This is a genomic window from Pseudomonas sp. B21-032, from assembly GCF_024748965.1.
Classification (GTDB): Bacteria; Pseudomonadota; Gammaproteobacteria; order Pseudomonadales; family Pseudomonadaceae; genus Aquipseudomonas.
This window is the reverse complement of the sequence record NZ_CP087180.1, coordinates 2,225,468-2,283,138: the sequence shown is the minus strand read 5'-3', so window position 1 is coordinate 2,283,138 and position 57,671 is coordinate 2,225,468. Positions and strand designations below refer to the sequence as shown.

At 61.7% G+C, this 57,671-nt stretch carries 48 protein-coding genes (2 of these 48 running past the window's edge); 21 read left to right on the top strand and 27 right to left on the bottom strand.

The window, feature by feature from the left end:
* The 6 genes from LOY54_RS10485 to LOY54_RS10460 form a co-directional block, all read left to right on the top strand.
* A protein-coding gene (locus LOY54_RS10485) for an amidohydrolase family protein (RefSeq protein WP_258610336.1) crosses the window boundary here: on the top strand, window positions 1–637 show its 3' portion. It extends 563 nt beyond the left edge of the window; 637 of the gene's 1,200 nt are visible here — the last part of the coding sequence; its start codon lies off the left edge, out of view; its stop codon occupies window positions 635–637.
* A gap of 96 nt (window positions 638–733) precedes the next feature.
* The gene (locus tag LOY54_RS10480) at window positions 734–1,570 is read left to right on the top strand and encodes a bifunctional allantoicase/(S)-ureidoglycine aminohydrolase (protein WP_045201227.1); all 837 of its coding nucleotides are present in this window, start codon (window positions 734–736) and stop codon (window positions 1,568–1,570) included.
* 329 nt (window positions 1,571–1,899) lie between these two features.
* Window positions 1,900–2,439: a fimbrial protein gene (locus tag LOY54_RS10475; RefSeq protein ID WP_258610335.1), complete on the top strand. Its 540-nt coding sequence runs from the start codon at window positions 1,900–1,902 to the stop codon at window positions 2,437–2,439.
* 111 nt (window positions 2,440–2,550) lie between these two features.
* The gene (locus LOY54_RS10470; RefSeq protein WP_258610334.1) at window positions 2,551–3,309 is read left to right on the top strand and encodes a molecular chaperone; all 759 of its coding nucleotides are present in this window, start codon (window positions 2,551–2,553) and stop codon (window positions 3,307–3,309) included.
* 78 nt (window positions 3,310–3,387) lie between these two features.
* Window positions 3,388–5,934, top strand: coding sequence for a fimbria/pilus outer membrane usher protein (locus LOY54_RS10465; RefSeq protein WP_258610333.1), 2,547 nt, complete (start codon window positions 3,388–3,390; stop codon window positions 5,932–5,934).
* Window positions 5,931–6,974 carry a fimbrial protein gene (locus tag LOY54_RS10460; RefSeq protein WP_258610332.1) on the top strand — a complete coding sequence of 348 codons (1,044 nt, stop codon included), beginning with the start codon at window positions 5,931–5,933 and terminating at the stop codon, window positions 6,972–6,974. Before LOY54_RS10465 ends, LOY54_RS10460 begins: the two co-directional genes overlap by 4 nt.
* Window positions 6,975–7,100: 126 nt before the next feature.
* Here LOY54_RS10460 and LOY54_RS10455 read toward each other — a convergent pair whose 3' ends face one another.
* Both LOY54_RS10455 and LOY54_RS10450 read right to left on the bottom strand, forming a co-directional pair.
* Window positions 7,101–7,937, bottom strand: coding sequence for a 5'-nucleotidase, lipoprotein e(P4) family (locus tag LOY54_RS10455; protein ID WP_258610331.1), 837 nt, complete (start codon window positions 7,935–7,937; stop codon window positions 7,101–7,103).
* A gap of 151 nt (window positions 7,938–8,088) precedes the next feature.
* The gene (locus LOY54_RS10450; protein ID WP_195883679.1) at window positions 8,089–8,679 is read right to left on the bottom strand and encodes a nucleosidase; all 591 of its coding nucleotides are present in this window, start codon (window positions 8,677–8,679) and stop codon (window positions 8,089–8,091) included.
* Window positions 8,680–8,841: 162 nt separating this feature from the next.
* Between LOY54_RS10450 and LOY54_RS10445 the strand changes: the two genes are divergently transcribed.
* Window positions 8,842–10,020 carry a diguanylate cyclase gene (locus LOY54_RS10445; RefSeq protein WP_045201225.1) on the top strand — a complete coding sequence of 393 codons (1,179 nt, stop codon included), beginning with the start codon at window positions 8,842–8,844 and terminating at the stop codon, window positions 10,018–10,020.
* Window positions 10,021–10,036: 16 nt separating this feature from the next.
* Here LOY54_RS10445 and LOY54_RS10440 read toward each other — a convergent pair whose 3' ends face one another.
* A complete protein-coding gene (locus LOY54_RS10440; protein ID WP_045201224.1) occupies window positions 10,037–10,912 on the bottom strand; it encodes a LysR substrate-binding domain-containing protein in 876 nt (291 codons plus the stop codon).
* A 128-nt stretch (window positions 10,913–11,040) separates the two neighbouring features.
* On the opposite strand from LOY54_RS10440, the gene LOY54_RS10435 reads away from it, so the two are divergent.
* Together LOY54_RS10435 and LOY54_RS10430 are read left to right on the top strand one after the other, a co-directional pair.
* The gene (locus LOY54_RS10435) at window positions 11,041–11,673 is read left to right on the top strand and encodes an ankyrin repeat domain-containing protein (RefSeq protein WP_408980588.1); all 633 of its coding nucleotides are present in this window, start codon (window positions 11,041–11,043) and stop codon (window positions 11,671–11,673) included.
* Between the two features lie 540 nt (window positions 11,674–12,213).
* The gene (locus LOY54_RS10430) at window positions 12,214–15,006 is read left to right on the top strand and encodes a hypothetical protein (RefSeq protein WP_258610329.1); all 2,793 of its coding nucleotides are present in this window, start codon (window positions 12,214–12,216) and stop codon (window positions 15,004–15,006) included.
* An 11-nt stretch (window positions 15,007–15,017) separates the two neighbouring features.
* On the opposite strand, the gene LOY54_RS10425 is transcribed toward LOY54_RS10430, so the two are convergent.
* Both LOY54_RS10425 and LOY54_RS10420 read right to left on the bottom strand, forming a co-directional pair.
* Window positions 15,018–15,878, bottom strand: coding sequence for a LysR family transcriptional regulator (locus tag LOY54_RS10425; protein WP_045201220.1), 861 nt, complete (start codon window positions 15,876–15,878; stop codon window positions 15,018–15,020).
* Between the two features lie 74 nt (window positions 15,879–15,952).
* The gene (locus LOY54_RS10420; protein WP_258610328.1) at window positions 15,953–17,044 is read right to left on the bottom strand and encodes a DUF3616 domain-containing protein; all 1,092 of its coding nucleotides are present in this window, start codon (window positions 17,042–17,044) and stop codon (window positions 15,953–15,955) included.
* Between the two features lie 520 nt (window positions 17,045–17,564).
* Between LOY54_RS10420 and LOY54_RS10415 the strand changes: the two genes are divergently transcribed.
* Window positions 17,565–19,187 (top strand): methyl-accepting chemotaxis protein, encoded by a 1,623-nt coding sequence (locus LOY54_RS10415; protein WP_258610327.1) that lies wholly within the window; start codon window positions 17,565–17,567, stop codon window positions 19,185–19,187.
* 467 nt (window positions 19,188–19,654) lie between these two features.
* Complete coding sequence (locus LOY54_RS10410; RefSeq protein WP_258610326.1) at window positions 19,655–20,527, top strand: universal stress protein; 873 nt, start codon at window positions 19,655–19,657, stop codon at window positions 20,525–20,527.
* A gap of 88 nt (window positions 20,528–20,615) precedes the next feature.
* On the opposite strand, the gene LOY54_RS10405 is transcribed toward LOY54_RS10410, so the two are convergent.
* Entirely contained in the window at window positions 20,616–21,503 is an 888-nt protein-coding gene (locus LOY54_RS10405) for an AraC family transcriptional regulator (protein ID WP_258610709.1), read from the bottom strand.
* Window positions 21,504–21,659: 156 nt separating this feature from the next.
* Between LOY54_RS10405 and LOY54_RS10400 the strand changes: the two genes are divergently transcribed.
* The 4 genes from LOY54_RS10400 (at window position 21,660) to LOY54_RS10385 (ending at window position 26,296) form a co-directional block, all read left to right on the top strand.
* Window positions 21,660–22,217, top strand: coding sequence for a GNAT family N-acetyltransferase (locus LOY54_RS10400; protein WP_258610325.1), 558 nt, complete (start codon window positions 21,660–21,662; stop codon window positions 22,215–22,217).
* Window positions 22,218–22,302: 85 nt separating this feature from the next.
* On the top strand, window positions 22,303–22,818 hold the full coding sequence (locus tag LOY54_RS10395; protein WP_258610324.1) for a sigma-70 family RNA polymerase sigma factor: 516 nt from the start codon (window positions 22,303–22,305) through the stop codon (window positions 22,816–22,818).
* Window positions 22,815–23,738, top strand: a complete 924-nt coding sequence (locus LOY54_RS10390) for a FecR domain-containing protein (protein ID WP_258610323.1) — start codon at window positions 22,815–22,817, stop codon at window positions 23,736–23,738. Before LOY54_RS10395 ends, LOY54_RS10390 begins: the two co-directional genes overlap by 4 nt.
* A 110-nt stretch (window positions 23,739–23,848) precedes the next feature.
* The gene (locus LOY54_RS10385; RefSeq protein ID WP_258610322.1) at window positions 23,849–26,296 is read left to right on the top strand and encodes a TonB-dependent receptor; all 2,448 of its coding nucleotides are present in this window, start codon (window positions 23,849–23,851) and stop codon (window positions 26,294–26,296) included.
* A gap of 11 nt (window positions 26,297–26,307) precedes the next feature.
* Here LOY54_RS10385 and LOY54_RS10380 read toward each other — a convergent pair whose 3' ends face one another.
* Entirely contained in the window at window positions 26,308–26,766 is a 459-nt protein-coding gene (locus LOY54_RS10380; protein ID WP_258610321.1) for a GNAT family N-acetyltransferase, read from the bottom strand.
* A gap of 278 nt (window positions 26,767–27,044) precedes the next feature.
* On the opposite strand from LOY54_RS10380, the gene LOY54_RS10375 reads away from it, so the two are divergent.
* Both LOY54_RS10375 and LOY54_RS10370 read left to right on the top strand, forming a co-directional pair.
* Window positions 27,045–28,427: a cystathionine beta-synthase gene (locus LOY54_RS10375; RefSeq protein ID WP_258597338.1), complete on the top strand. Its 1,383-nt coding sequence runs from the start codon at window positions 27,045–27,047 to the stop codon at window positions 28,425–28,427.
* On the top strand, window positions 28,424–29,602 hold the full coding sequence (locus LOY54_RS10370; protein WP_258610320.1) for a PLP-dependent aspartate aminotransferase family protein: 1,179 nt from the start codon (window positions 28,424–28,426) through the stop codon (window positions 29,600–29,602). The genes LOY54_RS10375 and LOY54_RS10370 overlap by 4 nt, the downstream gene beginning before the upstream one ends.
* 33 nt (window positions 29,603–29,635) lie before the next feature.
* On the opposite strand, the gene LOY54_RS10365 is transcribed toward LOY54_RS10370, so the two are convergent.
* The gene (locus LOY54_RS10365; protein ID WP_258610319.1) at window positions 29,636–30,769 is read right to left on the bottom strand and encodes an aminotransferase class V-fold PLP-dependent enzyme; all 1,134 of its coding nucleotides are present in this window, start codon (window positions 30,767–30,769) and stop codon (window positions 29,636–29,638) included.
* A 33-nt stretch (window positions 30,770–30,802) separates the two neighbouring features.
* The gene (locus tag LOY54_RS10360) at window positions 30,803–31,243 is read right to left on the bottom strand and encodes a hypothetical protein (RefSeq protein WP_093384562.1); all 441 of its coding nucleotides are present in this window, start codon (window positions 31,241–31,243) and stop codon (window positions 30,803–30,805) included.
* A 188-nt stretch (window positions 31,244–31,431) separates the two neighbouring features.
* Between LOY54_RS10360 and LOY54_RS10355 the strand changes: the two genes are divergently transcribed.
* Window positions 31,432–31,809 (top strand): DUF4440 domain-containing protein, encoded by a 378-nt coding sequence (locus LOY54_RS10355; protein ID WP_258610318.1) that lies wholly within the window; start codon window positions 31,432–31,434, stop codon window positions 31,807–31,809.
* Window positions 31,810–31,986: 177 nt separating this feature from the next.
* Here LOY54_RS10355 and LOY54_RS10350 read toward each other — a convergent pair whose 3' ends face one another.
* Complete coding sequence (locus tag LOY54_RS10350; protein WP_258610317.1) at window positions 31,987–33,003, bottom strand: AraC family transcriptional regulator; 1,017 nt, start codon at window positions 33,001–33,003, stop codon at window positions 31,987–31,989.
* A 185-nt stretch (window positions 33,004–33,188) separates the two neighbouring features.
* Between LOY54_RS10350 and LOY54_RS10345 the strand changes: the two genes are divergently transcribed.
* Window positions 33,189–34,205, top strand: coding sequence for a hypothetical protein (locus LOY54_RS10345; protein WP_258610316.1), 1,017 nt, complete (start codon window positions 33,189–33,191; stop codon window positions 34,203–34,205).
* Between the two features lie 456 nt (window positions 34,206–34,661).
* On the opposite strand, the gene LOY54_RS10340 is transcribed toward LOY54_RS10345, so the two are convergent.
* From LOY54_RS10340 to LOY54_RS10330, 3 genes are all read right to left on the bottom strand, one after another.
* On the bottom strand, window positions 34,662–37,088 hold the full coding sequence (locus LOY54_RS10340) for a TonB-dependent receptor (protein WP_258610315.1): 2,427 nt from the start codon (window positions 37,086–37,088) through the stop codon (window positions 34,662–34,664).
* Window positions 37,089–37,236: 148 nt separating this feature from the next.
* Entirely contained in the window at window positions 37,237–38,262 is a 1,026-nt protein-coding gene (locus tag LOY54_RS10335) for a FecR family protein (protein WP_258610314.1), read from the bottom strand.
* A complete protein-coding gene (locus tag LOY54_RS10330) occupies window positions 38,259–38,777 on the bottom strand; it encodes a sigma-70 family RNA polymerase sigma factor (protein WP_258610313.1) in 519 nt (172 codons plus the stop codon). The genes LOY54_RS10335 and LOY54_RS10330 overlap by 4 nt, the downstream gene beginning before the upstream one ends.
* 214 nt (window positions 38,778–38,991) lie before the next feature.
* Between LOY54_RS10330 and LOY54_RS10325 the strand changes: the two genes are divergently transcribed.
* A complete protein-coding gene (locus LOY54_RS10325; RefSeq protein WP_045201534.1) occupies window positions 38,992–39,555 on the top strand; it encodes a hypothetical protein in 564 nt (187 codons plus the stop codon).
* Window positions 39,556–39,568: 13 nt separating this feature from the next.
* On the opposite strand, the gene LOY54_RS10320 is transcribed toward LOY54_RS10325, so the two are convergent.
* Together LOY54_RS10320 and LOY54_RS10315 are read right to left on the bottom strand one after the other, a co-directional pair.
* Window positions 39,569–40,102, bottom strand: coding sequence for an OmpA family protein (locus LOY54_RS10320; protein WP_052676571.1), 534 nt, complete (start codon window positions 40,100–40,102; stop codon window positions 39,569–39,571).
* Between the two features lie 30 nt (window positions 40,103–40,132).
* Complete coding sequence (locus LOY54_RS10315) at window positions 40,133–41,347, bottom strand: serine hydrolase (protein WP_408980571.1); 1,215 nt, start codon at window positions 41,345–41,347, stop codon at window positions 40,133–40,135.
* A gap of 118 nt (window positions 41,348–41,465) precedes the next feature.
* Here LOY54_RS10315 and LOY54_RS10310 point away from each other — a divergent pair, with 118 nt between their 5' ends.
* Window positions 41,466–42,377: a LysR family transcriptional regulator gene (locus tag LOY54_RS10310; protein ID WP_045201538.1), complete on the top strand. Its 912-nt coding sequence runs from the start codon at window positions 41,466–41,468 to the stop codon at window positions 42,375–42,377.
* On the opposite strand, the gene LOY54_RS10305 is transcribed toward LOY54_RS10310, so the two are convergent.
* The 12 genes from LOY54_RS10305 to LOY54_RS10250 form a co-directional block, all read right to left on the bottom strand.
* Window positions 42,344–43,846, bottom strand: coding sequence for an amino acid racemase (locus tag LOY54_RS10305; RefSeq protein WP_258610311.1), 1,503 nt, complete (start codon window positions 43,844–43,846; stop codon window positions 42,344–42,346). The two genes, LOY54_RS10310 and LOY54_RS10305, sit on opposite strands and share 34 nt — an antisense overlap.
* 31 nt (window positions 43,847–43,877) lie before the next feature.
* Complete coding sequence (locus LOY54_RS10300) at window positions 43,878–45,191, bottom strand: MFS transporter (protein WP_045201542.1); 1,314 nt, start codon at window positions 45,189–45,191, stop codon at window positions 43,878–43,880.
* A gap of 191 nt (window positions 45,192–45,382) precedes the next feature.
* Entirely contained in the window at window positions 45,383–46,306 is a 924-nt protein-coding gene (locus LOY54_RS10295) for a carbon-nitrogen hydrolase family protein (protein WP_258610310.1), read from the bottom strand.
* 161 nt (window positions 46,307–46,467) lie between these two features.
* Entirely contained in the window at window positions 46,468–46,776 is a 309-nt protein-coding gene (locus tag LOY54_RS10290) for a hypothetical protein (protein ID WP_258610309.1), read from the bottom strand.
* Window positions 46,777–46,781: 5 nt separating this feature from the next.
* Window positions 46,782–48,260, bottom strand: a complete 1,479-nt coding sequence (locus LOY54_RS10285) for a catalase (protein WP_258610308.1) — start codon at window positions 48,258–48,260, stop codon at window positions 46,782–46,784.
* Window positions 48,261–48,288: 28 nt separating this feature from the next.
* On the bottom strand, window positions 48,289–49,056 hold the full coding sequence (locus LOY54_RS10280; protein ID WP_258610307.1) for an OmpA family protein: 768 nt from the start codon (window positions 49,054–49,056) through the stop codon (window positions 48,289–48,291).
* Window positions 49,057–49,066: 10 nt separating this feature from the next.
* Window positions 49,067–49,483 (bottom strand): DUF4398 domain-containing protein, encoded by a 417-nt coding sequence (locus LOY54_RS10275; RefSeq protein ID WP_258610306.1) that lies wholly within the window; start codon window positions 49,481–49,483, stop codon window positions 49,067–49,069.
* Between the two features lie 146 nt (window positions 49,484–49,629).
* On the bottom strand, window positions 49,630–50,064 hold the full coding sequence (locus tag LOY54_RS10270; RefSeq protein WP_258610305.1) for a hypothetical protein: 435 nt from the start codon (window positions 50,062–50,064) through the stop codon (window positions 49,630–49,632).
* The gene (locus tag LOY54_RS10265; protein ID WP_258610304.1) at window positions 50,061–51,266 is read right to left on the bottom strand and encodes an EAL domain-containing protein; all 1,206 of its coding nucleotides are present in this window, start codon (window positions 51,264–51,266) and stop codon (window positions 50,061–50,063) included. Before LOY54_RS10265 ends, LOY54_RS10270 begins: the two co-directional genes overlap by 4 nt.
* 182 nt (window positions 51,267–51,448) lie before the next feature.
* On the bottom strand, window positions 51,449–54,292 hold the full coding sequence (locus LOY54_RS10260; RefSeq protein ID WP_258610303.1) for an autotransporter outer membrane beta-barrel domain-containing protein: 2,844 nt from the start codon (window positions 54,290–54,292) through the stop codon (window positions 51,449–51,451).
* Window positions 54,293–54,538: 246 nt separating this feature from the next.
* Window positions 54,539–55,111, bottom strand: coding sequence for a hypothetical protein (locus tag LOY54_RS10255; RefSeq protein WP_258610302.1), 573 nt, complete (start codon window positions 55,109–55,111; stop codon window positions 54,539–54,541).
* Between the two features lie 33 nt (window positions 55,112–55,144).
* Window positions 55,145–57,671 carry the 3' portion of a fimbrial biogenesis usher protein gene (locus LOY54_RS10250; protein WP_258610301.1) on the bottom strand. Its footprint extends 41 nt past the window's final position, so only the last 2,527 of its 2,568 coding nucleotides appear in the window; its start codon lies off the right edge, out of view; the stop codon is at window positions 55,145–55,147.

Here is a 57,671-nt window from a genome sequence, read left to right as displayed (position 1 = left end):
CGACGGTCAGCTCGATGTGGTCTTCGGCATTGCCGAGCGCCATGCGGTGAAGATCGACATCCACCTGCACGAGCCCGGCCTGCAAGGCATCGAACAACTGCAACGGATCGCCGCCCGCACCCGCGCCGCCGGCCTCAATGGCCGCGTTGCGGTCAGCCACGCCTATGCCCTGGGCCAGGTCGACGACGACGTCGTGGCGCGTACCGCCACCACCCTCGCCGAGGCCGGGGTAGCGATCATGACCAACGCCCCGGGCGATCATGGTTTCCCGCCGATCTTGCGCCTGCGCGCCGCCGGGGTGAACGTGTTCGCCGGCAACGACAATATCCGCGATGCCTGGTGGCCCTACGGCAACGCCGACATGCTCCAGCGCGCCATGCTGATCGGCTACCGCTCGGGCTTCTACAGTGATGATGATTTGAACGTGGCACTGGCCATGGCCACCACGGCCGGTGCGGCAGTGCTGGGCAAAAGCGACTACGGTCTGAAGGTCGGCAATGAAGCGACCTTTATCGTGCTCAAGGCTGACAACGGCGCCGCCGCAGTCGCCGCCGCACCGGCCGAGCGCCGCCTGGTGCGCCGCGGCCAGTTGGTGCCGGCAGCGCCGGCCCTGCAGTTCGAGGTCCGCGCCCGCTAACAAACATGTTTCTGCCGGCTTGCGCCGCAGAGAAAGACAATCGCCCACGGGCGATGCAACACAAAACCCCAGAACAACAACGACAGAAGGTGTTCCATGTCGAAGTCCAATTACTACGCTCCCCACGGCGGCCATCCGGCGCAGACCGAACTGCTGACCGACCGTGCCATGTTCACCGAGGCCTACGCGGTCATCCCCAAAGGCGTGATGCGTGACATCGTCACCAGCCACCTGCCGTTCTGGGACAAGATGCGCATGTGGGTCATCGCCCGCCCGCTGACCGGCTTCTCCGAGACCTTCTCGCAGTACATCGTCGAAGTGGCGCCAGAAGGCGGCAGCGAGCGTCCTGAGCTGGACAAGAACGCCGAAGCGGTATTGTTCGTGGTCGAAGGCGAAATCGACATCACCCTGCAAGGCAAGCCGTACACCCTCAAGGAAGGCGGCTACGCCTTCATTCCACCGGCCGCCGAGTGGAGCCTGCGCAACAACAGTGGCAAGAACGTCACCTTCCACTGGATCCGCAAGCACTACCAGGTGGTTGAAGGCCTGGCCCTGCCGGAAGCGTTCGTCACCAACGAAAAAGACATCGCGCCGATCCCGATGCCGGGTACCGACGGCGCCTGGGTCACCACCCGCTTCGTCGACATGGCCGACATGCGTCACGACATGCACGTCAACATCGTCACCTTCCAGCCAGGCGGCGTGATTCCGTTCGCCGAGACCCACGTCATGGAGCACGGCCTGTACGTGCTCGAAGGTAAAGCCGTTTACCGCCTGAACCAGGACTGGGTCGAGGTCGAGGCCGGTGACTTCATGTGGCTGCGCGCCTTCTGCCCGCAGGCTTGCTACTCCGGCGGCCCGGGCCCGTTCCGCTACCTGCTGTACAAGGATGTAAACCGTCACATGAACCTGGTGCTCAACCCGCAGCGCTAAGTTTCACGGTTGCATTGAAAATCCCGCAGGCCTCATGGCCTGCGGGATTTTTTTTGGCTGATGGTCTGAGCCGTCAATCCACGCTCAGCTTCGCCTTACGTACTGGTTTCCAACTGAATCTGCTAGGCATCGCAACCCAACCCCTTAGGAAATTTCCTCCGGTCGCTCGGATTCGTCTAGTACGCCAGCCGGAATTGGACTGCATGAGGCATTTGGCCACTATCGCATCATTGGCCCCGCAAGTGGCCACCCCCTCCCTGGCATCACAACGGGCCCCTTGCGAACAAGAATTCAGGCGCCTGCGGGCGCACAATCCTTTTGGAGTCCCAATGAAAAAGTTCGCAGTTAGCAGTCTCTTCGCAGCACTGGCACTCGCCGGTATCCCGCAGCTGGCCAGCGCCGCCGATGGTGAAATCAACTTTTCTGGCGATATCACGGCCAACACCTGCGCCATCGTCATTACCGATCCAAACGGCGGCAGCACTGGCAACGTCAACCTGGGCAGCGTGCAAGCTTCCAGCCTGGCGAATGCCGGGGACGTGGCAGGCGGCAACGCCTTCAGCCTGACCGTCGATACCTCCGGTGGAAACTGCGATATCACCGGTAAACAAGCGAAAGTCACCTTCCTGGCCCTGAGCGGTGCGGCCGGCCCGAGCGGCCAGTGGCTGGGGACCGATGGCGGCAGTGCTCGAAACGTAGCGATTCAGCTCAAGGATGCCAGCGGCCGGGAAGTGGCGATCGGTTCGCCATCCAGCGACTACCTGGATCTGGCCGAGCCGATGCGCTTCACCGCGAACTACATCGCCACAGGCACTGCCGCTCCCGGCCCGGTGACCGCCAAAGCCTCCTTCACCGTGGACATCCAGTAACCCCAGGGGTTGCACTGTCAGCGCCCGGCAGGGCTTTACAGCCGGGCGCACGCTCTCGCCACCCTCTGACCTGTGGCTCAGCCTCACCACGATTGACCAGGAGCGGTCGATATGACGAACCCACTTCGCACACGATTCACCCACCCGTTGGTGAACCTCGCAACGTGCGTGGTCGCCGTACTGGCATTGCTCGCAAGCCTGCACAGCCATGCAAGTGTCACGCTAAGCGCAACCCGTATCATCTTCGATGCCAGCAAGAGTGACGCCTCGATCACCGCGGGCAATACCAGCAATCAGCCCTACGCCGTGCAAGCCTGGGTTAACACCCAAGCGGACGACAACAGCGTCGCTACCGCATTCATGGCCACGCCTCCGCTGTTTCGCCTGGACGCCAGGAAGGAGCAAATGGTGCGGATCATCTACACCGGAGGGGAGCTCCCCACTGACCGTGAATCAGTGTTCTATTTCAACGCTCAGGAAATCCCCATGGCAACTACAGGGGATGAGAACGTCCTCAAGGTCGCCCTGCGCACCCGCATCAAGCTGTTCTATCGCCCTGTTGGACTCAAGGGGTCGCTGACCGAGGCCCTCGCCCAGTTGCGCTGGAGCACCGTGCGCGAAGACGGTAAAACCCTGTTGCGGGTACAAAACCCCTCGCCGTTTCATGTCACCTTCATCGGCATCAAGGCCGCCTTCGGCAAGCAGGAGCGCGAGCTCGACGAACCGACGATGGTCGCGCCCTTCGCCGAGCAACGCTACGCCCTGGACGCGCTCGGCTCCGCCACGCCCGAAGCGGTCGTCTTCTCGGCAATCAATGACTACGGCGGCTATACCGAGCCCACCCGAGTGTCGTTGAGCGCCGCGCACTAACTTCGCCTCCTTCCTCCCTTCTTGCAGCTATGCCACCTGCGCCACGTGCAGCAGGGTGGCGGCGTATTGAGTGATGTTATGTCCCTTCGTTACCGTCATCCACCGAGGCGTTTCCCGCCCCTGCCGCTGATCGCCGTCGCCACCTGCGCACTCGCGGCGACAGGCGCAACGCATGCTCAGACGACGCAGTTCGACGCCGGTTTCATGCAACCCTTCGGCGGCAGCTCGGCCGGGCCCAACCTGGACCTGGACGCCATTGCCAACAGTGCCAGCGTCGGCCCTGGCATTTACCCGGTAGTGCTGCGCCTCAACCAGAGCTTCTTCGACCGGCGCAACATCCGTTTCGTCGCCGAGTCTGCCAGTGGTGAGGTAAAGCCCTGCCTGCAGTCACCCTTGCTGGAGGAAATGGGGGTCAAGCTCGCAGCTTTGCAGACCGATCGGGCGCCGGCCGAATGTATCGATCTGGAGCACCTGGTCGACGGCAGCGCCGTCAGCTTCGATAGCAGCCGCCTGGCCCTGGACATCAGCGTCCCGCAGATCGCCCTGCGCCGCGATGCAGCAGGTTACGTCGCCTACGAGGAATGGGACAGCGGCATCAATGCGGCCCTGTTGAACTACCAGTTTTCTGCAGCGCAAGGGCGCAGCGATGTCCAGGGCAGTACCCAGCAATACAACCTGTACCTCAATGCCGGTGTAAACGTCGCCGGCTGGCGGCTACGCTCGAACTCGTCCCTGACCCAGAGCATCGAGGGCGGGCGGGAATGGCAACGCTCCAACACTTATGCCCAGCGCGACCTGCCCGGCGCCACTGGCACCCTGACCCTCGGCGACAGCTTCACCCCTGGCGAGGTGTTCGACAGCCTGCCCTTGCGCGGCGTACAACTGGCCTCCGACCTCGGCATGCTGCCGGACTCGATGCAGGGATATGCCCCGGTAATCCGTGGCATCGCCGAAACCCAAGCCAAGGTGGAGGTGCGTCAGAACGGCTACTCACTGTACTCAACCTACGTGCCGCCCGGCCCTTTCGAGATCGATGATCTCAATGCCGCCAACGGCAGTGGCGAGCTGGAGGTCATCATCACCGAAGCCGATGGCCGTGAACGGCGCTTTACCCAGCCCTACGCTACGCTCGGCAACCTGCTGCGCCAGGGCACCTGGCGCTACAGCCTGGCCGCCGGCGAATACAACGCCGCGATGGAGGCTGGCCGGCCCCACTTTGCCCAGGCGACCCTGGCCTACGGTTTGCCCTTCGATTACACCCTGTACAGCGGCCTGCTTGGCAGCGACTTCTATCGCGCTGGCCAGGTCGGCCTGGGCAAAAGCCTCGGCTCGTTTGGCGCCATTGCCCTCGACTTCACCCAGGCGGCCACCGATACACGGCACGGTCAGCGCGATACCGGCCAGAGCTATGGTTTTCGCTATGGCAAGGCCTTTGCCACCGGCACCACGGTGCGTTTCGCCGGCTACCGCTACTCAACCGAAGGCTACCGCAGCTTCACCGAGGCGGTCTGGCAGCAGGACGACACCACCCGTCATGGCATCACCAGGCGCAGTAAGCTGGAAGCCAGCATGGCGCAGTCGATGGACTACGGCTCGTTCTACCTCAACCTCAGCCAACAGAACTATTGGGGCAGCTCGCGCCGGGACCGGCAGGCGCAGTTCGGCTTCAGCACCCAGCACCGTGGCGTCACCTATGGGCTGTATGCCAGCAAGAGCCTGTCCGACTCTTCCGGTGAATCCAGCCAGATTGCCTTTACCCTTTCGCTACCCCTCGGCGGCGGCAAGAGCGGCACCTACGGCCTGACGCGCAACGACGACGGTTCCCTGGACCATCGCGCCGGCCTCAACGGCCAAGCGGGCATGGACGGGCGTATCGCCTACAACGTCGATGTGAACCGCTCCGAGCGGGGCGGCAACGCCGGTTCGGCGTCGCTGAACTACCGCGCCCCCTATGCCAATCTGGGCGCTGGCTTGAGCCTCGGCGATGGCTACCAGCGTGGCACTGTCAGCGCCAGCGGCTCGCTGCTGGGGCACGCCGACGGCCTCGAGTTCGGCCATACCCTCGGCGAAACCATGGCCCTGGTGCATGTCGAGAACACCCCCAACGTTGGTGTACTCAATGCTCCCGGCAGCCTGACCAACACCCGTGGCTACGCCCTGGTGCCCTACCTCACCCCCTATCGCAAGAACCGGGTGAGCCTGGATACCCGCGAGCTGCCGCGCTCGATCGACATCGACAACGGCGTGACCAACCTGGTGCCCCGGCGCGGTGCCGTGGTCAAGGCCAGCTTCAAGGCCTCGCACACCGAGAAACTGGTGCTCAACCTGCGCCTGGCCGACGGCAGCCTGCCGCCCTTCGGCGCCCAACTACTGGATGCCGAAGGAGCCGAAGCCGGCATGGTCGGTGCCGGCGGCCAGGCTCTGCTGGCCACTAGCGGGCAGGCCCAGACTTACACGCTGAAATGGGGCAAACGCGCCAGTGAACAGTGCCTGCTGCACATCGAAATCGAGCCACTGGCCACCGAGCAGATCTACCGCACCCTGGACCTGACGTGCCAGGCGCCTGCCCGTGCTACCCGGAACACTGAGCCGGCCCAAGAGCGGGCCGTGGAGGACATGCAATGAACATTACCTTGATCAAATGCCTCGTCGCCGGCTGCCTGCTGCTTGCTGGCAAGAGTGCGCTAGCGGCGCCCTGCTCAGTGGTCACCACGACCAATCTGCATGATTTCAGGGACGTCTTTATCCCCAGGGATGCACCGATTGGCTCGCGGATTGCTGACGCCTTCAATGCCAATACAGATGCTTTCGTATACGACTGCGGGCAGGCCCGCCTGGATTTGCAGATGCTGGCAGCGCCCGCGCCCAGAGTTAACGCAGCGTATGAAGACAACTTCGATGCGGCACTGGGGCAGAACCTCTATGCATCGGGAGTGGCCGGGATCGGAATCGCCATACAGCACGTTCGCGGATGGCGCTGTGCTTCGGACGGTTCACCAGCCCCTTCGTTCCCCTTCTTAAATGCTATCGGTTTTGTCTGCAGTTCCGGCCAACAGTATTACTACAATGGGTACAAGGCCTATTTAGTGAAGACCGGTAACATTGCGCCAGGCCGGCACAACATCAACGGGGTGTTCTACAACACGTCTTTCAATGGCAGCCGATGGGCAGCGGGGAGCATTAATGCCAGGGTAACGGTCGCAGGTTGCAGCCTGCCCTCCGCCCCCTCCAATCAGATAAACGTTCCCTTGGGCAGCCACCAACGCAGCGTCTTCAGTGGCGCTGGTACCGGCACCCCGGCAGTAGACTTTGCCATTGCCCTGCACAGTTGTACCGCCGGCACCTACCCCGACTTCGGCGCCTGGAACTACTTCAGCGGCAACTACGCAAACGTCAGACTCGACCCCATCAAGGGTTCCACCATCCTCAATGCCGCCAGTGGCATCTTGAGCCTGGGCAACGGCTCCAGCGCCAGGGGGATCGGCATCCAGGTATTCTCCGCCCAAGGGGTAGCCGTGCATCTGGGCCAGGAAGTGCGCCTCGACCAGGTGCAGAATGGCAGCACTCAGGTCGCCCTGAAGGCCCGCTATGTCCAGCTAGGCCCCGCCATCCCCGAACCAGGTCCGGCCAACGGCTCACTGAGTTTTACCGTGACCTTCAGATAGCCAGGTGACACGCCCCTTGGCCGGGGCCGCTCGCGGATAGCTGAACGTCGAGGCTTGCGTCCCCCTTTTAACGGGGCTCGCAACGCGCATTCAGCCAACCACCCACGTGCAATGAAACGCTCGCGGCTATTGGCTGGCCGGTTTCCACGCGCCCCGCTGCGCCGCCTCGCGAAACTTGGCCCGGTTGGCCGGGGTGTCGGCCGGTTCCGACTCGCCGAAAATAGCCTTGAGCCAATGGCCGTCGGTGGGGTTGGGGAAGATGATGTACTGGCCGCCAAACTTGCTGCGGCTGGCGTCCACCAGCTGCGCACGCTGCTCGACCTTGTCGACGTAGAAGCTGCGCTCGAAGTCGTTGAGGTTGTCACCGAGCATCAGCAGCACGTTGTACTGCTCGGCGATCTTGTGCTGGGCCGGCTCCTTGTTCGAGCTTTCACGCAGGATGGTCACGTGGGCTTCGTCGGCATACGGCACCTTGAGCGCGCGCAGGTTGTTGAGCGCGTACTCGTAGGTCTTGTCGCCTTGGTCGCGGCTGGAAACGTAGAAAACCTCTACCCCACGGGATTTTGCATACTCAAGAAACTCCAGCGCCCCCGGGGTCAGGGTCGGGCCATTGGCGGCGACCCAGCGGTCCCACACCGCGTCATCGAAGAACTCCTTGTCCTGGCCGATCAGAAAGCCCCAGTAGGTGTTGCTGCTGAGAATGGTGTCGTCGATATCGCTGATGATCGCAGGCTTCTTGTCGCCCGGCTTCTGCTGGGCCAGGGCCTGGTCCAGGCGCGCCTTGGCGACGTTGAAACCCTGGTAGTACAGGGCGCGGAATTCCGCTGCGGTCTGGCGCCAGGCCACTGCATCAACCAGCAGGTTGGAGCGTACGGTGGTTTCGGGCGTGGCGGCTTGCGCGTGAACCAGAGGGGTGGCCAGCAACAGCAAGGCCAGAGAGATCGCGTTCTTGAGCTGAGGCATTCGGGGCGTTCCTTGTGATCTCCCGCTCTTGGGCGGCGGGAGTCGGCTACTCATACCGCACGCAGGCAGGCGCCACAATCGCCGCGACGCGCAGGCGCAACAATGTGGCGCACCCGCGCATCTTGGCCGGTTTCAGGCCGCCACCACAGGCTCAACCCTGGGGGCTGAACAGCACCCGCTTGAAGGCTTCGGCGGCCAGGTGCACCTGCACCGACCAGTCGTCTGCGGCGTCGCTGCCAGCGTCATCGGAAATGTACTTAAGGCACAGGAAGGGAATGTCTTCGTTGCGGGCGATCAGCGCCAGCACGTAGGCCTCCATGTCGACGATGTCGTACGGGGCAGCGCCGTGACTGATTTCGAAGCTGTCACCGCTGCCGCAAATGCCCAGCGGCAAGCCCGCAACGCGCTGGCCATGCTCAAGCAGCACCGGGATGTCGGAGAGCGGCGTCTCGTAGCGGGCAAAACCCAGCGGCGTGACGTCCATGTCGCGCTGCACGAAGCCTGTGCAGCACACCAGCGCGCCCTTGCCATGGCCGGCGCTGCCGGCCGAACCGAGGTTGACGATCAGTTTGGGCTTGCGTTGCTGGATGGCCTTGGTCAGGGCAATGGCGGCGTTGACCTTGCCGATGCCGGTGAACAGCGTGTTCATCTCGGTAAACAGCTCGCCGGCCTCCGCCTCGAGGGCGAAGACGAACAGCGTGTCGGCCAGGGAAATATCGGGAAATTGCTGGGTCAGCATCATGGAGCGAAGATTCCGAATGGGCTGCAGATCGGCCATCAGCATAGCCCAAGGCGCAGTTCAAGGCAGCCGGATGCTGACAATGCAACACCGGCTCGGCTAGCATGCCGCTGAAAACCGGCGCTGGCCGGTTGGCCACCCGGCCATGAGCGGAGAGCGATACCCTTGCTGCTGAGCATCCCGACCCTGTTGCTGGTGGCCATTTTCATCTTTGCCCTGATGGGCCTGCTGACCCTGCACGCCTGGAGCCGCGGCGTGCGCGAGCGAACCCTGGGCTATTTGGGCAGCATGCTGTTGCTCGCCGCTGGCGGCACGGCGTTGATCAGCCTGCGCGGCAACGCCCCGGACTTCATCGCCCTGGTGCTGGGCAACATGGTGCTGCTGCTAAGCGCCGCGTTGAACTGGGCCAGCATGCGCGCGTTCAGCGGACGCCCGGCGCACCTGCCGGGGATTTTCGCTGGCGCCCTGTTCTGGTTTACCTGGTCGCTGACGCCAGGCTTTACCGATGACCTGGGCCTGCGCGTGACGGTCTATTCCATGCTCACTGCCTGCTACGGCTGCCTGGCGGTGCTTGAGCTGTGGCGCGACCGCAAGCGCCTGGAAGTCGCCTACCTGCCAACCCTGCTCCTGCTGCTGGGCCACAGCGGCTTCTACTGCGTGCGCAGCTTCGCCGACCATGGCGTATCGCTGGAACAGGCGATCGCCAGCGACGGCCACGGCACCGGCTTCTTCTCGTTCATGCTGTTCGAGTCGATGCTCTACGCCATCGGCATCGCCTACGTGACCCTGGCCATGGTCCGCGAACGCACCGAGCTCAAGTTCAAGGCTGCCGCCTACACCGACCCGCTGACCGATATCGGCAACCGCCGCGCCTTCATGTCGCGCGGCGCCGAACTGCTGGCCGACTGCGCCCGGCGCGGCGAGCCGGTGAGCCTGCTGCTGTGCGACCTCGACCATTTCAAGCGCCTCAATGATGTCTACGGCCACCAGACCGGCGACCAGGCGTTGATCGCCTTCAGCCAGGTGACCCGCCTGAGCGTGCGCGAGGAAGATGTCTTCGCCCGTATCGGCGGCGAAGAGTTCGCCTGCCTGCTGGCCAACACCGACGAGCACTCGGCGCTGCGCGTGGCCCGGCGCATCTGCAGCAGCTTTTATGAATTGCCGCTGCTTGAGCCTGGGCTGCTCAGCGTCAGCATCGGCATCGTCGGCGCCAGCCGCCCGGGCGAGCACGACCTGTCGCGCCTGCTGTCGATGGCCGACAACGCCCTGTACGCGGCCAAGCGCCAGGGCCGCAACCGCGTCCAGCTGTACCGCCCTGCCGCGCAGCCTGCCGATACGCTGTGAGCGCGGCGAAACCGCCCTACTCGCTGGCCAGGGTGCGCGCCAGTTCCGCGGCCAGTTCCTTGACCATGGCATCGGCGGTCGGCCGATGAATGATCGCCACTTCCATGGCATCGATCGACGGCAAGCCGTGTTCCGAAGTCAGCTTTAAATGCTCGGCGGTAACCGCCCGCAGCGGCAGCAGGCTGATGCCCATGCCGTTGGCCACCGCCGCCTGCAGGCCGCTGAGGCTGGAGCTGGTGAAACTGATGCGCCAACGGCGGCCCATGCGCTCGATGGCGCCGATCATGTCGTCGCGGTATAGGCCGCGCGGCGGAAAAGTCACCAGCGGCACCGGGTCCTGGTCGAAGGCCGGGTTCTTGGCGCTGTCGATCCATTGCAGCTTCTCGGGCCAGCAGGCCACCGCCTCACGGCTGTTGCGCCGCTGCTTGAGCAAAATCAGGTCGAGCTCGCCGTTGTCATAGCTGGCGCTGAGGTCGCGGCACAGGCCGCTGGTGACCTCCAGCTTGACCTGCGGATGCTTGCGGTTGAAGGTCGAGAGCAAATGGGTGGTGCGCCCGGCGGCAAAGTCTTCCGGCACGCCCAGGCGCACGGTCACCGCCACCGTGGCGCCTGACATCGCCTCAAGCATCTCGTCGTTGTAGGCGAGCATCTGCCGGGCGTAACCGAGCAGCGTCTGCCCGGCGTCGGTGGCCAGCACGTCGCGGTTGCCGCGCTCGAGCAGCTTGTGCCCGACCATCTCCTCCAGCCGCCTGACCTTCTGGCTGACCGTCGACTGGGTTGAATGCAGGCGCGCCGCCGCCGTGGTGAAGCTGCCGCAGTCGCTGACCATCACCACCGCGCGCAACAGGTCAAGATCAAACAGCGGCCTATTCGATTTTTCACTGACAGACATGCTTTTATTTAACTTCTAAATAAGGAGCCCGACTTTTAACATGGCCAGACCCCGCGAGCAATCGCCCACCAGGAGGTACTGCCATGCTCCTTGAACGCCTGTCCACCCACCTTGCAATGGTGTTTGCCATGCTCACATCGCTGACTGCCAGTGCCGACGGCGGCACCCTCGAAAACCAACTGCGCAGCGCCGCCGAAAACGGCCAGGCCGCCCAGGTACGCAGCCTGCTCGACCAGGGCGCCGCGCTTGAAGCCCGCGACAAAATGGGCCGCACGCCGCTGCTGCTGGCCACCCACAACAACCAGGTCGACGCCGCCAAAGTGCTGATCGACGCCGGCGCCGACGTCAACGCCAAGGACTCGATCGAAGACAGCCCCTACCTGTACGCCGGCGCCCGTGGCCACAACGACATTCTCAAACTGACCCTGGCCCACGGCGCCGACCTGAAAAGCACCAACCGCTACGGCGGCACCGCACTGATACCGGCAGCCGAACGCGGCCACGTCGAAACAGTGCGCCTGCTGATTGGCGCAGGTGTCGCGGTTGACCAGGTCAACAAACTGCACTGGACCGCCCTGCTCGAAGCCATCATCCTCGGCGACGGCGGCCAGCGCCACGTCGAGATCGTGCGTGAGCTGATCAAGGCCGGGGCGGATGTCAACCTGGCTGATGGCAAGGGGGTGACGCCGCTGCACCATGCGCGGCAGCGGGGTTACAAAGAGATGCAGGCGCTGCTGGAACAGGCGGGTGCGAAAAGCTGAGCGCGATAGATAGTTACCCCAGCCCTGCTCCTACCCCTGATTAGGCTGCGAAACTCCAGAGCGAGGAGTTTCACCATGAGCCAATCAGCGCCTCCCCCGACAACGTCTACAAGCCCCCCCGCAAGCTGGGACCTGCTGCACATCAGCCAACGGCTACAACAGCGTCCGACACTGTCGGACGTTGCCAACAACCTGGTCCACGCACTCATCCCCGACGCCACGAGGACAGCGGTGGACCCGGCGCCTTTCTATCTCGCACAGCCCTGCGGGCGTTATACCCCGCTTGCGGATCTGATAATCCAGCGCTACCTGCTCAATATGGCTATTGAGCTTCCAGTGGATAGCGTGGTGACTCAGATCTCCAATGGCACAGAGCCGGGGGCGACCTTGATCAGCCAAGCGGACCTCAGCGAAATCCTTGATATCGGTGGCCCGCGATTGCCAAGGATCTTTGAGTCACAACTGCTCGACTTCTGGAACGCTCAGGATGAGCACGCACTGAACTTGCTAGAGCGAATTTCACAGTTTGTGGCGGGCGACATGCAGGCAGAGGCAAGCAAACTGCCTGACGGCCAACCGCAATGGCTGCAACTGCCGGCCAGCATTGTGTTCTTCAAGCCAAGTCTGAGCGACGGTGCGCAGCAAGGCATCGCCATCAGGCACACCGACCGCTCAGCCAACGCGATGCTGTATACCCTCAACAGCGGGCTAGTTGTTTATCCCAGTGCCGATGCGCTTGAAGCTCATTTGAGCGATCAGCTCAGCGATCCCAGCCCGGGATTTCGTCCTGAGCAGAATGTTTTCGAGGCGTTCGCCACGGGGTTGCTGGAGCAACAACTGCAGGGGTTAGCGACCATTGTGCCTGGCGACTTCAAAACCTCGACCGCACTGGCTCAGCACGTCGACCAGCTGATCAACCTCAACGAACTGTTCTGCCGGCTTCGTCCACCGTCACTCTCGGCCTCGGCTCATTCGAGCGATCCACTGCCGGCCTGGATGCACCAGGCCAGTACTGCCGACCGGCAACTGATCGCCCGGCAACTCGCCGCGCTGGCAGCGCTTGAGCAGTCAAGCCAGGCCATCGCCCTGCCCAGCCTGGCGCGTTACACCGCGAAAGTACTCGATACGCAGATAAAGCGCGACCACCCAGGGCAGGGACTACCGCCCGCAGCTGATTTCATCGTGCAGGTTATCGACTATACGCCACCGTTCTTTGACCCTTTGCACCTGACGCCGGGCAGCTCTTCTCATCCGCAAACGCCGCGCTCGCTGATTGAGGTAGCAGCCCTCAACACCCAGGCGCTGCCGCTGGAGCGCTCGCAGATCAGCCTGCACTCGGGTAAAGCGTTGCCGACCTGGGCAACCACTGCCTACTTTCGCCAGTTGATCAGCCGTGTTGATGTGGGCGAGACCTACCCGGCACTGCTGCAGCGCACATTGCTGGACGACGCGCCGCAGGCTGCCCTGCAACAAGCACTGTTTGTTGAACGCTTGCGCATCCTGCTGCCGATTCTGCTGATCACTCCCAGGCCAGAAGGCAAAGGCGCACTCAGCGAACCTGCACGTCGCTGCGTGCAGGCCGCCTTCGCCCCAGGCAACGACCCGCTCAGCGACAGCATCCAGTTCGCTCACCTGGCCTTGCAACTGAGCCACAACGCAAGCCCGGCCGTGCCAGCGCAAGGTCTGTTCATTATTGAACCGGCAGGCTCGCCACCCAGCCTATTGGTGTTGTACGCCCCCCAATGCACCCCGCAACTGATGGAGTTCAGTTCGCGCGCGGCGCTGCTATCGCGCCTGAAACAACCTGGGCCATTGCATGATGCTGTGCTCGGCGCCCTGCCCGAAGGGCAGGTCCGTACCGCGCTGCGCCGGGGTGACAACTGGAGCCCTGCGCTGGACAGCAACTACCTTGGCGGCGAGCTTGGCTTGAGGCATGAGTCGATCCTGTTGGCCCAGGCCCCCATCACCAGCCATGCACTGGGTCTTGTCTACCAGGCCAACGCGCGGTCGCTCATCGAACAGGCCCGCCAGGCCACAACCTCCAATGCCGAGCAGCACTGGTTAAGTGCACAACAGACCCTCGGTATGCTGCTGTCGGTATTGCTGCCTATGCTTGAGGGACCGCTCGCTGATATCGCCTGGATTGCCCAGTTCTATGCCAGTGTCTATGCACTGCATACAGCGGCGCAGAACCAAGACTCCCAAGCGCAAAAGAGCGCACTGGTGCAAGTGCTGATACAGCTATCGCTTATGCTCATTCATGAGAGCGTGCGCACAGGCAAGGTAGGTTCCAGGCAAGCCCAACCGGCAAGAGAACTGGGCAATGCCATCCGCAAACGCCGCTCGCTCCTGAACTTGCCCCAACAACCCACCGCCACCTTGCTGGATTTCAGCGGATGGAGTTCCCCTGCCCTTTCCCGGCAAAACCTCGAACGGTTGCGTGCTCTGGCCATTGCACCGATCGACCCTCTGGATGGCGCGTTGAGCGATCAGGATGAACAAGGCTTGTTCATTCATCAGGGGCAACGCTGCGTGCGCCTGCCCCAAGGGTGGTTTCGCATCGAACAAGGCGCGGATGAGGCTTGGAGAATCATTGATCCACACACCTCGGCACCTGGCCCACACATCGCCCGTGGCAGCGCAGGCACCTGGCAACTCGACCTGCGTTTGCACCTGCGCGGCGGCGCGCCGGTTTCCAATGCGGCGCTTAAACGACTGCATACCCAGTTACGCCAAGCCCGCCTGCTGCTCGCGCAGGAAGCACACGAGATCGCGGCAGGCGAGCACTTTCGCGGGCTGCCGATAGAAGTCGAAGAACAGCTGGAAAGCAAAGCCCAAGCCCGACGAGCCTGCGCCACCGCCCTGGAAAAGCAGATTGCCAACTCACCTGATCAAAGCACCTTGCAAACCATCAGCCAGCTGCGCTCAAGTGCCCAACGCTTGCAGCGTGCGGGGCGACGCCTGCGTATCGAACGCCTGAAAACCTTACCCCCTACTGCCACCGGGATAGACTTTCTGCAGGAGCAAAACGAGATTGTCATCACCCGCCTGGGTGAGCGCACCGATGTATCGGGCGGCAAGGGCACGGACTTTCTTCAGGAGTTCTCGGTACAGGATCGCCGAGGCAACCCCCTGGCCTATGCGCACTTCCACTACAGCTCTGCCAGCAGCGCCGAGTCCAACTACCAGGCCGCTCACCTCAAAAAGCCCGAGCAGCGCTTCATGGGTTTGAGTGGGCAAAAGGTTCAGGCAAGCCGAGGAATGCCGGTAACCGCCATCTACCGTGATCGCATCAGCCCGCTACTGGCGCGCAAACTGTTTTTCAAAGACTGACTTTGCAGTGCTTAGCTGCTTTCCAACAGACGATCGAGCAACCACAACCCCGCCGGCCCCGGCGGGGTCAGTTTCGACCAGGCCACATCCACTGCAATCGGCCGCGGCCAGCCGCGCAGCTTGAGCTCGGTGAGCTGGCCATGGCCGTACTGACGGACCAAGCCGTGGGGCAACTCGGCCCAGCCAAAGCCCTCCTCGGTCATCTCCAGCAGCATCAGATAATCCGGCGCCGACCACACCCGCCCCTGGGGTTTGTTGACACTGTCGGTGTAGGTATTCAAGTACAACTGCCGATGCCCGGCCAGGTGCGCCTGGGTCGGCTGCGCAAGCTGCGCCAAGGGGTGGCTGCTGGCGACGAAAATGCCCATCTGCGCCTGCGCCGCCAGCCGCGTCGCGGCCACATCCGCCGGGTAGCCGGGTTGCGCCGCGAGCATGCCCAAATGTGCGCGGCCGCTCTGCAGCAGGTTCAGCACGTCCCCCGCCTCGGCGATCATGCATTCCAGCTCGATGTCCTGATAGCGCTGCTCGAACAGCTGCATCACCCGGTTGTCCGGGTTGAGCTGATGCATGTCGGAAAACACAATGGTCAGCCGCGGCTCGACCTTGTCCGCCAGGCGAATGCTCAACTGGTCGAGGCGCTCGCTGGCGGCGAGGATCTCCTGCACATGGCCGAGCACCTTGCGCCCAGCTTCGGTGAGCAGCGGTTGCCGGGCCTGGCGGTCGAACAGGGTAACGCCAAGGTCGGCTTCGAGGTTGGCGATGGCGGCGCTGACGGTGGACTGGCTTTTGCGCAATTTGCGCGCGGCGGCGGAGAACGAGCCGAGGGCGGCGGCTTCGACGAAGGCTTGCAGGGCTTCTGGGGAATAGCGCATTGGGGTATCGGTTTTTTCGATGGCGGTAGCCATAGTGTAGCGACAAAAGCGATCTCAATGCCGCGCAGCCGCCGTTAACTTAGGGTAAACAGGTCGCCTTCCACAATGCGGTCGCCATGTTTACGACGCTGCGCCGCGGCGTCGTAGACGATCAGCAAAAGCTCGCTCTGCTTCTCAGCCGACTGGAACAAACACATACCCTCTGCATGGTCGTCGCCGTTGCCGAACGGTACCTCCAGCACCCTCTGCAATTGATCGGCAAACACCACCTGCTCTTCATCGGCCGCAAAGCCGCCGCGCCAACGGAACACCGTGACCGGGCCATCCAGGTCCATGGACGGCCCCGCCAGAATCAGCAGCTCGTCGCCGCTGCTGCACAGGTCGCGCACCCCCAGGCCGTTGAGCGCGAAGAAGTGCTTGCGATAGCGGCGCCCGTCCGGGCCGATCTTCTTCAGCACCAGGGTGTCGGTGGAGTCGCCATCGGCTTCAGGCTCGATCTCCAGCAGCACGCTCCAGCCGCGCAGCACCGGCCCCCGCAGCCCCAACAGCAGGCGCGAGCCGATGACGGCCAAGCCCTCGATATCGAAACCGTTGTCTTTGGCCGGGATGCGCAAAAAGTCGCGTAGCTGATCGTCCCTGGCAATTTCCGCCGTGAGGTCGTTGCCGAGCGCATTGCCATGCAACTGCGCCGCCGTACGTCCATCACCATCCAACTTGTCGGCAAGCACATAACTGTCGTTCTGCTGCACCACCGGGAGGCGCGCCAACAGAAAGCGATTGCCATCCGCCTCTACCGTCGACAGGCGCTTGATGTTCTTCTGCGCAGATTTGTCGGCGTCCGCCTTCTTGCGCTTGAGGCTATGGGAGCCGACGACCCAGAGATAACCCGCGTCAGCGGCATAAGCCAGGCCCTCGATATCGATCTCGGCATCTGCATCGGGTATGGGCAGGCGCAGATACTTCATCAGCGGGAAGGAGTGGTGCTCATCGCACGTCACCGCCCCACCGGGTACTGCGGGCTGGATGGTCAGGCGTTCGAGGCTGGTGGATTCGTCGTTGGCCAGCCACAGCGTGTTGCCGATCTGCAAGGCAACCGAAAGGCCATCGCGCAATGAGGCAGATGCTGGATTAAAGCGCAGCATCAGGGTGTTGGCTGGCTTGTTCATGGGGGCTCGCCTGGGTTGATGCGAAGGTGTGTGAAGGCTAGTGGCTGTTGGGTAGGAATCAAGGTTGTTGGCAGGGGGGCGGACGCTGCAGCACTTCTTGTAGTGGCGGCTGGGCGTGGGGCGCCGTCATGCGTGCCGGGTTTCTTGATCGCTGGCCTGGGAGCCGGCGGATAGCTGCCTCTTGCGAAGGTCAGCAATGGGCCAGAAGCAGACGCTCGTCGTCTCCCTTTTCGACGGAGCGCCGGTGCGCTCTTGAACAGCGGTGCCAGGGATGGACGGTAAGGCACAGGACGTCTGCAGGGTGGACCTTTCCGAGTGTTGAGTATTCGCTGAGCAAGCTGAAAGGTTTCGCCCTGTGAGCGTCGTGAATGTGTCATGAAATGAAAAGTAAATGACGTCCAATGAAAAGCTGACCACCTGACAATCCCTTAGAAACAACTCGCTCCCCGCACTCACTTTCCAGCGATGGCCTTGAATGGCGGGAGCCAATCGCAAAAAAACTCATAAGAAGAATCCAGAAATGATCAGGAACCTTAGTATCGCTTGGCGTGCATCCATTGGTTTCAGCCTGGTTGTCATGCTGACTGCAGGATTGGGGATATTTGCGCTTTCCAGGTTGGACGACATGCGTGAAAGCACCCGACAGATAAGTGACGATTGGTTACCCGGGTTGATGGCCTTGAGTCACGGCGCGCAAAACGTGCAACGTATCCGAGCCCTGACCCTGCGCGTAATGATCAGTCGCGATCCGCAGGCACTGGAGCAGAACTACAAGAAGATGGAATTGCTCAAGGCCGAATCACGCAAGGAAATGGAGCAGTACGAAAAGACCATTCTCGTCGATGAAGACCGGGTATTGTTCGATCGTTTCAGGACCGCTGAAGCGGCCTACATGGCTCTGCAGGCCAAGGTCATCGACCTATCACGCAAGGATCGGCTAGACGAAGCCCGAAACCTTATCAATGGTGAAATGAATCCGCGTGCGGATGAGCTGAGCAAGACGCTTGCCGACCTGATCGGGTTCAATAACCGTGGCGCCAATGGTGCTGCCGCCAACAGCGTCGATGTGTTCAAAAGTGCTCGCACTGGCGTTATCGGGGTGCTTTTGGTCGTCGCGCTGGCATCCTGCATCATCGCCGTCGGCCTGATTCGCAGCATCGTCCTGCCGCTGCGCCAATCAGTCCGCCTGGCCGAGACGGTGGCAAACGGCAATCTCACCACCAGCATGGTGGTGGACGGTAGTGATGAGCCTGCACGGTTGATGGGGGCATTGGCACTCATGCAACACAATCTGCGCGACACCATCATGGCGATCTCCGAGTCCTCCAATCAGTTGGCGTCCGCTGCCGAAGAGTTGAGCGCCGTGACCGAAGATGCCAGCCGTGGATTGCACCAGCAAAATGGCGAGATCGAGCAGGCGGCCACGGCGATCAACGAAATGACCAGTGCAGCCGAAGACGTGGCTCGCAACGCCTCCTCCACGGCAGATGCCACACGGGCCTCGGACCTGACCGCGCAACATGGCCGACAGCAGGTATTGCGCACCGTTGACGCGATCGGTGAACTGGCAAGCGGCGTGACGGCGACCGCGGGTGAAGTGGAAAACCTGGCAGGTCGAGTCCGAGACATCAGTCAGGTGGTCGATGTCATTCGCACAGTGGCCGAGCAAACCAATCTGCTGGCGCTGAACGCGGCCATCGAAGCGGCCCGTGCCGGTGAAGCCGGTCGTGGCTTCGCCGTGGTCGCCGACGAAGTGCGCAGCCTAGCACACCGGACCCAACGTTCGACCCAGGAAATCGAGCAACTGGTCATAGCCATCGAACAGGGCACTGTACAGGCGGTCAACGCGATGCAGGGCAGTAACACCCACGCGCACGACACCCTCGAAGTGGCCCAGGCAGCGGGACAAGCCCTGGATCAGATTGCCTCCTCATTCGCGCAGATCAACGAACGCAACCTTGTGATTGCCAGTGCAGCCGAGCAGCAAGCGCAAGTCGCCCGGGAAGTGGATGGCAACCTGGTCAATATCCGCCAACTGGCTTCGCAGTCCGCCGCCGGTGCAACACAGACCAGCGCTGCCAGCCAGGAGCTTTCCCGATTGGCGGTTTCACTCAATGGCCTGGTGTCCAGATTTGTGGTTTAACCCAAGCCGACCGCGATCGTGATTTTCCCGGTATCGGCAGATTCGAGCCAATCGGCGCTTTTTTGTGCCGGTTGTCTCTTGTTATGGCGGCTGTGCGCGGGGCGCCTTCGTGCGCGCCGGGTTCCTTGATCCCTGGTCTGCTAACCCGCGTACAGCTGCCACCGTTTCGTTTAGCAGCGATGTGTGGCAGCTCCATCGATCAAGGAGCACCACACCTCCACCCTGCTCAAAAGCGCCTACCAGACCAACGCCCACGCCTGTGAGCGGATCGATGCCGAGGTGCGCGGGTTGCTTTGGGCCGCCGATGCGGCCCGCTTATACCGAGCTATAGCGTTACCTTCCCTACTCCTTTGACCCAAATCAAGCCGCCGGGCCTGGTTCGCGAGACGATGGCTGCAAGCAAGGAATGGATCGACACCGGCCTCGGCCATCGATCCCTGTGCGCGGCATTGCATAAGGAGCCCCCCATGAGCCCGCTGAACCACGTTCTGGTCGCCACCGACCTGTCTTCTTCCGCCCGCAACGCGGCAGAGCGCGCTGCACTGCTGTGCAAGGCGCAGCCTGCAGCGCTGGACCTGCTGTATGTGGCCAACCCTGCACCCTACGAGCGTTTGAAGCAGGTGCTGGTGCCCGATGAAGATTTACTGAACCGGGTGCTGGAAACCGCCGGCGAAAATGTTCACGCCCTGGCCACGATGCTGTTCGAGCGCTATGAGATCAGCGCGGGCGTGCAGGTGGCGCCCGGCTCGGTGGTGACTGAAATCACCCGGGTGGTGCAAGACAAACGCAGCAACTTGCTGGTGTGTGGGGCCAAGGGCCAGAGCCTGGCCCGGCGCCTGCTGGGCTCGACCGTGCAGCGCATGCTCAACCGCATGCTCTGCCCGATGCTGGTGGTCAAGCAGGCGCCGCGCGACGCTTACCGCAGCGTGCTGGTGCCGGTGGATTTTTCACCCTCCTCGCTGCGCGCCATCGAACTTGCGAAAAAGCTGGCACCGCAGGCCGAGATTATTCTGTTGCATGTGTACGAAGCGCCCTTTGAAGGCAGCATGCGCTTTGCCCACATCGACCAGGACACCCTCACCCACTACCGCAACGTCATCAAGAAAGATGCCGTGGAGCAACTGGCGACCTTGAGCGAAGCTGCAGGGGTCGGCGATGCCCGGCAGGTCGTGGTGCACGGCGACCCGGCCTGGCGGATTGTCGAGAAAGAGCAGGAACTGGACTGCGATCTGATCGTCATCGGCAAGCAGGGCGACAGCGCGCTGGAAGAGCTGTTGATCGGCAGCGTTACCAAGCATGTGCTGAATGAATCGCAGTGTGATGTGTTGGTGTCGTTGTAGGTTGCAGGCCGGCATCCACAGTGGACCTGCGTACACCGGACCGGTGGGAGCCGGACTGGCCGGCGATCAGGCGCTCAGCGGTCGCAATTCAGTGAAGTCGAGGCGTCGCACCGTCGCTCCCACAACCCTCGCCACCCTCTTGCTGCTCATGCCTTCGATAGCCCGTCAGCGACACTCCGGTTTGGCGCTTGAAGTAGCGGCACAGGTAGGACGCGTCAGCAAAGTTGAGCCTGTCTGCGATCTGCCCGATCGCAAGGTCGCTGTATGAAAGCAGCGCCTTGATCTCCAGGGTCACTTGCCGGTCGATCAGGCCTTTGGGGCTGTCGTTGAAAAACGCCCTGGTAAGCTGCGACATGTAGAACGGCGTGATGCTGAGCGCGTCGGCATAGAACTTCACGTCGCGGTGGCGCAGGCAGTTTTTGCCGATCAGTTCCCAGAAGCGCCAACTGAGCATCTCCTTGCGGCTGAATTCCCTGCGGCCTTTTTCCAGGCTGGGCAGTTGTTCGGCAATCTTCAAAAAGAAGGTCTGCAGCTGGTTGCGCAGCATGATGTGCCGGTAGCCGGGACAGCTGCGGGCAATATCGCGCATGTGCATCAGCCAGCCGTCCAGCAGCGGCCGCTCTGCCCTGGCCGGTATGCAGTGGGGATGGTCATGCAGAAACACGAACAAGGGGTTGGGCAGCGGGTAGGCAACCTCCGCGGCAAAGCCTTTGGGCATCAGGCAGTAAAACACCTTGAAGCCGCGTGAGCGACGCTTGAGCAAGGCAATAGTATCCTCGGCCAGCACCAGCACATCGCCACGGCGAACTGCATGCTCCTTGAAGTTGAGAGTGAAGCAGGCACGTCCCGACAGGCACACCAGCAGCACCATGTAGGCATGCCCGAAAGCAAGCGGTACCCCTACCCCTTCGGCCAACGTGGTGTCACCCAGGCGGAGCAAGTCGTCAGGCGCATAAAGTTTGGGAATGTGCTGCATAGCGTTCAAGGCGACCCCATTCAAGACTGCTGAGCCTATCATCACCAAACCTGTTAATTGCGAAAAGTACCGAAAATGCCAAGGTACTGCTGTTTGCCGATCAGCCGCTTGCCACTACCGTGTCTTACCTGAATCAAGCCAATCCGAGAACCGCACATGAGACTGGAAACACCACGGCTGCTGCTGCGCCCCTGGCACGCCGACGATGCCGCCGACTTGTACGAATACGCCAGCGACGAGCGCGTCGGCCCCATCGCCGGCTGGCCCCCGCACACCAGTGTCGAGCACAGTGCCCAGATCATTCGCAGCGTGTTCAATCACCCCGAGGTGTATGCGCTGCAACTCAAGGACAACCAGCGGGCGGTGGGTTGCGTCGGCATTCTCATCGGCGCCAACAGCAACTTCGAGATCAGTGAGCAGGAAGGCGAAATCGCCTACTGGATCGGGGTGCCGTACTGGGGCCAGGGCCTGGTTCCGGAGGCGGTGCGCGAAGTGATGCGCCACGGCTTCGAAACCCTCAAGCTCAAGGCATTGTGGTGCGGCTACTTTGCCAACAACAGCCAGTCGTACACCGCTCAGTCGAAATGCGGCTTTCGCCATCACCACACCGAAGAGAACAAATACAACCCGTTCCTGCAGGACTATCGGACCGAACACATCAGCTGCATCACTTACCCGCAGTGGCTGGAACAGAACCAACCGGCAGGACGCTGAAAACCGCGGCGCTTCCCTGCGGCCTCTGTCTCTCTTACAATCGCGACAAATTCCTATTCGCATTGGTTGTCGTTGAGAGAGCGGGATGTCCACACCAGGCTGTGATACAGAGCGCCATGAGCACCTGCAGACGCTTTACCAGGATTACAACGGCTGGCTGCGTGGCTGGTTGCGCAAGCGTCTGAACAACTCGGCCGATGCGGCGGACCTGGCCCAGGATACCTTCGTGCGCGTCCTGCTGGCGCGCACATCCGGCACCTTGCTCGAGCCTCGGCGCTACCTGGCGACCATTGCCCGTGGCCTGGTGATTGACCTCTACCGGCGCCGCAGCCTCGAACAAGCCTACCTTGAAGCCCTGGCGCTGCGCTCCGAGGTGCACGCGCCATCGGCCGAGGCGCGGGCGTTGATCTTCGACAGCCTGATGGCCATCGACCGCATGCTCGACGGGCTCGGTGCGCGCACCCGGCAGATCTTCCTCGCCGTGCAACTGGACGGGCTCACCTACGAGAAAACCGCCGAACGGCTCGGGGTCTCGGTGACGACGGTGCGCAAACATCTGGCCAGTGCGCTGATGCACTGCCTGCTGCTGGATGAAGCATGAACAGCATTCTCGCCCAGGCGGTGGACTGGTATGTGCGCCTGCACGAGAGCACCGTCAGCGAAGCGACCCGCAGCCAATGGCAGGCCTGGCTGGCCGCCGACCCGCAACACGCCGCGGCCTGGAAGCGTATCGAACAGCTGCAGCAACGCCTGACCCAGGCGCCGAGCGCCCTCGCCTCCAGCACCCTCGAACGGGCCCGCCAAGGGCGACGGGCGACGCTGAAAACCTTCGCCCTGTTGCTCGGTGCCGGTGTGCTCGGCTGGCAGGGTTACCAGGCTTCGCCCTGGCACGCGGACTACGCCACGCGGGTGGGGCAACGGCGTAGCCTGAGCCTCGCCGATGGCAGCCGGCTGGTGCTCGACACCGATACCCGGGTCGATGTGCGCTTCGATCAGCAGCAACGGTTGATCATCCTGCGCCAGGGCGAAATCCTCGTCGAAACCGCCAAGGACGCCCGCCCCCTGAGCGTGCAGAGTGACCAAGGCCGCATCCTCGCCCTGGGCACGCGCTTTACCGTGCGCCAAGGTGATGGCGTCACCCGGGTGAGCGTCGAGGCGCATGCCGTCGAGGTGCGTCCACGCCTGGCAACGGCGCAAGCCGTGCGCGTTGATGCCGGGCACACATTGAGCTTCGCCGCCGACCGTGTTGACCCCGTGCAGCGCGCGCCGGCACAGGCCTCGGCCTGGACCCGCGGCCTGCTGGTAGCGATCGACTGGCGACTGCAGGACCTGCTCGCCGAGCTCTCGCGCTATCGCCATGGCTACCTGGGCTGCGCCGCCGATGTGGCCGATTTGCGCCTTTCCGGCACTTTTTTGCTGGATGACAGCGAGGCGGTGCTGGCCAACCTTGAGGCCTCCCTGCCAGTGCAACTGCGCCGGGTAACGCGCTACTGGGTGCGGGTGGAAAGCCGCACGGCCTGAGGGTGAAAAATATTTTCAACGTTTGGGTAACAGATATTCATTCCTGTTTCGGCTCTTCCTGCACGTGCGCATCAGACGCAGCCCCTGCCAACCCGAACAGGAACCTTTGCATGTCCTTCCAACCGTCTTTTCTCGGCCGCAGCATCCACCGCGCGGCGCTTGCCCTGGGCTTGTCCGGCTCGCTGCTGGCGCTGACGCCGGCCTGGGCCAAAGCGCAGGCCTACGACATCCCCGCCGGCAGCCTGTCGCTGGCGCTGAGCCAGTTCGCCGCAGCCAACGGTGTGATGATTACCTTCAGTTCCGAAGACACGGCCGGGCTGTCATCGCCGGGTTTGCAGGGCGATTTTGAACTGGACCAGGGCTTTGCCAGGCTGCTGCAAGGCAGTGGCTTGCGCGTGGTGCAGGCCGGCGACAAGCGCTACGTGCTGGCCAAGGCTGACAGCAGCGCCACCGTGGAACTCGGCGCCACCAGCATCAACGCCGCCGGCCTGGGCGCCACCACTGAAGGCAGCGGCTCGTACACCACCGGCATCACCAGTACCGCCACCAAACTGCCGCTGTCGCTACGTGAAACACCGCAATCGATCAGCGTGGTCACCCGTCAACGCATGGACGATCAGGGCCTCAACGATCTCACCGAAGTACTCAAGCAAACCCCAGGCCTGTCGGTGCAGAGCCTGGGCAGCGAACGCTTCAACATCTACGCGCGTGGCTACAGCGTCGACAATTACCAGTTCGACGGCATTCCCACCACACTCGACATTGTCAGCCAGGTCTCGGCGCAAAGCCTTGCCGACATGGCGATCTACGACCGCGTCGAAGTGCTGCGTGGCGCCACCGGCCTGATGACCGGTGCCGGCGACCCATCGGCGACCATCAACATGGTGCGCAAGCGCCCCACCGCCGACTTCAAGGGCCACTTCACTGCAGGCCTGGGCTCGTGGGACAAGTACCGCACCGAGCTCGACCTGTCCGGCCCGCTGACCCCGACCGGCAACCTGCGCGGGCGCATGGTCGCGGCCTATCAGCAGAACAACAGCTACGTCGACCACTACTCCCAGGAAAAGCAGATTTTCTACGGGATTCTCGAAGCGGACCTGAGCGACAGCACCCTGCTCACGGTCGGCGCCGACTACCAGAAAAACAACCCGCAAGGTTCGTCCTCGGTGGCCTTCCCGCTGTTCTACAGCAACGGCCAGCAAACCGATTTTTCGCGCTCGACCAACAGCGCCGCGCGCTGGAGCAGCAACCCCCAGGATGTCCTCAACACCTTCGCCAGCCTCGAACACAAGCTGGGTTACGACTGGAGCCTGAAGGTGGCCGTCAACCAGATGTACATCAACCGCGATGACTACAAGCTGGCCACCGCCAGTTGGGGCTTCCCCGACATCAACACCGGCGCCGGGGTGCGCCTGTACGGTGGCGCCGGCAGCACCTGGCAGAAGCAAACCGGCGTCGATGTTCAGGCCCAGGGGCCTTTCCAGTTGTTCGGCCGCCAGCATGAGCTGATTGTCGGCTACAACTTCTCCCGCTACGAAAACCGCCACTCGCCCCTGCGCGGCACCGCCATCGAAGGTACCTCGGTCAATTTCTACGACTGGGACAACTACACCAAACAGCCGAACACCAGCAACGGCAAGCTGTATGACGGCGACACCAGCATCTACCAGAACGGCAGCTACATCGCCACGCGCCTGCGCCCGACCGACGCGCTGTCGATCATCCTCGGCGCCCGCGCCAGCGACTACAAGTACAACTACGACATGGAATACGTGCTGACCCCCAACAGCAACCGCAACACCCAGTACCGCGAGAGCGGCGTGGTCACGCCCTACGCCGGTGTGGTCTACGACCTCAACGACATTCACTCGGTGTATGCCAGCTACACCAGCATCTACAAGCCACAAAGCGTGCGCGACGCCAACGGGGCGACCCTCGAGCCGCGCGAAGGCGACAACTATGAAATCGGCCTGAAGAGCGAGTTCTTCGGGGGTCGCCTGAACACCAGCATCGCGGCGTATGAAATCAAGCAGGACAACCTGGCGGTGATCGACCCCGGCCAGGTCATCCCCGGCACCACCTCGGCGGCCTACAAGGCCGTCAGCGGCGCCACCACCCGCGGCTTCGAGATCGAAGCCAACGGCGAGCTGCTGCCGGACTGGAACCTTGCCGCCAGCTACAACCACAGCCTCACCGAAGACGCCGACGACCAGCGCATCAACACTGAAGCGCCGGCGAACATGCTCAAGCTGTGGAGCACCTACCGCCTGCCCGGCGACTTCAACCGCCTGACCGTCGGTGGCGGCGCCAACTGGCAGAGTGGCACCCACATCACCGTGACCCCGAGCACCGCGATGGGCACGGTCAAGGCCAAGCAACAGCAGTTCACCGTGGTCAACCTGATGGCCCGCTACCAACTGAGCGAGCAGCTTAGCGCCACCCTCAACGTCAACAACCTGTTCGACAAGAAGTACATCAGCGCCCTGGACACCACCTTCTTCAGCGGCTACTACGGCGAACCGCGCAATGTGATGCTCTCTACCAAGTACAGCTTCTGAAATCGAGGTGCTTACAACGCCATCCGGTACTCGATAACCCCGGGTTTTTCGGCAATCCAGTCATAGAGCCGTTGGGCGGTGTGATTGGACTCCTGGGTGTGCCAGTACAGCCGGTCGCAGTGGTGCTCCCGCGCCTGCCCTTGCACGTACTCGATCAGCTGCTTGCCGAGCAGCTGGCCGCGTACGCTGGGGCAGACGTACAGGTCTTCGAGGTAGCAGAAGTCGTTACGGCCCCAGGTCGAGCGGTGGAAGACGAAATGGACGAAGCCGTGGACCTGCTCGCCGTCAGCGGCCACTGCGCAATGCACGGGTTCGCGGCTGTCGAAGAAGCGCGCCCAGGTGGTCTGGGTGGTCGGCATGCCGATGTCGACCTTGTAGAACGCCTGATACTGGGCCCAGTGCGCGCACCATTGCTTGAAGTCGTTTTGCGTGACGGGGCGAATCGATACAACGGGATGTGCTGCGGTCATGGTCAATCCTTAGTGACGGTAGAAACTGCAGCGATTTATAGCGCGACAATGGCTTGGTTAAACCATCCAGTTTTTCCTTGCCAAGCAGACCACTTGCCACCAAGAAGTGCTGCCAAGCCTGCTTTGAGCCTGTGGGAGCGGGCTAGACCCGCGATCGAGCGCGAAGCGCTCGCCATCCGGGCACCGGCTGATGTACCGGCTGGCTGCACACGGTTGCGGCGGTTGCCATCCGGGCCTATGTTCCATGCGAGGCTTTACCTGCGCTGCGAGGTGACCCCATGGCGAACGACTCCCGCCCGGCCGTGCTCGAACTGATCGGCAATACGCCGCTGGTGCGTGTCAGCCGCTTCGATACCGGCCTGTGCACACTGTTTCTCAAGCTCGAATCACAGAACCCCGGCGGCTCGATCAAAGACCGCATCGGCCTGGCGATGATCGACGCCGCCGAGCGCGATGGCCGCCTGCGCCCCGGCGGCACCATCGTCGAAGCCACCGCCGGCAACACCGGCCTGGGCCTGGCCCTGGTCGGCCGCGCCAAGGGCTACCGGGTGGTGTTGGTGGTGCCCGACAAGATGTCTACCGAGAAGGTCCTGCACCTCAAGGCCATGGGCGCCGAGGTGCACATCACCCGCTCCGACGTCGGCAAGGGCCATCCCGACTATTACCAGGATGTCGCCGCGCGGCTGGCGCAGGAAATTCCCGATGCGTTCTTCGCCGACCAGTTCAACAACCCGGCCAACCCGCTGGCCCATGAGTGCAGCACCGCGCCGGAGATCTGGGCGCAAACCCAGCATGATGTCGATGCCATCGTCGTCGGTGTTGGCTCGGCCGGCACCCTGACCGGGCTGACCCGCTTCTTTCGCCGCCTGCAGCCGAACCTGGCGATGGTACTGGCCGACCCGGTCGGTTCGGTGGTCGCTGAATACAGCCGCAGCGCCACCCTCGGCACTCCCGGTTCCTGGGCGGTCGAGGGCATCGGCGAGGACTTCATCCCGTCAATTGCCGACCTTTCCAGCGTGCGCCAGGCCTACTCCATCAGCGATGAAGAAAGCTTCGATCACGCCCGCCAACTGCTGCGCGCCGAAGGCATTCTCGGCGGCTCGTCGACCGGCACCTTGCTGGCGGCAGCGCTGCGCTACTGCCGCGAGCAAACCGAACCGAAGCGGGTGGTCAGTTTTGTTTGCGACACCGGCACCCGCTACCTGTCCAAGGTCTACAACGACCAGTGGATGACCGACCAGGGCCTGCTGGCGCGCAAACACTATGGCGACTTGCGCGACCTGATCGCGCGGCGTTTCGAGGATGGCCGGGTGATCAGCGTCGGCCCCGACGACACCCTGCTCACCGCCTTCCAGCGCATGCGCCTGGCCGATGTCTCGCAACTGCCGGTGCTGGTCAACGGCCAGAAGCTGGTCGGGGTGATCGATGAGTCCGACATCCTGCTCGGCGTGCACCAGGACGCTTCGCACTTTCACTTGAGCGTGGCCAGCGCGATGACCGCCAAGCTCAAGCTGGAAACCCTGGCCCCCAGCGCCAGCCTGGCGCAACTGCAGGCCGAGCTCGACCGTGGGCTGGTGGCGATCATTGAAGACGCTGCCGGCTTTTACGGCGTGATTACCCGTGTCGATTTGCTCAATCACCTACGCAGGTCCTTACCATGAGCCAGCACGATGAAAGCGGCGCGCCACGCGCCTTCGCCACCCGCGTGATCCATGCCGGGCAGGCACCAGACCCGTCCACCGGGGCATTGATGCCGCCGATCTACGCCAACTCCACTTACTTGCAGGAGAGCCCCGGGGTGCACAAGGGCCTCGACTACGGCCGCTCGCACAACCCCACGCGCTGGGCCCTGGAGCGCTGCGTGGCGGACCTTGAGGGCGGCACTCAGGCGTTCGCCTTCGCCTCCGGGCTGGCGGCGATCGCCAACGTGCTCGAGCTGCTCGATGCCGGCGCCCACGTGGTCTCGGGCAATGACCTGTACGGCGGTACTTTCCGCCTGTTCGAGCGGGTGCGCCGGCGCAGCGCCGGACACCGCTTCAGCTTCGTCGACCTGGCCGACCTTTCGGCATTCGAAGCGGCGCTTGAGGCCGACACGCGGATGGTCTGGGTCGAGACCCCGAGCAACCCCTTGCTGCGCCTGACCGACCTTGCCGCGGTCGCGCGTATCTGCCGCCAGCGCGGCATCATCTGCGTGGCCGACAACACCTTCGCCAGCCCGTGGGTGCAGCGCCCGCTGGAGCTGGGCTTCGATATCGTCCTGCACTCGACCACCAAGTACCTCAACGGCCACTCCGACGTGATCGGCGGCATCGCCGTGGTCGGCAACAACCCGCAGCTGGCCGAGCGCCTGGGCTTTTTGCAGAACTCGGTGGGCGCCATTGCCGGGCCGTTCGACGCCTTCCTCACCCTGCGTGGGGTGAAGACCCTGGCGCTGCGCATGGAGCGCCACTGCAGCAATGCCCTGGAGCTTGCGCAATGGCTGGAGCGTCAGCCGCAGGTGGCGCGGGTCTACTACCCGGGCCTGGCCTCGCACCCGCAGCACGCGCTGGCGCGCCAGCAGATGCGTGGCTTTGGCGGGATGATCTCCCTTGACCTGAACAGCGACCTGGCCGGCGCCAAGCGCTTTCTTGAAGCGGTGCAGATCTTCGCCCTGGCCGAGAGCCTGGGCGGGGTCGAAAGCCTGATCGAACACCCGGCGATCATGACCCACGCCAGCATCCCGGCAGAGAACCGCGCGCACCTGGGCATCGGCGATGCCCTGGTGCGCTTGTCGGTGGGGGTCGAGGATGTCGACGACCTGCGCGCTGACCTGGCCCAGGCGCTGGCGCGGGTTTGAGCGCTCGGGGTGCTGGTGGCTGGGTGAGCGGGCTTAGTTCACCATCACCTCGTCCAGTGCCTGCTCGAGGGTGCTGATGGTGCGCTCGATATTGTGCAGCTTTTCGAGCCCGAACAGGCCGATGCGGAAGGTCTGGAAGTCGGCCGGCTCGTCGCATTGCAGCGGCACGCCGGCGGCGATCTGCAGGCCCTGGACGGCAAACTTCTTGCCGTTCTTGATATCGCCATCATCGGTGTAGCTCACCACCACGCCAGGGGCCTGAAAGCCGGCGGCGGCCACGCTTTTGATGCCTTTGCCGGTCAACATTGCGCGCACCCGATCGCCCAGAGCCTGTTGCTCGCCGCGCAGCTTGTCGAACCCGTAGGCTTGCATCTCTTTCATCACCTCGTTGAATCGCGCGAGGGAATCGCTGGGCATGGTCGCATGGTAGGCATGTCCGCCCTGCTCATAAGCCTGCATGATCTGCAGCCACTTTTTCAGGTCGCAGGCAAAGCTGCTGCTTTGCGTCTGCTCGATGCGCTCGAGGGCCAAAGCGCTGAACATCACCAGGGCGCAGCAAGGGGGAGCGCTCCAGCCTTTTTGCGGTGCGCTGATCAGCAGGTCGACTGCGCATTTGTGCATATCCACCCAAATCGTGCCTGAGGCGATGCAGTCCAGCACGAACAGGCCACCCACCGCATGCACGGCATCACCAACGGCCCGCAGGTAATCATCGGGCAGGATAATCCCTGAGGAGGTTTCAACGTGAGGGGCGAAGACAACCTGCGGCTTGTGCGTCGCAATGGCTGCCAGCACTTCGTCCAGAGGGGGTGGCGCGTAGGCCGCCTGGCGACCCGCGTCGAGCGGCCGGGCTTTGAGCACCGTGGTGGCCGCCGGGATATTGCCCATCTCAAGGATCTGGCTCCAGCGAAAACTGAACAAGCCGTTGCGTATCACCAGGCATTGCTGGGCGCTGGCAAACTGTCGCGCAACCGCTTCCATGCCGAACGTGCCGCTGCCCGGTACCACCGCAACAGCCTGAGCGTTGTAGACCTGTTTAAGGGTCGTGGAAATGTTGTTCATCACGCCTTGAAATGACTGCGACATGTGGTTGAGCGAGCGGTCGGTGTAGACCACCGAGTACTCGACCAGCCCCTCAGGATCAATACTGGGATATAGCTTTGACATGGAGTGACTCCTTTGGCAGAGATATCAGTGGTATTACTCGGGAATGCCGGTCAACGTATGCACTACCCGCATTGCACAAGGCGGTCGAGCCCCTTGCGGGTCGATCTGTTCGCATTTCTTCAGCAGCGGATAGGCATCGGCAAACTTCATGGCCGCCACTTGTTCAGCGTGCTGCTGCGAAACAAAGCAGTGCTCGAACCGGAAGGCGGCATACACCTCGGGCAGCAGTGCCGGATAATCGTAAACCTCGTCGACGATACTCTTTAGCATCTTGGACATCTGCCCGTCGGCCGCGGGAGAAATCCTGGTGAGCAGATCATCCTTGGCGACGCCCGCTTGCCTGGCCGCAATGACTTCCTTCGACGCACCGATGGATGCCTGCATTCCCTGCGGAAACGGACAATCAGACGCCGCCAATGCCGAGGCCGACGCCATGCAACTCAGTAAAGTGAAAACAGCAGCCATCCTTGTCATGGAACTTCCTTATGTGTAGCAAGCATTGTTGAAATAAGCTGCGGATTCTAACCGATACCAGATGATGCGCTCCATTGACCTGGTCCGCTGCGGGGTTTGGCTATGTATAGCGACGGTCGAAGTCAGGCTGTCGCTACCGCCACGCCGTGGCGCGCAGGCATGGTGAATCGCAGACGGAGGTCAATTAGATGAAAATTTCGAAGGCATGCCTGGAGTCTGTTATTCACGCACTGGAGGCGAGCCTGCTTGAACGCCAGACCCGCCTTGATCGCGACATGCTGACCCGCCTGCTGACTCAGGACTTCGTCGAGTTTGGCGCGGAGGGTATCGCCTGGAACCGGTCACAAACCATCGACGCATTGCTGGTGCAGGATTTTGTCCAGCGTCAGATCACCGATTTTCAGATTCGTATCCTGTCCGAAAAGGTGGTGCTGGCCACCTATCGGTGCACGGTTGATAGCCCGAACGGCACCCGTGATTCTTTGAGAAGCTCCATCTGGCGTCGGCTGGGAGACGATTGGCAGATGGCATTCCACCAAGGTACGACAAGGGCAGCAGAAATTTGATCAGCTATTGGTGCCATGCTTGGGTGAGTGGCCGCTATGGGCAGAAATCGGCCAGAAGCGGACTGATTCGCAGCAGGCCAGTCTCCTGCATTGAGGTTCGCAGGTACCTACCTTTTCAGGGGCAATTCAATCGCCTCGCTTAACGCGCCATTGGCGCCGAAAGCGGCAAGCCCACTGCTAGTCTCGAAAGGCTCCCGGAGGGCGGTCGAACCAGCGCTTGAAGGCACGGTGGAAAGTGCTGGTATCCCTGAACCCCAGCCGCTCGCTGACCGTCGCCACGGGCAGCCCCTGGCGAATCAGTTGCGCGGACAACTCGCGACGTACCTCCGCCACCAGCGCGCTGAAACTGGTGCCCTCTTCCTTCAAGCGTCGGTAGAGCGTGGTGCGACTGACGTGCAACGCCTGGCAGGTTGGCTCGATGCTCACGCCTTCTGGCAGGCTTGCGAGAATCAAGCGACGCACCGTGCCGGCAAGCGTATCTGCGTCTTGCAGCTGCGCGAGTGTCGCCCTTGCACGAGACTCCAGCATCTGTCGCAGGTAGTTGCTGGCGCCGAGAATGGGATGCTGCAGGAAGTCGCGCGGCAGGTGGAGGCTGTTTCTCTCGCTGTCGAAGCGCAGCTCGCTGCCGAACAGCTCGACATAGTGCGCATGGTAGGCCGGGGATGGGAAAGCGAACTCGCAGGCCAGAGGCCGCAGCTCTACGCCGGTCATCTCCCGGCTCCAGCGCAGCACTGCACTCATGCTGCGTTCGATGGCGGCCTGCGGGTAGGTTTTGCCGGGGGCGAAGGTGATCTCCAGCACCAGGGCATCTGCCGTTTCACTGTACTGCCAGCTCTCCGAAGGGTTCATCAGCGCGATATGCCGCTGGAACACTTCCAGCACCTCGCTCACCCGACTGCATTGGCGCAACCAACTAGCCAGCACGCCATGCGTGGCGGGGTTGAAGGTCTGCCCGATCAGCAGGCCGATATGCGGCAATTGCGTGTTGTTCGCGGCGAACTGCCACAGCGCCAGTAACTGGGTCTCGTCGACACGCTGCTCCTGGATCGGCGATGCCGCAGCCCCCTGGTCGAGAAGTTTGGCACCCTCCACCCCGGCCTCCCGCAACTGGGTTGCAGTGACCACGCCGAGATTCAGCAACTGGTCGTGCAGATCCAGCACTGCGACGGCCGATACGGTGGTACTTCTGACCATCGGACTTGCTCTTGGTAGTTACTTGGGTAACGACTCTAACGCACGGTGCAGAGCGGCGGCCAGCCGTCGGCCATGCAAGTGCAGGTTGCAACCAAAAGCCATACAGGTTGAACCGCAGAGCCATGGCCAGCCGTCATCGGACTGCCTAGCATCGACGACACGACCATGGCACAGGAAGACCTGCTATGCCCGAGCACAGAATCGAATCGTTAAGCGCCTTGCGCGCACTGATTCCGCCACCACCGGCGATGATGCACAAACGCCTGCAGCGCAAGTTGGATGAGCACTGCCTGCTGATGATTCGCCAAGCGACGGTTTGCGCCGTCGGCTTCGCCGACCCGCGGTTAGATATCGAGTACCTCGATTTGCGCCACCATCCAGTGTTACGGGCCGAGGGCCAGGACATCTTGCTGCCCTGGCCGGCAGACAAAGCGATCTCACAGCAGCCGATAGAGGAAATGGCCTGCAGTCTGTATTTCATCCTGCCCGGCGTGGGGTTCAGCCTGCGCGCCAATGGCCGGGGCTCTCTGCGGGCCGGAAAGCTGTTGGAGTTTCGCGCCGAGGCGCTGTTCCTGCACTGTTCGCGAGCCAAGGTACGCGCCGATTTCTGGCGGGCCAGAGAGTACACCACGCCCTTTTTAGCTGACACAGGGCAGGCCTTGTCCGAGCCAGCGCAGGCCTTTATCGCCGCCTCGCCGTACCTGCTGATGCTTACGCAGCGCCAGGCCGACGCCACCGAGATGTCGCCACGAGGTGACCCGGCTGGTTTCGTACAGGTACTGGATCGCCACACTCTGCTGGTACCGGAACGCCCTGGCAACAAGGTTGCCTGCAGCCTGAGCAATATTCTCGTCGATGGCGCCTTGCGCCTGTCCTTCCTTCAGCCCGGCACCGACACGGTTTTATCCGTGGCCGGGCGCGCCTGGTTGAACAACGACTCGAACTTGCTCGCCCCACTGGCAATCAACGGCAAGCCACCTCGGGTCGCTACCGTCGTGAACGTCGAGCGCTATCGCTTCCAGCACTGCCCAGCACTGCTGGCCGCGGGCTTGTGGGATCGCGCAACACACCTGGACGAAAGGCAGATTCCAGCCTTTTCCAAGATGCTGTCCGAGCACATGAACGGTACGGGCCTGTTGGGCAAGGCCACCAGCCTGGTGGTCGATGCGGTGGTCAAGCATGACCTGCGCCATCTCTACTGAGGTGACGGGGTAGGCGATGGCTTAAGTGCCCTTCTGTACCTTGCACAGCCGGATGCTTATTGTTGTCCGTCAGCATCCGAATCCACTGCGCTTTCTAGCGAGGTTCTGCTCTAGCCGGTCATGTAAGCATGCGACTGGCTGGTATTGGCCGGTTTAGGTCATCCACGAACGGCCGCAAAGGGTCGAAAGCAGCCATCCACAACCGGCAGCTAACGACCCTTAGCTGCCCTTCACCACTGACAGCTAACGGCAATAAGCCGCCCCTGACGAAGCACAGCGATCCGTTGCGACTGAGCGTGACTTTCTTCCAAGCGGCTGCTACAGCCGCTTGAAAATCGGTTTATTGACCGGTGCTCACGATCGTGGGCGGCAAGGCGGCCTTCATCGCAAGACCAGGCCGTTGAAGTGGCAGCCGATGTGATACACACAAAGCCCTCTGAAACGTCCGGCTCGCACCTAGTTCTCGTAGCGTAGGGTGATGGCAACGTTGCGGGGTTCGCCGTAATAGTTTCCGGTGTCTTGACTAAAAATCGCGGTGTAGTACTTCTCGTCGAAAACATTGTTGAGGTTCAATTGAACGCTCAGGTTCTGGTCGATTCGCAAGTTAGCGTTCAGGTCGACAAGGTTGTAGGCACTCTGCGAAATATCGTTCAGGTACAGCTTGCTCTGATGGTAGACGCTGGTCCCCACTCGCCATTGATCCAACTTTCCCGGCAGCTGATAGGTGGTGGCGGCCTTGAACAGTCGCTGTGGCGAATTTTCTGTGCCATAGGCGTCACCCTTGTGGCTACCGGCGATGTATTTTGGATGACTGTAGGTGTAGCCCATCAAGGCATTCCAGCCGGGCATCAACTCGCCTGAAACCTCTGCCTCGAACCCGCGGTTTCGCACTTTCGCACCCTCGGTGTAGCACCGCGAATCACGCGTTGGCCCGCAGACACGTCCAGCATCGGGAACGACCTGCGCAAGGCCTGACTGATCTACCTGGAAGAGCGCCAGGGCGGTATTCAACCTGCCATCGAACAGCTCGTTTTTCACGCCGACTTCGTAGTTACTGCACGTCGTCGGTTCCAGCAATGTGTTGTCGACGCTGTAGTTGCCCTGCATCTTATAGATCTCGGTATAGCTGGCGTACACCGAGGTGTTGTCATTGACGTCGTAGACGATGCCGCCGTAAGGGATGACCTTGCGATTTTCCTTGAAGCGGTCCGTCTCCCATGGGCCTTGGGTGTCGTAATCGACCCAGCTCAAACGGCTGCCGAGAATGACGTGCAGATCATCGAGCGGATTGAGGCGGGTGGCGGCATATATGCCCTTGTCCTTACGCACATGGCGGCTGGGCGTCAGGCTGCCGACTATGTGCGGTTCAGGGAACTGCGAGGTGTCGAAGTCCAGAATGTCGACGATAGGGTTCACGCTTGATGAGCCTGTCACGTACTGCAGCCTGTCGCGCCTCATGTTGGTCCCTATCACCACCTCATGCTTGCGCCCCAGCAGGGTGAATGCGCCGTTAAGCGCTGCGTCGAGATTGATCTGTTCGTCATCGTAACGGGCGCTGTTCGGCCAGTACTGCATCGTCGAATCGGAGTCTTTGCTGTGATACCCAACCTGAGCGAGAAAATCTGCATTGGACCAGATCAGATTGGTGGCGACGGTGAGGTTCCAGTCCTCATTGAAGCTGTGCTTGATATCGGCAAAAACGTTGCGGTTGATCTTGTCCAGGTGGGCCCACTTACCGGCGAACGACTTCGAACGCGAGAAGTTGTAAGAACTGCCATCCAGGTGGGTGGGCAAACCACCCCAGTCGTAGCCGCCGTTATTGTCCTGCTGGAAAGATGCCCCCACCGCGATCGTGGTCGAGTCACTCAAGTCGGCTTCGCCAATGGCGTAGAACAGCTGATTGTCCTTGTCAGCGTAGTCCTGGTAGCTATTTCGACTGTTGTACATCAGGACCGTACGGCCACGCAGGGTGCCCTCTGCGTTCAGGGGGCCGCCAACATCGAGTTGCGTGCGGTAGTTGTCCCACGAGCCAGCACCGAGCTCCGCCTTGAGTTGGTATTCACGCGTCGGTCGCTTGCGCACCATATTTATCGCCGCAGACGGGTTACCTGCCCCTTGCATCAGGCCTGTCGCACCTCGGACAATTTCCACCCGGTCATACATGGCCATGTTGTTCACTGACATGACGTCCATCGAGAAACTTTCCGTGACGCTGCTCGGCAGGCCATCGAACTGCAAGTCGTCGACCTGGAACCCTCGCGAGTAGTAAAGCGCACGCTCTGTGCCGAACCCTTTAACCGTACTGATGCCTGTCGCTGCCCTTGCAACGTCTTCCAACGACTGCATGTTCTGGTCATCCATCTGTTGCCGAGTGACCACACTGATGGACTGAGGCGTTTCACGCGGCGAAAGCCCCAACCTTGTCGCCGTGTTGGTAAGGCCAGTGGTATAGGCGCCGGTCCCCTCAGTTGTCGAGGCCAGCCTGAGTGCATTCACATCGGTAACGCCCAGCTCCAGCACTGCCGAATCAGTCGATAGCTTGCGCAAGGTCAGCGTCTTGTCATTGACGAACTCATAACCGAAACCACTGCCGCTGAGCAGATGATCGAGCGCCTCATTGACCTTGTAGGGCCCGCTCAACCCAGCGCTGTTCATTCCACTTACCTCGTCGGAATTGAAAATGATGCGCAGGCCGGCTTGATCGGCGAATCGGGTTAGTGCGCTGTCCAGTGGCTGGGCAGCGATATTGAAGAGCTGAGTGACAGCGAAGGCTTCGGAGCCCCTGGCATGAGCATCGACCGGTGCCAGCAGTCCGAGCAAGGCAGCCAGTGCCATTGCCTGGCGCAACGAATGCGCACGGGTACGTAAGGAGACATGAAACATGAAAGCAACCTTTCCCTAGAGTTGGCTGCGCGACTTTAATGTGAATGATTCGCGCTTCGTATCTACGACGAAACGACGTGGAGGACCTTGCCAAAGAATTTTCATTTTTTTTGCAAGGTGCTCTCCGGGAAGGGATGCTGGCCCTGTATCAGCGCTTGGGCCGCACCAGCGTGAGTAACGGCAACCGAGTGATGCGAAGTGGCTGCGTCTGCTCAAGCGCATTGAGCGCAGCGTGTGGATCATCCACTTCGAATGTGCCGCTGATACGCCGTGCCGCCAGCGTTTCATCCGTCAGGTAGAGGACGCCTGGGATGTACCGGTCGAGTTCGGCGAGCACCTCACCCAGCGGCCGCGCATTGAAAATCAATTTGCCTCGCTGCCAGGTGGCGACATCCTGCACATCGACTTCCACCGCCATCTGCGGCGCCAGACCCTGACGATAGGCCGTGGATTGCCCTGCGGGCAGACGCAGGGTCTCCCCGCCCGAACTGAGCTGGACTATCCCTTCGCTCACCTGGACGGTGACCTTGTCGCCGCGCTGATCCACATCGAAACGCGTGCCGATTGCCTGCACATCACCCTGAGCGGCGTGAACGATGAAAGGCCGCGATGAATCCTTGGCAACTTCGAAGAGTGCTTCCCCTTGATACAGCGTGATGCCACGTTGGTTATGGCTGTAATTCACCGACAGCACGGTGTCACCATTCATCCACAGCCGACTGCCGTCTTCAAGGCGCAATTCCCGTCGCTCGCCAGGGTCTGTCACATGATCGGCATACAGCGCTGACCAGGGGCGTTGCAGCGCTGCGCTGAACACCACTAATGCAACACAAGCTGCCATGCCGGCTGCCCATAAGGCGCGTACGGGTTTACGACGCTTCTCGGGGGGCGGAGCAACGAATTGTCGGGCTTTTTGTGTGAGCGGGAACGCGCCCCACAATGCCTCGGCCCTGCTTGCGGCGTGAGCATGGAACGCAGAGCGCTGGCACCAGTTGTCATAGGCCAGGTGATCGGCTGTAGTAGCCCGACCTGAGTGCAGATGCACCAGCATCTCGATGGCCTGGTCTTCCAGATCGGAAGGATCAACACTGTCGGTCATGGGTTCTTCAAGCTTGGAAGTGTGAAGAGGCGTCAGAGTCTGGGGGGGCACGTTCGTATAAGGCAAGCGGTTCATCTCCACTGCGTCCGGCTCAGCGAGTCGCGACAATGACGTACAGCTTGAACAATGTACTTTCCCACGGTGCTTTCGGAAACGCCGAGTCTTGTGGCGATCTGCGCATGGGTCAGCCCCTCGAGACGGTTGAGCAGTAGCGCCAGCCGTGCGTTGGTTGGCAACTTGTCCATGGCGATATCGAGCTGTGCCAAAGCCTCATCTGTGATCAGAGCAGTCTCTGGTGAAGGGCGTGGATCGCATACCTCCAGGGCCTGTGATTCATCGGCATGCAAGGCATTGAGTCGCCCCTCCCGACGCATACGATCAATGGCCAGGTTGCCAGCTATGCGGAACAGAAATGCGCGAGGCTCCTGTATCGGTTCGCCCGCCGGCAGGTTAACCAAACGCAGATAGGTATCCTGAGCCACATCGGCAGCTTGCTCAACGTTACCCAACCGCCGAGCCAGGAACGCCAACAGTTCCGCGTAGTGCTCATGGAAGTTGGTTAGCAGATCAGAGGTGCCAATGCGTGACATGCTCAGCCCTATTTCGATGAACCGGCCCCGCCGGAGAGCGGCAAATACTACATTAACTGAGAAGCATTATTAAATGGATTAAGAGCAGCGGCCCCGTTTTGCAGCGGAGTTCCGCGTAGACACGTCGGTGATTGAAGCCGACAGTCAAACCCAGCCTTAAGGCAATAGCATCAATTTGATATCATGGCTGTCAGTCGAAGCAAGGAACTGCTCCATGATCTCACGCGCAAAAAAAATCCTCTGCCTGCCTGGCATTCTGCTGCTGGCGGCAGTTTCCTCCCAGGCTGTCGCTGGGCACTTCGTCATTGACATGCAAACCGATGAAGGTCGCAAGCTGGCGAAAACCATCGGCACCGATAAGTACCGCTACGCCTTGTTCAACGAGTTCAGCAAGGACGCGCCGTACAGTGCGATTGCGCTGAGCAACTCGGAGGGTTTCAAGGACGGCGTTGTCGTTTACAACGCCGTCATCAATGCCACGGAACAGGGCGCAAAAATGATCTTCACGCAGTTTGTCGACTGCGGGAAGCTGCAGACCAATGAGGGCTTTATTGAAGTCAACGATCAGCCGATCAAGGTGCTGCATGAGTGCCGCGAGGAAAAACCAGGCACCAAGGTGTCGATCTTCCTGCCGGTCTCCGATGCCGCGCAGCACTATATCTACAACGCCTTCGCCAAGGATGTCCCGGTGAAGGTCAGGATGGATAAACACCCCGTCGTTTTTCCAACCGACGGTTTCCTTGAGGCCTGGAGCGTGAGAAACAAGAAGGCGCTTTGAACTCAAGCCCTTCTCACTGTTGCTCAAACTCATAGCCCAAACTGTGCCCATGGCTGACCCACTCCACCACGCCCCGGCGGTTGAGCTTCAAGTCGTCCTTGCCACTGCCCTCGCGCACCGGTGAATGCTCGCCATAGGCGTGAACATTCACCTGTTCATACAAGGCGCCGTACTTGACCAGGTAATAGGCAATCATCGCGGCACGCGCCTGGGCCAGGACGAAGTTCTGCTCGGGCGAGCCGATGTCATCGGTATGGCCCTCGACAAAGACTTCGGCCTCGGGATGGCTCACCAGGTAGTTGGCCACATAGGCAAGCCTGGCCTGATAAGGCGGCTCGATCGCCGAGCTGTCGGTGTCGAAATACACCACCAGGCCGCCGGCCACATCGGGCTCATCCGACAGCGCTTGCAGGGCGCGCTGGTTGTTGGCATCGGCCTCGGCCGCCGAGACGAACAGCGAGTGTTCGCTGGTGCTTGCAGGGTTGCTGCAGCCTGTCGCCGTCAATACCAACAGCACGGGCAGGAAGCAGCGCAGATAACGGTTCATAGGCCCCTCTTCTCCTCTACAGGATCGTAACTAGCCCACGCACAACAGGCACACGCCCAGCCATTGGTACACCTTGAGCAACAGGTAGTCCCAGGCCCGGCTGAACCAGCCACCCTCTTCCACGCTTTCCATCACCACCAGCGGCTTGCTGGCGACGTGTTTTGAGCCCACCTGGAAGTTGACCACGCCTACCACCTGGCCCGCCTGCAACGGCGCGTGAAGTTCGCCGGTGTCGACAATGGCGCTGGCCTGCACCTCGGCCGAGTGCCCGTAGGGCACGCTGATGGTCGCTTGCGCGCCGGCATTGAGCTTGACGTTGCGGGTCTGGCCAAACCACACCCGCTTGCTCATGAACACTTCATCGGCCTGGATCGGCGTCACCGTCTCGAATGCGCGAAAGCCCCACTTGAGCAGTTTTTCCGACTCCTGAAAGCGCAGCCGATCGGACTTGGCGCCCATCACCACGGCAATCAGGCGGCGCCCGTCACGTTGCGCCGAGGTGACCAGGCTGTAGCCGCCTGCGCTGGAGTTGCCGGTCTTCAGGCCGTCGACATCGAGGCTGGTACTCCACAACAGGCGGTTGCGGTTGTATTGCTGAACGTTGTTGAAGGCGAAGGCCTTTTGTTTGTACAGGGCGTACTGCGCCGGCAACTCGGCAATCAGCGCCCGGCTGAGTATCGCCATGTCGCGGGCACTGCTGTATTGCCCTTCGGCGGCCAGGCCATGGACGGTCTTGAACTGGGTATTGGTTAGGCCAAGTTTGCCGGCCTGTTCATTCATCAGGTCGACAAAGGCGTGTTCGCTGCCGGCAATGTAAGTGGCCAGGGCAATGCAGGCGTCATTGCCAGACTGCACCACAACCCCGGTATTGAGGTCTTGTACCGAGACCCGGTCGCCGGGCTTGAGAAACATCAACGAAGAACCCTGCAAGTGCGGATTGCCTGCGGCCCAGGCATCGTGCTCGATGGTCACCCGGTCACTGGCGCTGAGTGCGCCGGACTGCAGAGCCTCGCCGATCACATAACTGCTCATGATCTTCACCAGGCTGGCAGGGTCGATGCGCGCATCGGCATTGCCCTGGGCCAGAACTTCGCCACTTTCATAGTCCATCAACATCCACGATTCGGCGGCGACGCCCGGTGCCGCGACAAGGTCTGCAGCACTTACCGTAAAAGACCCACTGGCCACTACCCACGGTGCAAGTAATACACACAACAACCCCTTAACTACTGCTGAACCTTTCATACGCTCCCAAACTCGACTGCCCAACTCATCAGCCACTGCAAATACGCTGATGAAGTATTTGTTCGCGGATTGTGCGTAGGCCTATACTATAAATCAATCAACTATCAAGATATCTGATATGCATAGCATTGATATCGACTCTGTCGACTTGAACTTGCTGCGGGTGTTTGTCGCCCTGATCGAAGAAGGCGGTGCCAGCCGCGCTGCGCTGCGCCTGGGGGTGACCCAGCCTGCGGTCAGTGCGGCCCTTGCGCGGCTGCGGGAAATTTACGCCGACCCGTTGTTCGAACGCACCGGCCGTGGCCTGCGCCCGACCCTGCGCGCCAACGAGCTGGCGCCGCTGATCGGCGAGGCCCTCAATCGCTGCCGGCAAGCCTTTGCGTTGTCGGTCGCAGGTAAAGACATCAAGGGCCGGACCATCACCATCGGCCTCTCCGACGACAGTGAAATTGCCCTGGGGCAAAGCCTGGTGGCGCTGATCGATGAGCAACTGCATGGCTTGCGCATTCTGTTCCGCCAGACCCACAGCGGCCTGGTGCAGGACATGCTCATGCATCATCAGATCGATATCGCCGTGTCTGCCGGCGGGCTGTCGTCGCCGCTGATTGCCCGCCACCGCCTGGGTCGCGGCAACTACCTGTGCATCGCCGACGCTGACAACAGCATTCCCAGCAGCGCCGAGGACTACGCCCAGCGACCGCACCTGCTGGTGTCGTCGGGCGGTTTCGTCGGCATCGTCGACGAGGGGCTGAACGCGGCCGGCTACAAGCGCAGCATCCGCGCCTCGACCTCGCACTTTGCCGCAGTGCCGTTTCTGCTGGTGGGCTCGAAGCTGATCACCACGGTGCCCACCCACGCCGCCCGGGCCATGGAACGGGTCAGCACCCTGCAGACCTTTCCTTGCCCGGTACCGCTGCCCTCCTACGACCTGGAAATCGGCACGCGGGTGGGCAGCAAGCACGACAGCACGCTGCAAACGGTCAAGTCGCTGATCATTCAACTGGTGGACAACACCTTCTGCCTGTCCTGAGGCCGGGCATCGAGCGCCAGTTGCACGCACGCGCGGGCCAGCACGGTGGTCGGGTCAACCACCGCCACCCGGTGCCGGCCCAGGGCCAAGGCCGGCGCCGGGCTGAGCACCAGCGGCAGCTCAGTGCAGCCCAGAATCAACACCCCGGCACCCAGCTCGCACAGGTGCTCGGCGACCACCAGCAACTGCTCCTTGCAGATGCCCTCGGTAAACCCGGCCTTGATCCCGCGCGCGCCGTAAATGGCCTCCATCACCAGCGCCTGGTATTCGTGCCCCGGGGTGATCAGCTGCAAGCCGGCCGCCCGCGCGGCCTCATGATAGACAGCGCTTTGCAACGTGCCCGAGGTGGCCAGCAGCCCCACTGGCGTGCTCGCGCCATGCTGCTCGACGATGCAGGCGATGGTCTCGTCGAGCATGTTGACGATCGGCACCTCAAGGTGCGGCTGGATACGCGCTACGAACGCATGAGCGGTGTTGCACGGGATGGCGATGGCATCGGCACCGGCGTCCGCCAGGCGCTGGCAGGTGGCGTAGAGGGCAATGGTCGGATCGGTTTCAGCCCTGAGCAGGTTCGCGGTGCGGTCGGGAATCTGCGGGTTGTGCTCGACCACCATTTTGATGTGGTCCTGATCCTTGCCGGCGGGCGTGTTGGCCACGACCTTATCCATGAAGTCCACCGTTGCCGCCGGCCCCACGCCGCCGACGACGCCGAGCTTGAACGGCGCCTCGGCGCGCCGGTAGTGCTCGCTGGCGGCGTAGTCGGCATAGATCGCATTGCTGTCGAGCATGGCGATGCCGCTACGCTGCAAGGCCGCGCAGACCAGGGCCAGTTCGGTCATGCCCGGTACGATGACGGCCGCACCCTGCGCCTGCAGCGCGCCAGCCAGACGCTGTACGGCCTCGAGCGGCGCGCCGTCGAGCCCGCCGTGCTTGATGCCACCGTCGCCGTACACCGCCGCCATCAAGGCTGCCTGCTCGGCCGCCGGCGGGTAGCTGAGGCGATAGTCGCCGCCCAGGTAGCGCTCGAACAGCCCGGACCCGCGAACCACATCCGAGGCCAGCACGCCGAGCACCGTCCCCGGCGCATACCGGCCGGCAAAGTGCTGCTTGAGCGCCGCCATCATGTCGAGAATACGCAGGCTCAGTTGCTCCTGGATCTCGCCAAGGAAGGTATGGCTGGCGAAGCACGGCAGCATCACCGTCTCGATACCGCGGGCCTCGAACGCCTTGCACAGTTCATAGACATAGAACTTGCGCGAGGCGATGCTGGCCCCGGCGTAAAGGGGCAACGCGGCGTCGCTGAAAGCCTGCTGCTCCAGCAGCAGGTGGCAGTTGAACTGCTCGGCCAGCACGTGGCGCGAGCGGGTCAGCTTGTAGAACAGGTCTGCCCCGGCCAGCGCCCCCAAGCCGCCGATCACGCCGATTTTGCGTACCGCGACAGCTTCATCCGATTGCACTTTTGTCTTCATTACCTTGACCTGTTGGTGGCTTGCGTCGGGTTCACAGTGATTCGCAGACTTCACCCTGCACCGCCAACGTTGGGCTCTCTTTGATAAGCCGGGCCGGCAGCGCCAGGATCAGCGCGCCAGCGCCGACCACCAGCAAGCCGGCGAACAGGTACAGGCCGATATCCAGGCTGCCGGTGCTGGCCTTGACCAGCCCCAGCACCGTTGGGCTGGTGAAGCCGCCAAACAGCGCCAGGGAGTTGATCAGGGCAATGCCGCCGGCAGCTGATTCACTGCCCAGGTAACGGGTGGGGATGGTCCAGAACAACGGCATCGAGGCATACAAGCCGACCGCCGCCACGCTCAGGGTCACCAGGCCCAGCACCAGGTTGCCCGGCACCAGGGTGCAGGCGATCAACGCGCAGGCGGCCACCAGCATGCAGCTTGCCAGGTGCCAACGGCGCTCGCCGACGGCATCGGAATGCCTGCCGATGACGATCATGCCGACGGCGCTGGCGATGTAGGGCACCGCTGTCAGCAGGCCGATATGGAAAGGGTCGTCGACGCCGTAGCTTTTGATCATCCCCGGCAGCCAGAAACCGAGAATGTAGAGCCCGGCCATTACCGAGAAATACACCAGCGCCAGGGCATAGATACGCGGGTCGCGTACCACCGCACCGAGTGCGTGGCTTGTGCTGCCGGTGGGCGTGCCAACCTCTGCGGCGATGCGCTGGCGCTCTTCGCGGCTCAGCCATGTTGCCTGCTCGGGCCGGTCGATCAGCAGGAAGCCGGCCAGAATACCGAGGATGACCGCCGGCGCCCCTTCGAGCAGGAACATCCACTGCCAGCCGTGCAAATCATGCACGCCTTCCATGGCGCGAATGATCCAGCCCGACAGCGGCCCGCCGAGAATGCCGGCGATGGCAATGGCCGACATGAACACGGCGATCACGCTGCCGCGCATGCGCACCGGAAACCAGTAGGTCAGGTAAAGGATGATGCCCGGGAAGAACCCGGCTTCGAACACCCCGAGGAAAAACCGCGCCAGGTAGAACTGCAAAGGCGTCTGCACAAACATCATGCAAGACGACACCAGCCCCCAGGAAATCATGATGCGCATGATGGTCTTGCGCGCACCGATGCGGGTCAGCAGCAGGTTGCTGGGCACTTCAAACAGCACATAACCGAGGAAAAACACCCCGGCGCCGAGCCCGTAGACCGCATCGCTGAAGTTCAGGTCCTGCTGCATGCGCAACGCGGCGAAACCGATATTGACCCGGTCCAGGTAAGAAACGATGTAGCTGACAAACAGCAGCGGCAATATCTTCCAGGCGATCTTGCGGTACAGCAGGTGCGAACCAGTATTCATTTCTGACAAGCCTCTAGTATTTTTCTTATTGGTGCAGGGCAACGCAAAGCGCAGAAACTTCAAAGCAACGATCAACCAGCAACGATCAACCGCAGAGCGTGTCGGAATCGACAGGCACCTGGCCTCAGGACGAAGCCAGGTGTGCAGCAACATCAGGGCAACCGGCGCACGCGCGCCCTGCCCACTTCGGGTTATTGCTGGAACTTCACCGAGCTTTTCGCCCGTTCATCAACCAGCAAGGTGAAGACATCCGGGCGCGAATAGTGGCCGACCACATCAAAGTCGTACCGCGCCTTGACCAGCTCGGCCGAATCGATCTGCGCCACGAGCAAACCGGGGCCGTGCTTCAATGGCCCGGCAATCACCTCGCCCATGGGGCCGATGATCACGCTGTTGCCCTGCATCAGCGGTCGGTCGGCATCCCAGTGCGGCAGGCTGGTGCCCAGGTCGCGTGGCGACGGCTGGTACTGGCAGGCGCTGACCAGAAAACAGCGCCCTTCGTGGGCGATATGGCGCATGGAGATTTGCCAGTTGTCGCGCTCGTCCACCGTCGGCGCGCACCACACCTCGATGCCTTTGGCGTACATCGCCGTGCGCAGCAGCGGCATGTGGTTTTCCCAGCAGATTGCCGCGCCGATCTTGCCCACCGGGGTATCGATCACCGGCAGGGTCGAGCCGTCGCCCTGGCCCCAGATCAGCCGTTCGCTGCCGGTCGGCATGAGTTTGCGGTGGTTGGCCACCAGGCCCTGCTCCGGCGAGAAGAACAGCGCCGAACAGAACAACGAGCTGCCACTGCGCTCGATGACACCGACCACCAGGTGCGCGCCGGTACGTTGCGCCAGGGCTGCGAGTTCGGCGGTTTCGGCGCCCGGCACATCGATGGCATTGGCAAAATAGCGCTCAAAGGCCTGGCGGCCTTCCGGCAGGCGATAGCCCATGTAGGTGCCGAAGATTTCGCCTTTCGGGTAGCCGCCCAACAGGGCTTCGGGCATGACCACCAGTTGGGCGCCAGCGGCCTTTATTTCAGCCTCGTAGGCAAGAATCGCCTCCAGGGTGGGTTGTTTGCCGTCGGGGTGCGAACCCAGTTGCAGTGCTGCCACAGTAGAGAGGGTCATGGGTCGTTATTCTTGGGTGATGGATGGTGTGTGCATGCTCCTCCGGCGTTTGATATCGAGCAATCCGCCAAAACTTAAATCTGATATGAGTAATTTTGATATCGATGCCACACTGGCGGGTCCAGGCCCGCCAGTGGCACATAACACGTCTTTCCAGTGCGCTAGAAGGTCCAGCGCGCGCCCTGCAGGATCCGACTGGATACCAGGCTGGCCTTCATTTTCTCGTCCTGCCTGTCCCTGTCGAGGTAGCGATAGCCCTGGACCTGCGCATACGTACTGTCATCGCCGGACACCCATGCGCTAACACCAGAGCGCACGCTATCGCCCACGTTGAGTTCCTTTTGTTCAGCACTTATCAAGCGAACCACAGCGTAGTAACCCTCTGCGTCTGCAGGTGCAGCACAGGCCAGCGATGTATAGGTTGTAGAAACGGCAACCAGCAACGCCGCCGCAGTGTTCAATAGGTGCATTGTTTTTATCTCGTTTGCTTTGAATGACCAGGCGCTTGGTTCAGGGGCATACCCAACGCCTGTGCGATCCCTTCTCCATACGCCGGGTCGGCCTTGAAGAAGTGTTGTAGCTGATGACGGACAACTTCCACGCTGACCCCGGCCATTGAACCGGCAATGTTGTTGAGCAACAGGGTTCGTTGCTGATCACTCATCAAGCGAAACAGAGCGCCGGCATGGCTGTAGTAGTCGGTGTCGCTGCGCTGGTCATAGCGATCGGCAGCGCCCTCGAGGGCCAGGGCCGGTTCGCCATGCTGACGGGACTGTTTCGGCGCCTCGGCATTGCTGTTCGGCTCGTAGTTCGGCGCCGCTCCACCATTGCTGCCAAAGGCCATGGCGCCATCACGCTGGTGGTGGTTGACCGGGCTGCGTGGGGCGTTGACCGGCAACTGCTGGTAATTGGTGCCGACCCGATAACGCTGGGCGTCGGCGTAAGCAAACACGCGTCCCTGCAGCATTCGGTCGGGCGACAGGCCAACGCCTGGCACCAGGTTGCTCGGTGCAAACGCTGCCTGTTCGACTTCGGCAAAGTAGTTCAGCGGGTTGCGGTTCAACTCCAGTTCGCCAACCTTGACCAGCGGGAACGCTTTCTGCGACCAGGTCTGAGTGACGTCGAACGGGTTCTGCTCATGACCCGCGGCCTGGGCTTCGCTCATGACCTGGATGAACACGTTCCAGCGCGGGAAATTACCGCGCTCGATCGCGTTGAACAGGTCACGCTGGGCGTAGTCCGGGTCGGTACCGGCCAGGCGGGCAGCCGCCTCCGGCGTCAGGTTGCGGATGCCTTGCTGGGTCTTGAAATGCCATTTCACCCAGTGCCGCTCGCCCTTGGCGTTGATCAGGCTGTAGGTGTGGCTGCCAAAACCGTGCATATGCCGGTAGCCGTCCGGAATCCCGCGATCAGAGAACAGGATGGTGATCTGGTGCAGCGCCTCGGGGGTGTACGACCAGAAGTCCCACATCGCCTGGGCGCTCTTCAGGTTGCTTTGCGCCAGGCGCTTCTGGGAGTGGATGAAGTCGGGAAACTTCAGCGGATCACGAATGAAGAATACCGGCGTGTTGTTGCCGACGATGTCCCAGTTACCTTCCTCGGTATAGAACTTCACGGCAAAACCACGCGGGTCACGTTCGGTATCCGCCGAACCGCGTTCGCCGCCGACAGTCGAGAAACGCAGGAACACAGGGGTCTGCTTGCCCACCGACTCGAACAACCTGGCGCGGGTGAAATCGCTGATGTCGCGGGTCACGGTAAAGCTGCCGTAGGCACCGGAACCTTTGGCGTGTACCCGGCGCTCCGGGATGTTCTCGCGATTGAAGTGGGCGAGCTTCTCGATCAGCTGAAAATCATCGAGCAGCAGCGGGCCACGCGGGCCGGCAGAACGCGAGTTTTGATTGTCGGCTACGGGCGCGCCGCTGGCGGTGGTCAGCACATTGTTGGGGCTCATGCTTGATTTCCCTTCGTCAGTCCTGGCGTTAGCTGCGGCCTTCGACCGCCGATGCACCATTGGAAATGATCACCTCGACACGACGGTTGAGCTGACGCGATTGCGCGGAGGTTTGATCCGCCACCGGGTATTCCTTGCCGTAACCCTGGGTAACCATGCGGCTCATGTCGACACCCAGGCGCTCCAGGGCAAAGGCCACACTTTCAGCGCGACGCTCGGACAGACGCTGGTTGAAGGCATCGCCGCCGACGTTGTCGGTGAAGCCTTCAATGCGCACTTTGCGCTCGGGGTTGTTGATCAGGAAATCGGCCAGTCGCTGTACATCGCGCTGAGTGCCCGGCTTGAGGTCGGCCTTGCCGGTATCGAACAGCACATCACCGAAGGTAACCACGTCACCGCGAGGGGTCTGCTTGGCTTTCATCGCCTGCAAGGCTTTGAGCTGCTGGGTACGCACATCCAGCTGCACCTGGGTGCGCTGCACATCGATGGTGCTCAGACCGGCTTCAGCCTTGCGTCCGAGAATCGTCTGCTCGGCCAGGGCGATTTTCTGCTTGGCCAGGTAAGCGTACTGGTCGATGCCGGGGGCACGGCGATCCGCAATGGACAGCTGGTTGGCCTTGCTCAGCGCGACGGACGCATCCTGGGTCTCCAGGGCAGCGAGCGTACTCGCTTCAGGTTTGCTTTGAAGGTCCGAGTAGAGCTTGCGCGCCTCGAGCAGTTGCGGGTTTTCGGGGGTTGCCGCACAACCGGTCAATGCCAGGGCGACGACACAAGCAGCAGGAAACAAGATACGCATGAAATTATCCTCAGTTGGCAACAGGGGTGGCAGGCATCAAACCAGCATCAGGTGCCTGCAGCATTTCCTGCTTGAGGACTTGAATACCGTTTTGCGCCGCTTTCAGTTCGTTCTGCAATTTCGCGGTACGGGCCATGCGCTCGGCCAGGGCCGAGTCGGCCTGGATCTGCTCGGCAAGCTCCTTGGCCTGGACGAAGTTTTTCTCACCCAGCGCCTGGTCCATCAGGGCGCTCTTGTCCTGTGCAGTTTTCATCTGCAGCGGGGCGTACTGGGTGGCGCCCGCCGATACCGCCCGGTTGAGGGCATTTCTGGCCAGGGAGACCTGCTCGCTCGGTGCGGGCATGCTGCTGCAGGCGCTGAGAAATACCGCTGCGCTGAGCAGCGAGGACCAAAATACGACTCGCCGGGTTGTCTGTTTAATACTCATTGGGTTCTCCAGTTGTGCTTGTCCAAGTAGTGCTCGACGCCTTCTTCACACAGGTGAGAGGCAATAGAAATCCACACGCGCATTGCCCACTGGCAATGCACATCTGCTTACTGACGGTTCATCGGGTACCTCGTGTGCTGGGTTGGTTAAGCTCGAAAGTTCACCTGCAACCTCGCCGGTGATTTCGGGCGGGCCAAGGGCGATGGATCGATAACGCTCATCAGCGCGCCCAGGGCGCAGGTGTCTGGCGGCTCGAGCAAAAACGCCCGCACAGCCTGCGCCGGACATGCCCTGGCAGGCTCAGGCGATTGGTCCTGGTCGCCGTAGAACAGCGTGTGCAGAATCTGCGGCCGTGCCCGGCAGAACTCACTCAACTCAACGCCCTGCGGCACAGCCAGGGCCTTGTTGACGATGAGCAGGTCAAAGGGCGCCTGAGGGCTGCTGGTCAGCGATGCCAGTTCGTCAAAGCTGCGCAGCGGCGCGATGCGGTAGTAACCGAGGGCGTTCAGCTGCTTTTCAATACGCAACAACTGCGCGTGACGCTCATCGGCAATCAGAATTCGCAGGGCCTTGTTGATCATGCGCGCTGGCTCCGTTGCTCGGCTCGCCCGAGCCAGCGCACCAGCTCTTCGCCACTCATGGGCCTGGCGTACCAGTAGCCCTGCCCCTGGGTGCAGCCCATGTCGAGCAAACGCTGGCGTTGTTCATCGGTCTCGATGCCCTCGACAACCACCGTCATCCCCAGTGCGCCGCCAAGCGCCAGGGTGCTGCTGACCACCGCATGGCAACGCGGCTCATGCATGAGTGCGCGGACGAATTCGGCGTCCAGTTTGATTTCGTTGAAGGGCAACTGGAGCAGACGCTGGAGCGAGGAAAAGCCGGTACCAAAATCGTCGATCGACAACTGGCAACCCATCATGCGCAAGCGAAACAGGCACTCAAGGCTGGCTTCCGGCGCTTGTAGCAGGCCACTTTCGGTCAGCTCGAAGGTCAGCTCCGAACCCCGCGCTGCATACTCACGCAGCAAGTTGCGGATCTGCGCCGCGAGGGTGCCGTTGGACAACTGAGCGGCTTGCAGATTGAAGGCGAAATTGAGCGGATGCCCACAGGCACGCAGGTGTTGTTGCAGTGCCAGGCCCTGGTGCAACTGCTGGCGCAGAAGCTCATCGAGCAAGCCGTGGCGTTCCAGAACGGGCAGGAAACAGGCAGGCGACAACATTTTGCCGGACCCATGGCGCCAGCGGGCCAGGACTTCAACCCCGGTGGCTTGCCCGGTTTGCAGATTGAATTTTGGCTGGAAGAACGCGCACAGCTGGTGGGACTCGAGGGCCTGGCGCACCTGCGCTTCATCAGGAACGAACTCGGGCTGCTCGGGCAGCATTCCAGTACGCGGCACAGCGCAATGCTTTTTTAGCATGCACTCCAGGGTTTCATAGTGCAGCGGCTTGCCGATATCACCGAGCAGTTCCAGGTTCAACAAGGAAATGATCTGGCGAACCGTACGGCGCAGATCGGCCGACAGCGAACTGCTGATAATCACCGAACCCACCAGCCCTGAATGACCAACGGCCTGCATGAAGGCCAGGCCATCCATGCCCTCCATCTGCAAATCGCACAGGGCGACATCGACCGGGCCGACATCCTTCAGTACTGCCAGCGCCTCTGCCCCGTCGGCCGCCTCGAACACCTCGGTACAGCCCATCTGCTGCAGCATGCTGACAGCAATAGCGCGCTGAAACGAATGATCTTCAAGGACAATGACACGCAAAGGAGAAGTAAGCATTGGACCCTACCCACGAGAAGTGCTGGACCTCATCTTCTGTCATCAACTGGACAAACAACCGATGTAACGGCCTTAGTTCCTGTAGGAAATTTCTCAGGCAGAAATTTTTCGATATACGCGCCGGCCAGAACTGCCAGGCAAAAAAAAGCCCAGCAGCGGCTGGGCAAAGGAGGGAGCAATCATTACCACAGATAGCGATAGCCGAGCGTCACGCCCCATGGCTGTTCAATGTCATTGCCTTTGGCAAACTCGGTGTCGAGCGACACCTTGCTCCGGTCGCTGACCTGCAAGATCCCGCCAACACCCAGCTCGACGCGATCGCCCGGCAGCTGCGACTTGAGCCTGTAGCCATTGACCGTGACATGGCTGTCACCGGCATGCTCGGCGATGTAGGAGGCTTTGACGTAGGGCTGCGCCTGCATGCCATTGCCCAGCGCCAGGCTACGGCCGAACAACGTACCAACGCGGCTTTGCAGCGAGTCCATGGCCGCCGAGTCCACCTGCAAGCCATTGCTGGCGCTGTAGCGGGCGCCGGTGGTGCGGGTGGCGCTGAGTTCGACCTGGGGTTCGACGAACCAGCCATCCTTGAGCAGGATGTGCTTGCCCACCTCGACGTCGACACCATAGCCGTGGCTGTCATAAGACCCCTTCACGGCAGTGCCCAGGTTGGTCGGCAGCTTGAGGTCATTATCGAAATGGCTGTACTTGATGACGCTGTCAACATACAGGCCATTGTCATTCAGGTAGGTGGCGTAAGCGCCCAGCATCCGGCTGTCGATCTGCCCGGATGCGCCTTCACCGAAGTTCAGCTCCGACCTGGCCGTACCCAGCATGCCACCGACATAGAATGTGCCGCTGGCCAGCCCGATGGCCTTGTCGGCACCGATCTCGACCCCGCTGTTGTTCTGGCTGAAGGCCCGGCTCGAATGCTCGGCAATGTTGTAGCGGCTGCCGATGGCGCGGGTCCACACACCACCTTCGTCCTTGCCCAGGCGCAGCTCACCCAGGCGCTTGACCAGCGTGTTCATCTGCGCGCTCCACAAGGTTGCCGCGCCAGCCTGGGAAGCAATCGCCGCATTGGCGCCTGCCGACAGGTGCTCGGGGCCCGGGTTTACTGGAACCACAGGGTCGACCGGGTTGATCGGATCAACGGGCTCAAGCGGATCAACTGGATCGACCGGATCTACCGGGTCCACTGGGTCTACCGGATCAACAGGCGGCACCCCGGCAGTGTTGGCCAGGTACCAGTCATCTGCCCGCTGCTCAAGGGTGTAACGGAAGGCGCCGGCATCCACATGCCCGCCATAGAGGCTGAAGCGCCCTGCTCCACCGTTGCCATCCACCACCATCAGCTTGCCGTTGGCGGCGGCGGGCTCATGGCCGGAGTCCTCGACCACCAGGGTATGCTCGCCTTCGATCACGCCACCGACCTTGATCAGGTCACCGCGCTCATTGGCCAGGTCGCTGTTCATCACGAAGGTACCGTTACCGCTGAGGTCGCCGTCAATCGTCAATACACTGGCCGCAGGGTTACTGAAACGGACCTGCCCCTGATCAAGGTTCAACTGCCCCACCTGCGAGCTGCCGGTCATGTTCCAGGCGCTTTGCTCGAGTGTCAGCACATCCAGGCCATGAGCCGTGCCACTGAGGCTGGAGCCCTCGGCCAGGAGCAATTGGGCGTTGTGTGCGTTGGCCTGGACTGTGCCGCTCAGGGTCGACTGGCGGGCCTTGATCAGCACGTCTTCACTGTCGACCAGGCGGCCGTCGGCGAGGGTTCGCTGCTCCACCGACAGCAGGGTATCGGCGCTCAGGGTCGAGCCGCTCAGGTCAATCTGCGCACTGCCGCCCTGAACGCTGATGGCGCGGCCGTTGGCAACGTCCAGATTGGAGTTGTTGACCTCGAAGCTGTTGCCCACACCCGTGCTGGCCAGCGACTGCAAGCCAATGCTGTCTACGCCAGTGGCCTTGATGTTCACCGTATCCAGGCGCAAGGTCCCGCCATTGTTGGCCTGGGCCGCCCGCGCTGCATCGGCGTCGAGGGTGATCGACGAAGCCGTGGCCGCGATGCTCGAGCCGGAATAGGCCGCCAGGCCAATAGCCATCTGGGTGCTGCTCAGGTCGATATTCTCAAGGGTGATTTGCGAGCGATCGCTGGCAAAGGCCCCGACACTGTTGGCACCGACCTGCAGCGACAAATTGCGCCCTTCAATAGACGACGCATTGCCGGCGTACAAGGCATAGGCCTGACTGCCCTGGGTGTGCACACTGCCGCCGTCGAGGCTGGCCTTGCCACCCAGTTGGGTGAAGACGCCAATAGCGTTATCACCCTCGGTGTCGATGCTGAGATTGTTCGCCAGCAACTGACTGTCGGCATTCGGCACCCGGACGCCATAGGCATTCGTGCCGCTGGTGAGAATCCTGCTGTCATCCAAGGTCGCCGTGGCGTTGCGGTTGACGTTGACGCCAATGGCATTGTCACCCGAGGTGTGGACGTCGCTGTCGGTGAGGTTGACCAGCGCCCGCTGGTTGATGTCGGTACCGAGCAGGTACAGGCCATGGGCATTGTCGCCAGAGGTCTGAAAACGACTACCGCGAGCACTGAGCTGGCTACCGGCCGACAGGTCGGCCGCCGAGGAAAACCGCCCCTGAGTCTCCAGGTACATATCTGTCACCTGCACCTGTGCACCCTGCCTCAGGTTCAAAGCAAAGGAGTTGTCACCTGCCGTGCTTACCCCGGTACGGTTCAACACCCCCGTCTGGTTCGCACCGGCGAAGCTAAAACCATGACTTGCATCGCCCAGGGTCGAGACCGTCGAATCATTGGCCAGCACCGAACTGTTGGTGCCCGACAATAGCACCCCATGGCTGAACGCCCCATTGGCAGTAATGACGCTGTCACGGATGCTGATCGGGAAATCACTCCCGCCATCGCGCACCCCGGGAAAATTGTTCCCGGTCACGTCGATGGTCACACCATCCAGTACCAGGCCAGGCACGGTAGTGGCGTGCGCGTTTCCCATAGTCATGACTTCCAGCACCACCCCCCCCACAACACAGGCCAGACGACACTTCGGTTTAGCAGGCATAAACACATTCCTTACTTTGTCAGCACGCACGAACCCGCATCGCAATACTCGAATTGCAAAGTTCGTTCAGACTTTTGCCCTTCTTGAGAAACAAGGATCAACCCGCAGGGCTGTTCCTTACGCTTGAAACCACCGCATCAGTTCCTGGCATTCATTCTCCGTAGAACAGCGCGGCCAGCACCCAGCTCAGTAAGTCCGGATCTGGAACGACAGATTGGCCTCCAGGGTCTTCGCCTCGCGGGTACGCAATTCGGCGACCGGCACCACCGGCTGGATGTCCACCTGCAGCGACAGCGCCGAACCCGTCGTCGGCAAGCCGCCGCTGACCGGAATGATCATGTCCCCCGGCACCACATTGATCGCTGAGCTGTAGGCACCCGGCGCCACCCCGGGCGACTTGACCTGGGCCAGATCGACACTACGTCCGTCAAGCAAAGCATTGCTCAAGACCACGCGAGTCCGCCCCTGTCTGGCGAACTTGAAGTCCGCCCCTAGCTGCTCGCCCCGTAGTACCAGCAGCAACTTCGAAGGTTGCGGGCAACTGGCGTTGAGGCTGATGCTGCGGTTACCCAGGTCATGCAGGTTGCCGGTATTCAGGGCAACGTTGGAACTGGGCGGGATGACCTGGCCGAAGTCCATCTGCGACTCGCTCAGGTTGATCCGGCAATCGGCGGCCAGCACCTGCTCGCTGGCCAAACCGGCGCCCATCAGCAATGCCCCCAGCGAAAGTGCCCTGAGGCCCGATATGTAAGTGTTCATACGCTTTCCTCGCCCCGGCATGGGGCTGTTAAATCAGCTCGCCGCACAGGTGGCATTGGCAGTCTCGAAATACACGTTCAGGTCCGCTTGTTCCGGAAGGCTGAAATGGATCACGCAGGAGGAGTTCTCCGAGGTGTGAATGTTCAGCGCCTCGGTCAATTGCCCATTGCTCAAGAACACCTTGCCGTCATCCACTACGGTGGTAACGAAGTTGCCCTTGGCATCGAGCACGGCCAGCCCTTTGCTCATCGGATTACCCGCGGCATCGGTCACCCGCAGCAAGGCACGGCGTGATTTGACCACTGAGAAGTCCAGCTTCTGCACCGATCCCCGGCCCGCGGAAACTGCCTTGAAACCGTTGTTGATATCGACGTTGCGCGGCAGGCTCTTGGTCTCGATTTCCACCCGGGTGTTCTGGTAGGCATTGAGCTGCGGGATCACCGCATTGCCCCACGGGTCGGTCCACACCGGGCCGCTCGGCGTGCTCAGCTTGACCCCGCCGACATCGCCGACCTTGGCCACGCCAAAGGTGTCGGTCAGTGCGTAGGGCGACAAGGTCACGCCGTTTTCATGCACTGCCATGCCGCCACGCAATTGGCCGCTGTAGCTTGTGCTGTCAGTGCCGTTGCGCGCGTAGCCGAGGTTGACCTGGGCATAACGTGGGATAAGATTGAGGTTGCCGGAGAAGTCCTGTTCCTTGCGCTCGGTGTTGCGTTCAGCACTCAGCCGATAGGAGGCAAAGTCGTTGCTGTTGTCTTCGTAAGTCGTACCAAATCGGGTATTGCCATTGCGTTTGTTGGCATAAGCCCGCACATTGCGCTTGCCGCCCAGCGGCACGCTGACCGTCAGGAACATGGCGTTGCCGTCGTCGCTGGAGGAACGCCGTCCCCTGAACAATTCATCCTCGTCGCGAATTCCGCCCAGAGAGCGCTCGACGTTGAGGCTGACCGTCGCATGATTGAAGGTTTTCACCCAGGACGCATTCAAGTGGCGGTTGCTACGCCCGTCAAAGGTAGTACCGGCCGAGTAACTGGTGACCAATCCCCCCATCACATCATCGCTCCAACCCAGGGAAACACCGAACTGCTGCCGGTTCAGGCCATCGGTATAGCCAGGAGTCTGTTCACGGGTGGTATCGAGCAGTTCGCGATAACCCTCGGTCTGCCGGGTAACGTTGACCCCGGCACTGATTTTCTGGGTCAGGCTGGTACTGAGCGAGATGCTCGCCTGGGTACCGCTCTTGCCCTCTTCGCCAGCGTTGGAAAACGTGTTCTGCACACTCATCCAGGTGTTCGGCGTCAGGCTCGTATCCAAAGTCCAGGCCGCGCCGCGATAGTCGTTGTCACTGAGCATCAGCCCCGTCGACAGCTTGTTGGTCGGGTTCAACAGCCAGCCCCCCGTGCCGGTCACAACCATCGGCGACTGCATATCACGGGTATCAAAAGTTCGCACCTTACCGGCGGCCACCGAGTAACCTGGCTCACTGAGCGAGACCTGGGCGAGTGACGCAGCGGGAATGGTAAAGCTGCGCTCGGAGCCGTCGGCTTCGATAACCCGAACTTCCAGGTCCGTGCGACCGTTCAATAGCTGGACGTTCGGCAAGCTGAAGGGCCCGGCAGGTACCAGGCTGGTGTGAATCAATGCACCGGCTTGGCGAACTTCTACCCGCGCCGAACTCTGGGCGATACCCTCTACGGTAGCGCCGCCCAGCCCACGGCCTTGCAACGCCGCTTCCGGGATGACCTGGACACCGGTGATTGCCGCACCTTGGAATACCGAGTTGCTGATATTTATTTGTCCCGCTTGCAGGGTCGACTTGAGCGGCACGAAGGTTTTCTGCGCATAGGTGTAAAGCGATTGGAAGTTACTCGCCTCGTTTTGCATCGAGTACGACTGGCGGCTGCGCACAATCCAGTCGCCAGCATTGAAACCCAGCTCTGTATTGGTCCCGTAGTAGCTGCTCTGCCCGCCAGAGAACTGGTTGTTCTGCCCCAGCACTTCATAGTTGAACAGCCCGGCGGTGCCGCCGCCCTGATAGATGCCCAAGTCTTCACCGACTGGCCTTAGGGCATCGCTGCTGACCAGCAAGGCTACTTCTTCACGGTTCGGGCGCAACTGCACTTCGGTTTGTGGATAGGCCGCAACAAAGTCATAACACTTGGTATCCGCAGGCGATTGCCTCTTGTCCAGCCAGTACTCGTCCCCGGGAATCCGCAAGTTGGCCTGATCCAGCAGCGCTTGATCGAAACACAGCGCGCCCTCAGTATCGAACTGCGCGTCAACGTTGCCACGTGGGCTGCCATTGACCTGCAAGCCCACTCGGCGCCGTCCCTCGGAAAAACGCGGGGCCTGGCTGAAAAACTCCGCCACCTTCGGGTCAAGGCCACGACTTTTCAGCATACCCAAGTCGAACGATGCCAGGCTCGGTGCATCCTTGAGTGCCGCACGGCCCGCCGAGGCAGCCTTACTCTCTTGCGCAGTAAACGCTATCAGGCCGGTAATTATTACCAGCAAGGGTTTGGCTCGGAAAGCTGGTATCGGTGCAGGGAAGCTCTGCGCA

Excerpts from the sequence above, each read along its gene's own strand:
- LOY54_RS10400 (WP_258610325.1), top strand. The coding sequence starts at position 21,660 with ATGAGACTGGAAACACCACGGCTGCTGCTGCGCCCCTGGCACGCCGAC.
- LOY54_RS10350 (WP_258610317.1), bottom strand. The coding sequence starts at position 33,003 with ATGGTCAGAAGTACCACCGTATCGGCCGTCGCAGTGCTGGATCTGCAC.
- LOY54_RS10470 (WP_258610334.1), top strand. The coding sequence starts at position 2,551 with ATGACGAACCCACTTCGCACACGATTCACCCACCCGTTGGTGAACCTC.
- LOY54_RS10265 (WP_258610304.1), bottom strand. The coding sequence starts at position 51,266 with ATGCTTACTTCTCCTTTGCGTGTCATTGTCCTTGAAGATCATTCGTTT.
- LOY54_RS10330 (WP_258610313.1), bottom strand. The coding sequence starts at position 38,777 with ATGTCACGCATTGGCACCTCTGATCTGCTAACCAACTTCCATGAGCAC.
- LOY54_RS10340 (WP_258610315.1), bottom strand. The coding sequence starts at position 37,088 with ATGTTTCATGTCTCCTTACGTACCCGTGCGCATTCGTTGCGCCAGGCA.
- LOY54_RS10480 (WP_045201227.1), top strand. The coding sequence starts at position 734 with ATGTCGAAGTCCAATTACTACGCTCCCCACGGCGGCCATCCGGCGCAG.
- LOY54_RS10375 (WP_258597338.1), top strand. The coding sequence starts at position 27,045 with ATGGCGAACGACTCCCGCCCGGCCGTGCTCGAACTGATCGGCAATACG.
- LOY54_RS10390 (WP_258610323.1), top strand. The coding sequence starts at position 22,815 with ATGAACAGCATTCTCGCCCAGGCGGTGGACTGGTATGTGCGCCTGCAC.
- LOY54_RS10355 (WP_258610318.1), top strand. The coding sequence starts at position 31,432 with ATGAAAATTTCGAAGGCATGCCTGGAGTCTGTTATTCACGCACTGGAG.
- LOY54_RS10270 (WP_258610305.1), bottom strand. The coding sequence starts at position 50,064 with ATGATCAACAAGGCCCTGCGAATTCTGATTGCCGATGAGCGTCACGCG.
- LOY54_RS10345 (WP_258610316.1), top strand. The coding sequence starts at position 33,189 with ATGCCCGAGCACAGAATCGAATCGTTAAGCGCCTTGCGCGCACTGATT.
- LOY54_RS10360 (WP_093384562.1), bottom strand. The coding sequence starts at position 31,243 with ATGACAAGGATGGCTGCTGTTTTCACTTTACTGAGTTGCATGGCGTCG.
- LOY54_RS10410 (WP_258610326.1), top strand. The coding sequence starts at position 19,655 with ATGAGCCCGCTGAACCACGTTCTGGTCGCCACCGACCTGTCTTCTTCC.
- LOY54_RS10435 (WP_408980588.1), top strand. The coding sequence starts at position 11,041 with ATGCTCACATCGCTGACTGCCAGTGCCGACGGCGGCACCCTCGAAAAC.
- LOY54_RS10395 (WP_258610324.1), top strand. The coding sequence starts at position 22,303 with ATGTCCACACCAGGCTGTGATACAGAGCGCCATGAGCACCTGCAGACG.
- LOY54_RS10440 (WP_045201224.1), bottom strand. The coding sequence starts at position 10,912 with ATGTCTGTCAGTGAAAAATCGAATAGGCCGCTGTTTGATCTTGACCTG.
- LOY54_RS10255 (WP_258610302.1), bottom strand. The coding sequence starts at position 55,111 with ATGAACACTTACATATCGGGCCTCAGGGCACTTTCGCTGGGGGCATTG.
- LOY54_RS10280 (WP_258610307.1), bottom strand. The coding sequence starts at position 49,056 with ATGCGTATCTTGTTTCCTGCTGCTTGTGTCGTCGCCCTGGCATTGACC.
- LOY54_RS10460 (WP_258610332.1), top strand. The coding sequence starts at position 5,931 with ATGAACATTACCTTGATCAAATGCCTCGTCGCCGGCTGCCTGCTGCTT.
- LOY54_RS10325 (WP_045201534.1), top strand. The coding sequence starts at position 38,992 with ATGATCTCACGCGCAAAAAAAATCCTCTGCCTGCCTGGCATTCTGCTG.
- LOY54_RS10365 (WP_258610319.1), bottom strand. The coding sequence starts at position 30,769 with ATGTCAAAGCTATATCCCAGTATTGATCCTGAGGGGCTGGTCGAGTAC.
- LOY54_RS10465 (WP_258610333.1), top strand. The coding sequence starts at position 3,388 with ATGTCCCTTCGTTACCGTCATCCACCGAGGCGTTTCCCGCCCCTGCCG.
- LOY54_RS10290 (WP_258610309.1), bottom strand. The coding sequence starts at position 46,776 with ATGCACCTATTGAACACTGCGGCGGCGTTGCTGGTTGCCGTTTCTACA.
- LOY54_RS10380 (WP_258610321.1), bottom strand. The coding sequence starts at position 26,766 with ATGACCGCAGCACATCCCGTTGTATCGATTCGCCCCGTCACGCAAAAC.
- LOY54_RS10275 (WP_258610306.1), bottom strand. The coding sequence starts at position 49,483 with ATGAGTATTAAACAGACAACCCGGCGAGTCGTATTTTGGTCCTCGCTG.
- LOY54_RS10385 (WP_258610322.1), top strand. The coding sequence starts at position 23,849 with ATGTCCTTCCAACCGTCTTTTCTCGGCCGCAGCATCCACCGCGCGGCG.
- LOY54_RS10475 (WP_258610335.1), top strand. The coding sequence starts at position 1,900 with ATGAAAAAGTTCGCAGTTAGCAGTCTCTTCGCAGCACTGGCACTCGCC.
- LOY54_RS10335 (WP_258610314.1), bottom strand. The coding sequence starts at position 38,262 with ATGAACCGCTTGCCTTATACGAACGTGCCCCCCCAGACTCTGACGCCT.
- LOY54_RS10295 (WP_258610310.1), bottom strand. The coding sequence starts at position 46,306 with ATGACCCTCTCTACTGTGGCAGCACTGCAACTGGGTTCGCACCCCGAC.
- LOY54_RS10420 (WP_258610328.1), bottom strand. The coding sequence starts at position 17,044 with ATGAACAAGCCAGCCAACACCCTGATGCTGCGCTTTAATCCAGCATCT.
- LOY54_RS10425 (WP_045201220.1), bottom strand. The coding sequence starts at position 15,878 with ATGCGCTATTCCCCAGAAGCCCTGCAAGCCTTCGTCGAAGCCGCCGCC.
- LOY54_RS10300 (WP_045201542.1), bottom strand. The coding sequence starts at position 45,191 with ATGAATACTGGTTCGCACCTGCTGTACCGCAAGATCGCCTGGAAGATA.
- LOY54_RS10315 (WP_408980571.1), bottom strand. The coding sequence starts at position 41,347 with ATGAAAGGTTCAGCAGTAGTTAAGGGGTTGTTGTGTGTATTACTTGCA.
- LOY54_RS10305 (WP_258610311.1), bottom strand. The coding sequence starts at position 43,846 with ATGAAGACAAAAGTGCAATCGGATGAAGCTGTCGCGGTACGCAAAATC.
- LOY54_RS10320 (WP_052676571.1), bottom strand. The coding sequence starts at position 40,102 with ATGAACCGTTATCTGCGCTGCTTCCTGCCCGTGCTGTTGGTATTGACG.
- LOY54_RS10260 (WP_258610303.1), bottom strand. The coding sequence starts at position 54,292 with ATGACTATGGGAAACGCGCACGCCACTACCGTGCCTGGCCTGGTACTG.
- LOY54_RS10415 (WP_258610327.1), top strand. The coding sequence starts at position 17,565 with ATGATCAGGAACCTTAGTATCGCTTGGCGTGCATCCATTGGTTTCAGC.
- LOY54_RS10310 (WP_045201538.1), top strand. The coding sequence starts at position 41,466 with ATGCATAGCATTGATATCGACTCTGTCGACTTGAACTTGCTGCGGGTG.
- LOY54_RS10430 (WP_258610329.1), top strand. The coding sequence starts at position 12,214 with ATGCAGGCAGAGGCAAGCAAACTGCCTGACGGCCAACCGCAATGGCTG.
- LOY54_RS10455 (WP_258610331.1), bottom strand. The coding sequence starts at position 7,937 with ATGCCTCAGCTCAAGAACGCGATCTCTCTGGCCTTGCTGTTGCTGGCC.
- LOY54_RS10450 (WP_195883679.1), bottom strand. The coding sequence starts at position 8,679 with ATGATGCTGACCCAGCAATTTCCCGATATTTCCCTGGCCGACACGCTG.
- LOY54_RS10370 (WP_258610320.1), top strand. The coding sequence starts at position 28,424 with ATGAGCCAGCACGATGAAAGCGGCGCGCCACGCGCCTTCGCCACCCGC.
- LOY54_RS10285 (WP_258610308.1), bottom strand. The coding sequence starts at position 48,260 with ATGAGCCCCAACAATGTGCTGACCACCGCCAGCGGCGCGCCCGTAGCC.
- LOY54_RS10405 (WP_258610709.1), bottom strand. The coding sequence starts at position 21,503 with ATGCAGCACATTCCCAAACTTTATGCGCCTGACGACTTGCTCCGCCTG.